The sequence below is a fragment of the Pararhizobium arenae genome, from assembly GCF_001931685.1.
Classification (GTDB): Bacteria; Pseudomonadota; Alphaproteobacteria; order Rhizobiales; family Rhizobiaceae; genus Pararhizobium; species Pararhizobium arenae.
The window spans coordinates 57,032-114,702 of sequence record NZ_MOOY01000005.1 but is presented as its reverse complement, the minus strand read 5'-3'; the positions used below and the strand labels follow the sequence as shown (position 1 = coordinate 114,702).

Genomic DNA, 57,671 nt, shown 5'->3' with positions numbered 1-57,671 from the left:
GACGGTGACCGAGAGCCTGTTCCTCGGTCGCGAAGTGACCCGTTACGGTGTGCTGGATCGCAAATATATGCGTGCGGAAACCCGCCGCGTGCTCGATATGCTCGGTTCGCATGTTGATGAAAACGCTGTTATCAGCAGCCTTGCCATCGCCGACAAGCAGATGGTGGAGATTGCCAAGGCCATCAGCCGCGATGCCCGCATCATCTTCATGGACGAGCCGACCGCCGTGCTCTCGCGAGAAGAAACAAACTATCTTTTCAAGCAGGTGCGCAAGCTGCGCGACAACGGCACGAGCTTTGTCTTCGTCTCCCACAAGCTCGACGAGGTCATGGAACTGACCGACCGCGTGACCGTGCTGCGCGACGGCCAGTGGATCAAGACCTCGCAAACAGCCATTCTCGATGGCGAATCCATCGCCCAGCTGATGGTCGGGCGCGAGCTTTCGAAGCTGTTCCCGGCCAAGCGCGAGCCCGATGTCGATGAAGAGGTAACGCTCAGTGTCAGCGCGCTGACGACGGGCTATGTCCAGGATGCGAGCTTCGAGGTGCGCAAGGGCGAAATTCTGGGATTCTCCGGGCTCATCGGTTCCGGACGCACGGAGTTGATGGAATCCATCGCGGGCTTGCGCGGTCGCACCAGCGGCGACGTGGTGATCCGCGGCCAGCAGATCCCGGCCCATGACCCCCATGCCGCCAATCGCAGCGGCCTTGCCTATATGACCAAGGACCGCAAATCGAAGGGCCTGCTGCTGAACTCGCGCATGACGGCAAACCTGACGCTGCAATCGCTCGATCGCCACGGCAAGCTCGGTTATCTCAGCCCGGCAAGCGAGGCGGCAGCGCTCGAAAAGGCCCGCCGACGCTTCGACATCCGCGTGCGCGACGGCAATGTCGTCGCCGGCCGCATGTCCGGCGGCAATCAGCAGAAGCTTCTGCTCGCCAAGGTCATGGAGACCGAGCCCGAGATCATCATCATCGACGAGCCCACGCGCGGCATCGATGTCGGTACCAAGCAGCAGATCTATCATTTCATCTCGGCGCTCGCCCGCGATGGCCGCTCGATCATCGTTGTTTCCTCGGAAATGCCGGAGGTCATCGGCCTTTGCACCCGTGTCGCTGTCATGCGCGAAGGGCGCATCGTCGGCATGCTGGAAGGCGACGAGATCAACGAACAGGAAATCATGCGCTACGCCGCAGGACTGAAGAAGAAGGCAGCCGCCTAGGGCATGTCTCGCAAAAGTGTACAGCGGTTTTGCGAAAAGACATGCGTAAGCAAAGACCTGAAGCGTACTAGCGAATCCGAAGGATCGCGACACGCTTTGGGAGGCCGGCGCTGGGGCGATAAAAACAAGTTTCCTTTGAGGAAACGGGACGGGAGGTCTGTTTGGACATGAGTGCGAATGAAGAAGTGCGGGCGATCCGCCGCCGCAGCTGGCGCGATATCGACCTGCGGGCCGTGGCGCCGTTTGCGGCGCTGATCCTGCTGTTGATTGTCGGCGCCCTGGTCAATCCGAACTTTATCGGGATTACCAACCTCGCGAATGTCGCGACGCGCAGCGCCTTCATCGCGATCATCGCCGTCGGCGCAACCTTTGTCATTTCCTCAGGCGATCTCGATCTTTCGGTCGGCTCCATGGTGGCCTTCGTCGCCAGCCTGATGATCCTCTTTATGAATTCCGGCGTCATCGCCGATCCCGCGCTGATGCTGACGGCGGCCATGGTGCTGACCGTCATTATCGGCGCCGGCTGCGGCCTCTTGAACGGTCTCATCACCACCGTCGGTAAGATCGAGCCCTTCATCGCAACGCTCGGCACCATGGGTATCTATCGCGGCCTTACGACCTGGCTGTCGCAGGGCGGCGCTATCACGCTGCGTGAACCGGAATTGCAGGCACTCTACCGACCGGCCTATTTCGGAACGGTCCTCGGCGTTCCGATCCCGATTGCCGTCATCCTTGCCGTCACCATCGTCGCGGCCTTCATTCTCTATCGCACGCGCTATGGCCGCCACGTTGTCGCCGTCGGTTCCAACAGCGATGTCGCGCGTTATTCGGGCATTCCCGTCAACCGCGTGCGCACGATCGCTTTCGTGATCCAGGGTCTGTGCGTTGCGATTGCCGTGCTGCTCTATGTCCCCCGCCTCGGCTCGACCTCTGCCACCACCGGCATTCTGTGGGAGTTGCAGGCGATCACCGCCGTCGTCGTCGGCGGCACGGCGTTGAAGGGGGGTGCCGGGCGCGTCTGGGGCACGATCTGCGGCGCCTTCATTCTCGAACTCGTCGGCAACATCATGCTGCTTTCGAACTTCATCAGCGAATACCTGATCGGCGCCATCCAGGGTGCGATCATCATCATCGCCATGCTCGTCCAGCGCTCGCTGGTTCGCAAATCCTGAGCTTGGAAACGCCGCGCGATGAGAGACGCGGCGGCGTTTTCGCAGCACCGAAACAAGCACTTCTATCCAAGGAGGAGGAAGTGTTCGAGCCGGGTTCATGGGTCGCCCGGCGCTGATTGCAGACCCGAAACACTAGGGAGAGAGAAACATGCGTAAAGGACTATTGGGCGTTGCCGCCGTCGCCATCATGGCGTTTGCCGGCGTAGCCCACGCGCAGGAAGAAAAGAAAGTCACGATCGGCGTTTCCATTCCGGCAGCCAGCCACGGCTGGACGGCCGGCGTGATCTACCATGCAGAGCGTGTTGCCAAGCAGCTGATGGAGAGCCATCCGGGCCTCAACGTTGTCGTCAAGACCTCCCCGGATCCGGCAAGCCAGGCAAACGCCGTGCAGGATCTTGCAACGCAGGGGATCGACGCGCTCGTCATTCTGCCGACAGACCCGGATCCGCTTGTCAACGCCGTCAAGGAAATCAAGGACAGCGGTACCTTCGTTGCCCTCGTCGACCGTGCGCCAAGCGTGAACGACAGTTCCGTTCGCGATCTCTACGTGGCCGGCAACAACTTCGCGCTTGGCCAGACGGCCGGCGAGTACATCAAGTCCACGACCCCGGAAGCGGAAGTCGTTGTCATCAGGGGCATGCCGATCCCGATCGACCAGGAACGCCAGAACGGCTTTGACAAGGGTATCGAGGGTTCCAGCGTCAAGGTTCTCGATCGCCAGTACGGCAACTGGAACCGCGACGACGCCTTCAAGGTCATGCAGGACTACCTGACCAAATACCCGAAGATCGACGTGGTATGGTGCCAGGACGACGACATGGCCGTCGGCGTTCTCCAAGCCATCGAACAGGCCGGCCGCACGGATATCCAGTATGTGGTTGCCGGCGCGGGTTCCAAGGAAATGATCAAGAAGGTCATGGACGGCGACAAGATGATCCCGGTTGACGTTCTCTATCCGCCGGCAATGGTTGGCACCGCGCTCGAAATGACCGCCGCCAACTTCTACGGCCAGGTTCCGGTTCGCGGGGTCTACACGATCGATGCAACGCTCGTGACCAAGGACAACGCCAAGGACTTCTACTTCCCGGATTCGCCGTTCTGATCCGGAATTGAAGCTTGCACTGCCCGCGACGATACGTTGCGGGCAGATTTCGTTTAAAGACAAATTTCAAGATTTCCGGTTTTGACCGGATTGTTACCCTGCCCAAACGTGATAGCTTCCAGCCGCTCTGCAACGTTTCAGGTTTAGCGTTAGCTGTTAGATGTACGTACGGCAGATGCGATCCAAGAAGAATTCTGGTCCGCCCGGCGCACGCGGCGACCATCGACGGAGGAAACGACAGATGAAAACCATCAAGGGCCCAGCGCTCTTTCTTGCCCAGTTTGCCGGCGATGCCGCCCCGTTCAACTCTTGGGATTCGATTACCAAATGGGCTGCCGATATCGGCTATAAAGGCGTTCAGGTTCCAAGCTGGGACGGCCGTTTCATCGACCTGAAGAAGGCAGCGGAATCCAAGACCTATTGCGAGGAGTTTGCCGGCAAGGCCCACGAGAACGGCGTCGAGATCACCGAGCTTTCCACCCACTTGCAGGGCCAGCTTGTGGCAGTCCACCCCGCCTATGACGAAGCCTTTGACGGCTTTGCCGCACCAGAAGTACGCGGCAATCCGAAGGCCCGTCAGGAATGGGCCGTCGAACAGGTGAAGCTGGCGCTGACCGCCTCGAAAAACCTCGACCTCAATGCGATGGCGAGCTTCTCCGGTGCGCTCGCATGGCCCTTCGTCTATCCGTGGCCGCAGCGCCCGGCCGGTCTGGTCGAGACCGCGTTCGACGAGCTTGCGCGCCGCTGGAAGCCGATCCTCGATCACGCCGAAGATTGCGGCGTCGACGTCTGCTACGAAATCCATCCCGGCGAAGACCTGCACGACGGCATCACCTACGAGATGTTCCTGGAGCGCACCGGCAACCACGCCCGCGCCAACATGCTCTACGACCCCTCGCACTACGTCCTGCAGTGCCTCGACTATCTGGAAAACATCGACATCTACAAGGACCGCATCAAGATGTTCCACGTCAAGGACGCGGAATTCAACCCGACAGGCCGTCAGGGCGTCTATGGCGGTTTCCAGGGCTGGGTCAATCGCGCCGGCCGCTTCCGGTCGCTCGGCGACGGTCAGGTCGATTTCGGCGCGATCTTCTCAAAAATGGCCGCCAATGATTTTGCCGGCTGGGCCGTGGTCGAATGGGAATGCGCCCTGAAGCACCCGGAAGACGGCGCGCGAGAAGGCGCCGAGTTCGTCAAGCACCACATCATCCGCGTGACGGAAAAAGCCTTTGACGATTTTGCGGACGCAGGCACGGATGATGCTGCCAATCGGCGTATGCTGGGGCTTTAAGGGGCTGCCCCTCACCCTAGCCCTCTCCCCGTTCTGATGGGGAGAGGGGACGACAGAGTTTGCCGCTTGTCCCTTCTCCCCGTTTGCGGGGAGAAGGTGCCCAACAGGGCGGATGAGGGGCCTCACCGCACAACAAAATTCAGGAGACACCACATGGCTATCGAAGGCAGCAGCACAGAACCGCGCGAAAAGCGCATCCGGCTCGGCATGGTCGGCGGCGGTTCCGGCGCCTTTATCGGCGGCGTACACCGTATGGCGGCCCGGCTCGACGATCATTTCGAACTCGTCGCCGGCGCGCTTTCCTCGACCCCGGAAAAGGCAAAGGCCTCCGGCCTTGAACTCGGGCTCGATCCGTCACGCACCTATTCCGACTTCAAGGAAATGGCGATCCGCGAAGCCAAACTGAAAAATGGCATCGAAGCCGTCGCGATCGTGACGCCGAACCATGTCCACTACGAAGCGGCGAAAGAATTCCTGAAGCGCGGCATTCATGTCATCTGCGACAAGCCGCTGACCTCGACGCTTTCGGACGCCCGCAAGTTGAAGAAGCTGGCCGATGAGAGCGATGCGCTTTTCGTGCTGACCCACAATTACACCGGCTACCCGATGGTACGTCAGGCCCGAGAAATGGTTGCCAACGGCGATCTCGGCGCCATCCGCCTCGTGCAGATGGAATATCCGCAGGACTGGCTTACCGAAAACATCGAGCAATCCGGCCAGAAGCAGGCCTCGTGGCGCACGGACCCGGCCCGCTCCGGCGCCGGCGGCTCCACCGGCGATATCGGGACGCATGCCTACAACCTCGGCGCCTTCGTGTCCGGCCTTGAACTCGAAGAGCTGTCGGCCGATCTCGACAGCTTCGTCGAAGGCCGCGCGCTCGATGACAACGCCCATGTGATGATGCGTTTCAAGGCCAAGGACGGCCAGCGCGCCAAGGGTACGCTCTGGTGCAGCCAGGTCGCCCCCGGCAATGAAAACGGTCTCAAGGTCCGTGTCTACGGCACCAAGGGCGGTCTCGAATGGGTGCAGGCCGATCCGAACTATCTCTGGTTCACCCCCTTCGGCGAGCCAAAGCGTCTGCTGACCCGCGCCGGCGCCGGTGCGAGCGCTGCCGCCGCTCGCGTCTCGCGTATCCCATCCGGCCACCCGGAAGGTTATCTCGAAGGCTTTGCCAATATCTACAGCGAAGCCGCACGCGCGATCCACGCCAAGCGCAAGGGTGAAAAGCTCGACCCCGCAGTGGTCTATCCGACCATCGACGATGGCCTGAAGGGCATGCTCTTCGTCGATGCCTGCGTGCAGTCATCGAAGCGCAACGGTGCCTGGATCAAGGTCTAGGATAAGCTGACAACCGGCCGATGCCTCCGGGCGTCGGCCGTTTAGGAAAAGACGCTGGCGAGGCGCAGGACAAGCTTCTTATCGAACAGATGGCCACGATCGAACATCCATTTCAGCGCATCCCTGGCTTCCCACGGCATTTTGTAGGCGCGGGCGCTGGTCAGGGCCTCGAACACATCACACACCGTTGCCAGCCTGATTTCAGGTGTTAGCCGCGCTGCCTTCAGCCCCGCTGGATAGCCGCTGCCATCAAGCGTTTCATGGTGATAGAGACAAATATCCAGCGTCAGCTCCGAGACCTTGCCCAGTTCTTTCAGAAGTCGATGGCCGACGTCCGGATGGCTGCGGATCAGTCTTTTTTCCTCGAGATCGAGCACACCGGTCTTGTTGAGAATTTCGTTGGGAATGCCGAGCTTGCCGACGTCGTGCAACAGGCCGGCCACACCCAGCTCATGAACCGCGCTCTCCTCATAATCAAGCGCGCGAGCAAGCCGCATCATCAACGCACTGACCGCCAGGGAATGGACGTAGGTGCCCTCGTCCTTGGTCTTCAGACGGGTAACCTTCAGGAAAATATCAGGGGACGCGTCTATCCGATCCGACAGGTCATCAGCAACGGAACCAAGCTTGCCGAGTTGCAGATTTCCGTCCCGCATGGCGTCAAAACTGTCGCGCAACGCGACCGTTGCCCGTGCAACAACCTCGATCGCCCTTTTTGTTTCCCTCTGCTCCTCACAAGCAGGATCGACCCTCGGGGTCGCGTCGAGACCCAGCAACCCATCCACGTCGATCAGACTTTTCTGCCGATTGACCAGGGCATGAGACGCTGAAGTGGCGAGGATCGCGCGCAAGGTTTCATCGGATTGCACGAGGAAGCGGCGGCCCGAAAATTCAACGGTCGGGCATTCCACCGATTCGATATACATGCCCTTTCGAACAAGATGTTTTGGAATCCGATGAACCAACTGTGCCTCCACACGAAGGCAAGAATTTTACATGAGAATTTCCTAAATTTTACTTAAGTAACACCTTATTTGAGCTTTATTGACGTGCGGGTCACCCACGCCGTCTCACAAGCCGATACGAAGCGACGCAAGCGGTTGACATTTGCGCAAACCGGTTTACTGCAACGTTGCAGATTCTTCCGACCCTGCGCGGCGGCCGACCGCGCCCAAACCGAAGGGGAACCATCGTGATCGATCCCAAAACCCTCGCAGACCGTTTTCCCGGCGATTTCCTGTTCGGTGTCGCGACCGCCTCCTTCCAGATCGAGGGCGCCACCAAGGCGGACGGTCGCAAACCCTCCATCTGGGATGCGTTCTCCAACATGCCCGGCCGTGTCCATAACCGCGACAACGGCGACATCGCGTGCGACCACTACAACAGACTGGACGACGACCTCGACCTGATCCAGAGCCTCGGCGTTCAGGCTTATCGCTTCTCCATCGCCTGGCCGCGCATCATCCCAGAGGGTACAGGGCCAATCAACGAGAAGGGCCTCGATTTCTACGACCGCCTCGTCGATGGGCTGAAGGCGCGCAACATCAAGGCCTTTGCCACGCTCTATCACTGGGACCTGCCGCTCGCCCTGATGGGTGACGGCGGCTGGGCCGCGCGCTCGACCGCCCATGCCTTCCAGCGCTACACCAAGACGGTCATCAACCGTCTCGGCGATCGCCTCGATGCCGTCGCGACCTTCAATGAACCGTGGTGCTCGGTCTGGCTCAGCCACCTCTACGGCATCCACGCGCCGGGCGAGCGCAACATGGACGCCGCCCTGCACGCCATGCACTACACCAACCTCGCCCACGGCCTCGGCGTCAGCGCCGTGCGGGAAGAATATCCGAACCTGCCCGTCGGCATCGTCATCAACCCGATGCACATCTATGCCGGCAGCGACAGCGCAGTTGATCAGGAAGCCGGCGAGCGCGCTTTCGATTTCCACAACGGCGCCTTCTTCGGCCCAATCTTCAAAGGGGAATACCCGGAGCGCTTGCTCTCCGCGCTCGGCAGCCGCATGCCGAAGGTGGAAGCCGACGACATGGCGATCATCTCGCAGAAGCTCGACTGGTGGGGCGTCAACTACTACACGCCGATGCGCGTCTCCGACGACCCGACCCCGGGTGCTGAATTCCCGGCGACGGTCAGCGCCAAGCCAGTCAACGATATCAAGACCGATATCGGCTGGGAAGTCTTCCCGGAGGCGCTCGGCGATCTGATCCGCACCCTCAACGAGCGCTACAGCCTGCCGGATTGCTACATCACGGAAAACGGCGCCTGCTACAACATGGGCGTGGAAAATGGCGTTGTCGATGACCAGCCACGCCTCGACTACATCTCCGACCATCTCGCCGTCACTGCCGACCTGATCAAGGAAGGTTATCCGATGAAGGGCTATTTCGCCTGGAGCCTGATGGACAATTTCGAGTGGGCGGAAGGCTACACGATGCGCTTCGGCATCGTCCATGTCGATTATGAAACCCAGCTCCGCACCATCAAGAAGAGCGGCCACTGGTACAAGGAACTGGCCGAACAGTTCCCCAAGGGCAACCACAAGGCCGGCTGATACGGGAAGGCCGGGAATAGCGTCCCCGGCCACCCTGTTTCGCGAAACGAACGGCATTTTCCACCTTGGGCGGAAGAATTCTCCTTCACTTTACCCTTCGTTGGAAAAATTTCGCTGGATTGCAGGCGAGATTGCGCGCATTAGAGTGGCCATCCTAAACGCCGTCGCCTCCTGCGCGGCGTCGTTTTCATGACGGGGCTACCGGATGCTGGGCCACTGGCAATTTTGGCGAATGTGCGGGTGCTGCAAGGGCTGATGCCCTGCCCTGCCGCGTGTCTGCGCCCGCCTGCCCTGTTTCATTGCCCGAGAGTTCCATGTCCCCACCCGTTTCCCTGAATGTTTCTCCCCGGAGGAACGTCTGATGACGCAATCCGTCCCCCATGCCGCGCCGATGGTGACCTTTACCGGCGTCTACAAGCATTTCGCCGCCAGTGGCTCGGGCGCAGCCTTCACCGCGCTGGATGGCATCGATTATTCGGTCGCTAAGGGCTCGATCACCGGCATTATCGGCCGGTCCGGCGCCGGAAAGTCGACGCTGATCCGCCTTGTAAACGGGCTGGAACAGGCCTCCAGCGGCAAGGTGCAGGTCGATGGCGTCGATGTCGGCGCGCTGGATGAAGCGGGACTCAGAACCCTGCGTCGCTCGATCGGCATGATCTTCCAGCACTTCAACCTGCTGTCCACCCGCACCGTGTTCGACAACGTCGCGCTGCCGCTTGAAATCGCCGGCGTCGGCAAGGCGGATATTGAAAAGCGCGTCCGCCCGCTGCTCGATCTCGTTGGCCTCGCCGACAAGCACAGCCGCTACCCCGCAGAGCTTTCCGGCGGCCAGAAGCAGCGTATCGGCATCGCCCGCGCGCTCGCGACCGAACCCAAGCTGCTGCTCTCCGACGAGGCGACCTCCGCACTCGACCCGGAAACCACCCAGTCGATCCTCGACTTGCTGAAGACCATCAATGCCGATCTCGGCCTGACGGTGTTGCTCATCACCCACGAGATGGAAGTCGTCAAAGCCGTGACCTCGGATGTCGCCGTCATCGATCGCGGCCGCATCGTCGAAAGCGGTCGCACCTTCGACGTCTTCACCCGCCCGGCCCATGAGACGACCCGTGCCCTGCTCTCCGGCCTACCCGGCTCGAAGCTGCCGGAAACGCTCGCCCGCAGCCTGAAGCCCGCGCCTGAAGCCGGGGATCGTGCCATCGTGCGCATCACCTTCTTCGGCGCGACAGCGGAACGTCCGCTCGTCTCCCAGCTCATCAGCACCGTCGGCACCGAGGTCAACATCATGGCCGGCACGATCGACGAGATCGGTGGTGAACCCTATGGCTCACTCGTCGTCGCCTATGCCGCGACGCCGGAAACCTCCGGCCGCGCCGAACGCTTCTTTACCGAAAACGGTCTTGTCACGGAGGTGCTCGGCTATGTCGCCTGATCTTCTGCTTCTCATCGGCAAGGCCACGCTTGATACGCTGCGCATGGTCGCCATAGCCGGCCTCATCGGTGCGCTCATCGGCTTGCCCATCGGTGTGTTCCTCGCAACCAGCGGCCGCGGCGAACTCTTCCCCGCGCCGAATATTAACCGAATCGTCGGCCTGATCATCAATGCCTTGCGCTCGACGCCCTTCATCATCCTCGTCGTCGCGATCATTCCATTTACCCGCCTTCTGACGGGCACCTCGATCGGCACCAAGGCGGCGATTGTGCCGCTGACCATCGCGACCATCCCCTTCTTCGCCCGTCTGGTCGAGGCGGCGATCCGCGAAGTCGACAAGGGCCTGATCGAAGCCGCCCGCGCCATGGGCGCGACGCCGCCGCAGATCGTCTTCAAGGTGCTGCTGGCGGAAGCTCGGCCTGCCCTCACCCTTGCGCTCACCATGACGCTGGTCAGCCTCATCGGCTACTCGGCCATGGTCGGCGCCGTCGGCGGTGGTGGTCTTGGCGATCTCGGCATCCGCTACGGCTATCAGCGCTTCATGCCGGATGTGATGCTCGTCGTTGTCATCGTGCTGATCGTGCTGGTGCAGCTTGTCCAGAGCGCCGGCGATGCGCTCGCCCGCCGCTTCGACAAGAAGAGCCGCTGAACCCAGTTTCTACCCACGGGCCGGGAAGACATATGCCAGTTTCCGGCCCATCTTCATAAAGGAGTACCCCATGAAGAAACTCATCCTCGCCGCCTCGCTGGCGCTGACTGTCGCAACCGGTGCCGCTCATGCAGAATCGATCAAGGTTGGCGTGACCCCTGGCGAACACGCGCAGATCATGGAAAAGGTCAAGGAAGTCGCCGCCAAGAAGGGCCTCGACATCGAGATTCTCGAATTCTCCGATTATGTCGTGCCGAACCAGGCGCTGGCTGACGGCGACCTCAACGCTAACTCCTTCCAGCATCAGCCCTACCTCGACAACCAGATCGCCGACCGCGGCTTCGCTCTCGTCAGCATCGGCAAAACCATCACCACCCCGATGGGCGTCTATTCCAAGAAGGTGAAGAACCTCGGTGAACTCGCTGACGGCGCAACCGTCGCCATTCCGAACGACCCGACCAATGGCGGTCGTGCGCTGCTGATTCTGGCCAAGGAAGGCCTGATCAAGGTCAAGCCGGAAGCCGGCCTCAAGGCTGGTCCGGCCGATGTGATCGAAAACCCGAAGAACATCCAGTTCTCCGAGCTCGATGCCGCCCAGCTGCCGCGTTCGCTTGAAGACGTGGATGCCGCCGTCATCAATACCAACTACGCGCTGGAAGCCGGCCTGCACCCGAAGACCGACGCCATCGCCATCGAAAGCGCCCAGTCACCCTATGCCAACGTGATCGTCGTCAAGAGCGCCGACAAGGATGCAGCCTGGGCCAAGACGCTTGTCGATGCCTATCACGACGACAGCATCAAGACCTTCATCAACGACGAGTTCAAGGGTGCCCTGATCCCGTCCTGGTAAGCGGATCGACCGCTCGCATGCCTCAAATGACAAAGCCGCGTGGAGCAATCTGCGCGGCTTCTTCTTTATCGGCCGGTCGAAAACTCAGTGTCCCCCACCGCCGCCGCCCGGCGCGGTCTGCGGCTTCTTGATCAGAAGCGCGCAAAAAACCAACGTGCCGAACAACGCTGTCAGGATGATGAACACGTCGATGAAAGACAGGATCGTTGCCTGCTGTGTCACGATGCCGGACATTTTCTGGATGGCAATGGTTGCCCCATCGAGACCATGGGCATCGAAATTGTTCTGCATGCTTTGCAGGCGATCGAGCGCCTCAGGGTTGTTCCACTGCACATGCTCGGACAGACGTGCGTAATGTTCCTGCTGGCGCTGCGTCAGGATCGTGTTGATTGCCGCCAGACCCACGGCACCGCCGAGGTTGCGGGTCAGGTTGAAGAGACCGGACGCGCCTCGGATTCGGTCCGGTGTCAGCGTGCCGAGCGCCACGTTGTTGATCGGCACCATGCAGAGCATCAGGCCTACGCCACGCAGAATCTGAGGCGCGAGCAACTCGTAAAAATCCCAGTCCGCCGTCAGCTTGCTCATCATGTAGGTACCGGTCGCAAAGCTCGCAAAACCGATCATCATCATGAAGCGCGGATCGAGCTTGGTCGACAACTTGCCGGCAACAGGCGCCGTCAAGAACATCGCCAGACCCGAGACGAACATGGTCTCGCCGATCATCAGCGAATCGTATCCACGGATACGACCGAGATAGAGCGGATAGAGATAGGTCAGGCCATAAAGGCCGATCCCCATGACAAACGAAAAAAGCGAACCGAAAGCGAAATTTCGATTGGAAAACGCTCGAAGATCGACCACCGGGAAATCGACCGTGAACGCCCGGTAGAAGAAGACCAGCGCTCCGATACCCGAAGCGATCGCACCCATCAAAATATATTCGTCGCTGAACCAGTCGTTGGCGTTGCCTTCTTCCAGCACGTATTCGAGCGCGCCGAGGAAGACGGCCATGGAGAGCAACCCATACCAGTCGAACTTCTTGAACAGGCTGAGTTCCGGCTTGTCGAAATCGATCAGGTTCCAGGTGATGATCGTGACGATGATGCCCGGGATAATGTTGACTAGGAACAGCCAGTGCCAGGAGAAAGCGTGGCTCAGATAGCCGCCGACTGTCGGGCCGATGGTCGGTGCAAGGGTCGCGACAAGGCCGATGATCGGCGAGACGATGCTGCGCTTCGACGGCGGAAAGATGGTAAAGGCGGCCGCGAAGACCGACGGGATCATGCCGCCTCCGATGAAACCCTGCAGCGCGCGATAGACGATCATCTGGTCGATGTTCGTCGCGGTCGCGGCAAGCGCAGAAGCGATGGTGAAGCCGGCGGCGGACACCGAGAACAGCACACGGGTCGAGACGATGCGCGCCAGCGTGCCTGAAAGCGGGATCATGATGACTTCGGCGATCAGATAGGAGGTCTGTACCCAGCCGATTTCATCAGATCCCGCACTCAGGCCCGCCTGGATTTCGGCAAGCGATGCCGAAACGATCTGGATATCGAGGATCGACATGAACATGCCGAAGACCATGGCGAAGAAGGCGATCAGCCGCTTCGGGTCCATGCGCTCTGCGTCGGGCGCGGCGGTCGGCATCGCGCCAGCTGTTGCGGTTGCAGCCATTTGATCCACGCTCCTCGCGCGAAAGCGGGCATCCAGCAGAAAGCCCGGTCTTCAAGATTTTGACAACAGCCGGCTCATCCGGCACATCTATCCGTGCGGCTTTCCTGAAGTCGGTCGGATCATGAAAAAGGGCGGCACCTTGGCGCCGCCTCTATCCTTACTTCGCGACTGCCGCGACTTCGCCCTTCGGCGCGGTGCGGGTATCGACATCGACAACCACACTCAGACCTGCGCGCAGACGACCGCTTTCCAGCACCTCTTGCGGGAAGGAAATCCGCACCGGAACGCGCTGGATTACCTTGGTGAAGTTGCCCGTGGCGTTTTCAGCCGGCAGCAGCGAGAAGACCGAACCGGAAGCCGGAGCAAGCGACTCCACCGTGCCGATGATCGGCTCTTCATCGAAAGCATCGACATGGATGCGGACCTTCGAGCCCGGAACCATATGGGCGATTTGCGTTTCCTTGAAGTTGGCGTCGATATAGAGCTGCGTGACCGGAACAAGCGCTGCAAGCCGCTGGCCGGTGGAGACGAGATCGCCTTCCTGCACAGCTAAATTGCCGACGATGCCATCATACGGCGCCTTCAGCACGGTGAAGCCGAGGTCACGTTCCGCCTTGTCGCGGGCGAGTTCCAGCGAACGAACGGTGCTTTCGGCTTCCGCGCGTTGGGCTTCCAGAACGGTGATATTGGCCTTGGCAGCCGCGATATTGGCGTCACCACCAATGAGGTTCGCTTTTGCCTGATCAAGCGCAACGTCAGCCGTATCCTTGGCGGCAACCGTACCGACAGCCTTCGACTGAAGGTCGCTGGCACGCTTCTGGTTGGTTTCGGCACCGCGAACAGCCGCTTCAAGCGCGGCCTTCGAGGCTTCCGCCTGGGCAAGCGTTGCCTTGGCGCCGGCGATCTGCGCGTCGAAGCGCTGCAGCGACAGCTTTTCCGTCGCGATCTGGGCTTCCGCCTGTTCGGCTGCGATCTTGTAGTCGCCATCGTCGATGGTGACCAACGGATCGCCGGCCTTCACGCGCTGGTTGGCGATAACGTTGACCTTCTCGACGTAGCCCGAGACCTTCGGTGAAATCTGGGTAATGTCGCCTTCGACATAGGCGTCATCGGTGGAAATCAGGAAGCGGCCGTCTGTCCAGTAGTCATAGCCATACCAGCCGGCACCTGCGAGCAGGGCGAGACCGACGATGGGCAGAACGAAGGAGCGGCGCTTCGGCTTGGCTGGCGCACCGGCGGCAGCCGGGGTGGTGGCCGCTTCCACGACCGGCGCGGCGCCATCCTTGGCTTCCGGAGCGGCGGCGTCGGCCGCGCTTTCCGCATCAAACTCTTCGTCGACAGGACGGACGTGAACAGCACCAGTTTTCTTCGATACGGACATTTGCGCGCCCAGCCTCAGGACAAAAAAACTTCGAACCAAACCGTTCGGTTCGATTTGACATAGAGCGGTTTATCGCACATATCAAGTGAAATCGAACTGATCGGTTCGAAAAGTTAACGAGACACCAATAAGACAGCCTTCAGGAGGGAACCACCGTGACCGATGCTGCCGAAGCCCAAGACGAGATGGCCGCCGGCTATCCTGGAGGCCGCAGGGTTGCCGGTGAAGATCCAGCCAAACGCGAGCAGATCCTGGACGGCGCCAAGCGCGTGTTTATGAAGGGCGGCTTCGATGCAGTCTCCATGAACGACATCACCAAGGAAGCGGGCGTTTCAAAGGGCACGATCTACGTCTACTTCGAAAACAAGGAAGACCTTTTCGCCGCAATGATCCAGCAGGAGCGCAGCCGCATCGTCGCGACGGTGAAGCATGTGCTGGACGAAGACAAGCCGCTGCGCGCCACCCTGATGGAATTCGGCCTGACGCTCGCAAGCCATATAACCGCCGACCATACCATCCGGGCCATGCGCATCGTGCTGGGCGTCACCGATCGCATGCCGCAGCTTGCCTGTGGTTTCTTTGGCGCAACCCCGGAAAACGGCCATACCGTTCTGCACGCCTTCCTCAAGAGAAAAGTGGCGGCCGGCGAACTTTCCATTCCCGACCCTGACCTTGCAGCTCGCCAGTTCATCGAGATGGCCATGGCCGGCATGTTCAAACAGCGCCTGTTCGGGGTGATGACGGAGCCGCCAAGCCGGGAACTGCTGGAGTACACCGTATCCTCCGCAGCAGACGTTTTTCTGAAATCCTATCTTCCCGGTTGATTTGCGTCTCCCCTGACGGCACAGTCGGCCAAAAGGGGAGGATGCCTTAATGAACATGGACACCGAGCTTTCTCCGCGTATAGGCGGCTCCCCCTCCATGCTGATGGCAGGTATCGTTCGGGGATATGCCATGAGCGACATCCGTGGCATCCCTGCCCAGTGGCAGGAGTTCAACCGTCGCTCCCGGGAAATCGAAAATACGGTCGGTGATGCGGCTTACGGAATCTGCACCAACGAGGAGGGCAAGGAAGGACGCTTCCTCTATTACACAGCCTTCGAGGTGACCGAGCAATCTGCTCTGCCCGCCGGCTTTACGCTCCTGAGCATTCCTGCCCACACCTACGCCGTCTTCACGCATGATGGCGACGTCAACGGTGTTCCGCCTTTTGTTGATCGTATCTTTTCCGATTGGCTACCCGCATCCGGTTTCCGGCACAGCGCCTTTCCCAGCATGATCGAATGCTACGATGAGCGCTTCGATCCCGAAACCGGTTCGGGCATCACAGAAATCTGGATTCCGATCGAGAGTTAACGGTATATCGCAATCTTTTCTGCATCTTCGCGCTTGCAAGAACTTGAATGCTGCATACATACGCGCTCCATGCGCATACGCTTAAACAACGCGCGACACCTCTATCGATCCATCAAAAGAAGGACCGGCACTGATGCCAGAAATGCTCCAGCTTCTCCAGGACCCCACAGCTTGGGTGGCACTTGTTACTCTGGTCGTCATGGAGGTGGTCCTGGGGATCGACAACCTGATCTTCATCTCGATCCTCACCAACAAGCTGCCGCCGGAACATCGCGAACGCGCCCGCAAGATCGGCATCGGCCTTGCGCTCGTCATGCGCCTTGCGCTTCTCGGCACCATCGCCTGGATCGTCAAGCTCACCACACCCGTCTTTGAACTTTTCGGCCACGGCTTCTCGTGGAAGGACATGATCCTGATCGCCGGCGGTCTCTTCCTTGTCTGGAAGGCGACCAAGGAAATTCACCACAACGTCGATCCTGTCGATCACAACGAGGATTTCATTGCGAGTTCGGCAACGACAACCTTTGCCGCCGCGATCGGCCAGATCCTGCTGCTCGACCTCGTCTTCTCCGTCGATAGCATCATCACCGCCGTCGGCATGACGCCGCACCTGCCGATCATGGTCATCGCCGTCGTCGCCGCCGTCACCGTGATGCTGGTTGCCGCCGGCCCACTGGCCCGCTTCATCGAGCAGAACCCGACGATCGTCATGCTTGCGCTGGCCTTCCTGCTGATGATCGGTACGACGCTGATTGCCGAAGGCATGGGCCTGCATGTTCCCAAGGGCTATATCTATGCCGCCATGGCCTTCTCGGCTCTGGTCGAAGTGCTGAACATGCTGTCACGCAACAAACGCAAGAAGGCAGCCGCCGGAAAAGCAGCACACTAATAATGCAAAAGCCCCGGGACCTAAAATCCCGGGGCTTACAAACCGACTTTGGGTGAGGACACGAGCCGGAGGGATAAGGAGCTCGTCTGCCGTTTCGTTGGCCATGGGAAGAAATCGGAAAAATCCCCATGTTCTCCAGCACCCTCGCGTCCGATTGACACGGCTCGCATTCCTCTGCTGGGCAAACCAGCTCCCACCCGAATGGTTCCGGATTTTATTCCCATGCGATCGCCGAGGTTGCAGCCTCGGCCAAAGCCGGTTTTCCTTGACGCGCCGTTGTGAATATGGTCTCACGCCAGCCGAATGGATTTTCCCCACATTTCAGCCCTTCGCGGCACTATCCGGGGCATTTCCTCCCAGAAAAAGCATGGCCTTCAGACCGGATCGAACTATTCCCCGGACGGAAAGCCGATAGCACGTCAAACACGGGCCAGGATCATGACCGACAGACCAGTCCGGGTGCGCATTGCACCTTCCCCCACCGGCGAACCCCATATCGGCACCGCCTATATCGCGCTGTTCAACTACCTCTTTGCCAAGAAACATGGCGGTGAGTTCATCCTGCGCATCGAAGACACCGACGCGACCCGGTCGACGCCGGAGTTCGAAACGAAGGTGCTGGATGCGCTGAAATGGTGCGGGCTCGAATGGTCGGAAGGCCCGGATATCGGCGGCCCCTACGGTCCCTATCGCCAGAGCGACCGCAAGGACCTCTATCTGCCTTACGTCGAGAAGATCGTTGAGAGCGGCCACGGCTTCCGCTGTTTCTGCACGCCCGAGCGCCTGACGGAAATGCGCGAGGCCCAGCGCGCCGCCGGCAAGCCGCCGAAATACGATGGTCTCTGCCTGACGCTGTCGGCCGAGGAAGTCACCAATCGAATGGCCGCTGGCGAGCCGACCGTCGTGCGCATGAAGATCCCGACCGAAGGCTCCTGCAAGTTCGTGGACGGCGTCTATGGCCCGGTCGAAATTCCGTGGGATGCCGTCGATATGCAGGTGCTGCTGAAGGCGGACGGAATGCCGACCTATCACATGGCAAACGTCGTCGACGACCACATGATGAAGATCACCCACGTCGCCCGCGGCGAGGAGTGGCTGGCCTCCGTGCCGAAGCACATCCTGATCTATCAATATCTCGGCCTTGAGCCGCCGGTGTTCATGCACCTGTCGCTGATGCGCAATGCCGACAAGTCGAAGCTGTCGAAGCGCAAGAACCCGACCTCGATTTCCTACTACTCCGCCCTCGGTTACCTGCCGGAAGCGGTAATGAACTTCCTCGGCCTGTTCTTCATCCAGATCGCCGAAGGCGAAGAGATGCTGACCATGGATCAGCTCGCGGCAAAGTTCGACCCGGAAAACCTGTCCAAGGCCGGCGCCATCTTCGACATCCAGAAGCTGGACTGGCTGAACGGCCGCTGGCTGCGCGAAGGCCTGTCGGAAGAGGAATTCCGCAGCAGGGTACTCGCCTGGGCAATGGAAAACGACCGCATCAACCAGGGCCTCAAGCTCTCGCAGTCGCGCATCACAAAGTTCGGCGACCTGCCGGATCTCGCAGGCTTCCTGTTCAAATCCGATCTCGGCCTTGATGCGTCGTCCTTCGCCAAGGTGAAGTCCACGCCGGAAGAGCTGGTGGCGATCTTCAACGAAGTGCAGCCGTCGCTCGAAAAAATCCTCGAATGGAACGTCGAATCCATCGAAGCCGAACTGCGCGCTGTCGCCGATCGTCTGGAAAAGAAGCTGAAAGTGGTCGTCGCGCCGCTGTTCATCGCCGTTTCCGGCTCGTCGCGCTCGCTGCCACTGTTTGACTCGATGGCCATCCTCGGCCGCTCCGTCGTGCGCCAGCGCCTGAAGGTCGCCGGCCAGGTCGTGGCCTCCATGGCTGGAAGCGGAAAGTAAGGAAAGATCATGACCGAAAAGACCGAAACCGCCCTTTCCTCCGACGTTACCGAAGTCCGCGCACAAAAGCTGAAGCTGCTGCGTGAGAAGATCGGTGATGTCTATCCGGCGCATTTCCACCGCACGATCACCAATGCGGAGCTGGCGGCAAAATACGAAAACCTGGAAGCCGACGTCGTGACGGACGATGTCGTCACCGTTGCCGGTCGCGTCTATTCCTCGCGCAATTCCGGCATGTTCATGGATATCCATGACGCCTCGGGCAAGATCCAGATATTCAGCCACAAGGACACGACGCCGGAAGAAGCTCGCGACCTGCTGCCGCTGATCGATCTTGGCGACATCATCGGCGTGACCGGCGTCGTGCGCCGTACCAAGCGCGGCGAACTGTCGATCAACGCCCAGCAGATCACCATGCTGACAAAGTCGCTGCTGCCGATGCCGGAAAAGTGGCATGGCCTCTCCGATATCGAGCTGCGCTATCGCAAGCGCCATCTCGACATCATGACCAATGACGACTCTAAGCTCCGCTTCCAGCAGCGTTCGAAGATCGTCTCGGGCATTCGCCGCTTCATGGAAAACGACGGCTTCATGGAAGTCGAAACGCCGATGCTGCATTCTGTCTATGGCGGCGCAACTGCCGAGCCGTTCAAGACGCACCACAACACGCTGAAGCTCGATATGTACCTGCGCATCGCGCCGGAACTGTTCCTGAAACGCACGCTGGTTTCGGGCCTCACCGACAAGGTGTTCGAGATCAACCGCAACTTCCGCAACGAAGGCGTCTCCACCCGGCACAATCCCGAATTCACGATGATGGAATGCTACTGGGCCTATGCCGACTACGAGGACATCATGGACCTCGTCGAGCGGCTGTTCTCGGAGCTTGCCATCAAGATCCACGGCTCGACCGAATTCACCTTCGGCGACAAGGAAATCTCCTTCAAGGGTCCGTTCAAGCGCGTGCCGATGCCGGATGCGGTGAAGGAAGCAACGGGCATCGACTTCCTCGCGATCAAGTCGGACGAGGAAGCCCGCACTGCCGCGAAGGCTGCCGGCTTTGCCGTCGAGAAGGACTGGACCTGGGGCGAATGCCTCGCCTTTATCTTCGAAGAGAAAGTCGAGCCGACGCTCATCCAGCCGAGCCACGTCACCCATTTCCCAAAGGACATCTCGCCCTTTGCCAAGGAAGTGCCGGGCGAACCGCGCCTCGTGGAGCGCTTCGAGACATATTGCAACACCTGGGAACTCGGCAACGCCTTCTCCGAACTCAACGACCCGGAAGAGCAGCGCCGCCGCATGGTGGAACAGTTGGAGCAGGCCCATGCCCGCGGCGAAAAGGACAAGCAGCTTGACGAAGAGTTCCTGGACGCCATGGATCAGGGCATGCCGCCGGCCGGCGGTCTCGGCATCGGCGTCGATCGCCTGATCATGCTGCTCACCAACTCGCCGTCGATCCGCGACATCATCCTCTTCCCGGCGCGCCGCGCCAAGGCAGATTGATCAGCGGCGATGTTGGAATGAATTGAGGGGAGCCTGCCGTCAGTGAGCGGCGGGCTCCTTTTTCGTTTCGGCTTCCGCCGTTATCGCATGAGCATCCGCCTTCGGCTCCGCCGCATGTTCGCCGGCATCGGAATGCTCGGCCGGCTTTGCATGATCGGTGTTTTCGGCATGAGGTTCGGGCGCAGCATGAGCGTCCTTCGCCTCGACCGGCGTCTCCGTTGCCCCATGACCCTCTGCGGCAGCAGCGGGCGCGGTGTGTTCTCCATCGGCTCCATGTTCTTCATGAACCTCAGCAGCAGGCGTCTCATGCCCTTCTGCGGGCGCGTGCTCAGCCGCTTCTGACTTTTCTTCGCCTGAGCCGAAGATCATGCCTGTGATCGAGGCAAACATGCCTTCGCTCTTTTCACCGGCTTTGGCTTTGCCATGACCTTCAGCCGCCGCCTCTTCGCCGTGGCCTTCCGCTTCGACCGCAGCTTCGCCATGCCCTTCTGGCTTGGCAGAGGAATGGTCTTCCGATTGGGTTTCGCCGTGCGCTTCAGCCGCAGGCGCTTCGTGACCTTCAGCCGGTGCATGCCCAGCAGCTTTCGGCTTCTCTTCCTCAGAACCGAAGATCATGCCGGTGATGGAGGCAAGGATACCCTCGCTTTTTTCACCACCTTCTGCCGCGCCATGACCTTCCGCAGCGGCCTCTTCGCCGTGGCCCTCGGCAGGCTTTTCACCATGACCTTCGCTGGCTTCGGCTTCGTGGCCAGCTTCTTCGCCATGTCCTTCGGCTTCCGCCGCGCCATGTTCTCCAGCTTCGCCGTGACCACCAGCCGTGGCGTCGTTATGTCCCTCGGCTTCGCCGTGGCCTGAAGCAGTCTCGCCATGACCACCGCTCTCGCTGCCTTCAGCACCTTCCGGCAGAGGCGGATCGGCGCATTCGGTCTTCTCGATGATCGAGGTCAGCGTATCCTTGATCTGGTCCTGCGAAAGGCTGACCTCCTGGCCGTAATAGAGCCCCGCCATGTTGGCCTCCGCATCGCTGTAGCGCGCGGAAAACAGATCGCTCATGCCGGGCACGATCTTGGGGTCCGGGGCAAACAGCACCTGCGCCCCGATCGCCGGTCCGCGCCAGTCGGCGCGCTCCTTGGGGCCGGCCGTATCGAGCACCGCGACCTGATAGAGATCGGCCTTTTCCGTATGGACAAGCAGGCCGGCGACGCGAAGAGCCGTGCGCACGCGCTCCTCGCCGCTTCCCTTCTCGACGGTGATATATTTGCGGATCCATCGCTGGCCGTTGCGGCGCATCTTCAGCGTCTCGATCGATGTGCAGGCGAGACCGGAAACAGCGGGACCGGCTTTGTCCTCGTCACCCTTGCCCTGCACCATGAACAGCGCATAGGCACCCGAAGCGCCTGAAAGCAGCAGGACGCCGGCGACGACGAACATCACCTTGCGTGGAAGACGTATCTTCTTCAGGATCGATTTCACCGCTGCCGTCCCGTCATGTCTGAATCCCAAGTCCTTGAACGGACGACATTCTAGGTTGATGACGTTTCGGAAGTTTTAAGCGGCGTGCCGTTTGAGGAGCAGAATGCGTGCGGGGCATCCGCCGTTTGACGGATGCCCCGGGCACGTCGGTCTGACGAGGATCAGTCCATCAGCTTGTAGCCCTTGCAGTTGGCAACCCGGCGCCAGCCGCGCATGTCCTCGTTGTAAAGACGGCCACCATTGACGGTGGGCATGCAAAAGCGCTCGTAGCGATAGTTCGAGCGAAACTCGCCGCTGGCGCCGCGGGAAATGGAGGCGCTATCCTTGTTGTCGCCGCGGCTCTGGGCGGCGGCCTCGTGAATGGAGATGGAGCTTGCAGCGGCAACGACGGCGAGCAGCATGGAAACGGTCTTGCGCATGATATTCCTCCTGGATTTTTGAGTGGGAGGGCCAATCCCTTCCCTTGATATGAACATCTCAAAATCCGTGATGCCGCGCTGTTCCGGACGGAACAGGGATGGGGTTTTTGACGAAAATCAGCAGAATAATCTGCCGGCATGGCTTGATCCCCGCAGCAATGGGCGCGAAGACAAGGCACCGAAATCCAACCCGGCGAGAAGAGCATGGCACGCATTGGAATAACCGGCGCAGGCATCATCGGATGCGCCGCAGCGGTTCAACTGATCGAGCGGGGGCACGACGTCACTGTCTTCGAAAAGGATATTGCCGGCCTGCCCGCGTCCGTCGGCAATGCAGGCATCCTGGCCGTACCGGAGATCGACCCTCTGGCGCGACCGGACATGCTCTTTTCCGCACCGAAATGGCTGGCGGACCCGCTTGGCCCCCTCACCCTGCGCTGGCAGGACTTGCCGGCGCTTGCACCCTGGCTTCTGGCTTTTCTGATGGCGGCGCGCCCAGTGCAGGTCAAACGATCGCGCGAAGCCCTGCTTGGCCTCATGCGCGACGCCCTCGAAGCCCATGAAGGGCTTGCGGCAACCGCCGGCATCGCCGGGCATATGAAAAAAAGCGGCGCCCTGACCATCTTCGACAGCGAGGCCGCGCTTAACGCAGCCTTTGCCCATGAGCAGAAGAATGCGGCCCTTCTCGGCCACGAGGTTGAAAAACTGGGCAGCGCTGCGACCCGCGCGCGGGTCGCAGCGCTCGAAGGCAATTTCGCCGGCGGCATCTTTTCCTCCGGCTACCAGACTTTTCTCGATCCGCTTGCGCTGCTGCGCAGCCTCCAGGATTTTGTAAGGCAACGCGGGCGGCTTGTGGATGCGGAGGTCGCGCGTGTGACCCAACGAGCCGACAGCGTGCATATCGTAACGACGGATGGTGAAAGCGAGCCGTTCGACAAGGTGGTGATCGCCTCCGGCGTCTGGTCACGACACCTGGTCCGCAGCCTCGGTCTCAATGTCCTGCTCGAAACCGAGCGCGGCTACAACACCACCTTCACCGATCCCGCCGTGACGCTGGAACTGCCCGTCTTCTTCTCCGAGCACGGCTTCGTCGCAACGCCCTTGAAAAACGCCTTGCGCGTCGGCGGCGCCGTTGAGCTTGCCAAGCCCGAAACCCCGGCAAATTTCGCCCGCGCGGCCGCCATGCGGCAAAAGATGCGCCGGTATGTGCCGAGCCTGCCGGAAAGCGGCGGCAGCGAATGGATGGGACGGCGCCCCTCGACACCGGATTCCATTCCGGTTATCAGCCTGCACCCCACTGATCCCCGCATCGCCATGGCTTTCGGTCACGGGCATCTGGGGCTTACCCTTTCGGCCATCACCGGCCGCAGCATCGTCAGCCTTCTCGAAGCCGGGGAACAGGAGCATCTCGCTCCCTTCAGCATCCGCCGCTTCCAATAAAGACTTCAGGAAAGAACACTCATGCACAAGGTCATTTTTGATACGGATCCCGGCGTCGATGACGCGATGGCTCTGCTTTTCCTCCATCATCATCCGGATATCGACCTGATCGGCATCACCAGCGTCTTCGGCAATGCTTCCATCGAGACGACGACCCGCAACGCGTTGTTCCTGAAGCAGGCCTGGGATATTGCGGCTCCCGTCGCCAGGGGCGCCAACGAAACCTACAATCCGAACCGCCCCCATGTCGACTGGCCGACCTTCATCCATGGCGATGACGGCCTCGGCAATATCGGTGTTCCCGAAACGATCGATATCCCCTGCGATCCGCGACCGGCCCATCGTTTCATCATCGACACCATACGCGCCAACCCTGGCGAAGTGACGATCGTCGCTGTCGGCCGCATGACCAATCTCGCCGTCGCCTTGCGTGAAGATCCGGAGATCGCCAGCCTCGTCAAGGCCGTGGTCATCATGGGCGGCTCCTTCGATCGCCCCGGCAACATCACGCCTGCCGCCGAAGCCAATATTCATGGCGACCCGGAAGCTGCCGATGCCGTGATGATCGCCCCCTGGCCCGTCACCGTCATAGGTCTCGACGTCACCGTTCCGACGGTCATGACGCGAAACCTGCTGTCGGATATCGTTGCAGCGGGCGGTCCTCGTGCCAAGCTGCTCTCGGACATCTCGCAATTCTACATCGATTTCTACGAGAACCATGTGGAAGACGGCATGGTGGTGCATGATAGCTGCGCCTGCGTCTATGTCGTGGCGCCCGAACTTTTCCGCACCCGCAGCGGCGCCATCCGGGTCGTCTGCGGCGGCATCGCCGATGGCCAGACGATCCAGAAACCGGACAGCCAGAGCTTCCCCCCAAGTGACTGGGACAACCTGCCGAGCCAGCAGGTCTGCGTCGCGATCGACAGCCAGGGCGTGCTTGACCTGATTGCGAAGACACTCGCTGCGCATCCCCGATAAAAAATTCTGCAGACCATGCTGGCAGGAGCAATTCTGCCGGCTATCTTGCTTCTGATGAAGCCGGAAGCATTACTCTACTCCACGCCCCGAGGCCTCTATTGCGAGAGGGGCGATTTCTATATCGATCCGGTGCAGCCGGTCGAACGGGCGCTGATCACCCACGGCCATGCCGATCATGCCCGTTCCGGTCACGCCAAGGTGCTCGCCACCCGCGAAACCCTCGACATTATGAGGATCCGTTACGGCGAGGATTTCTGCGGCACTGCCGAAAGCAGTGAGCTCGGCAAGGTGCTCTCCATCGACGGTGTCGACGTGAGCTTTCATCCGGCGGGCCATGTGCTCGGGTCGGCGCAAATTCTGGTACAGGCCGAAGGAACGCGGATCGTCGTCTCTGGAGACTACAAGCGTCGCCGTGACCCGACCTGCGCCGGTTTCGAACCGGTGCCCTGCGATGTCTTCATCACAGAGGCGACGTTCGGGCTTCCGGTCTTCCACCACCCCGACGACAGAGGCGAAATCGCCAAGCTTCTGACTTCCCTGAAACAGTTTCCCGAACGCACGCACCTCGTCGGCGCCTATGCGCTCGGCAAGGCACAACGTGTGATCGCCCTGCTGCGCGAGTCCGGCTACCACGAGCCCATCTTCATCCATGGCGCGCTGGCGAAGCTCTGCGGCTATTATCAGCAGCACGGCATATCTCTGGGAGAACTTCGGCCGGCAACGGTAGACAGCAGTGAGCGCCAGTCCTTTGCCGGCAAGATCGTCATTGGCCCACCCTCGGCCTTTGCCGATCGCTGGGCACGGCGCTTTCCCGACCCGATCGCCATTTTCGCCTCCGGCTGGATGCTGGTGCGCCAGCGGGCCAAACAGCGTGGCGTGGAACTGCCCATGATCATTTCGGATCACTGCGACTGGCCGGAGCTGCTTGCAACCATCAAGGAAGTTGCCCCGTCGCAGGTCTGGGTCACGCACGGTCGCGAGGAAGCCCTTGTCCGCTGGTGCGAGCTGCAGGGGATCCCGGCCCGCCCGCTCCATCTCGTCGGTTATGAAGACGAGGGCGATTGATCATGCACGACTTTGCCGAACTGCTCGACCGTCTCGTTCTGACGCCGCAACGCAACGCCAAGATCAAGCTGATGGCGGACTACTTCCGTACCGCGCCGGATCCCGATCGCGGCTACGCACTGGCCTCGCTTTCAGGCACGCTGACACTCAGCACAGTCAAGCCCCAGCTCCTGAAACAGCTGGTGCTGGAGCGCCTGGACGAAGTGCTGTTTCAATATTCCTACGACTATGTCGGCGATCTCGCCGAAACGATTTCGCTCGTCTGGGAACCGTCGAAGGATGCAGTCCAGGAAAAGATCGACCTTTCGCTCAGCGCCATCGTGACACAACTGCAGTCGGCAAGCCGCGCCGACGTTCATGGCGTGGTCCGGACCTTGCTTGATCAGCTTGACGGCTCCAGCCGCTTTGCATTCCTGAAGCTCATCACCGGCGGCATGCGCATCGGCGTTTCCGCACGATTGGTGAAACAGGCGCTGGCCGAGATGGGTAACGTCGATATCGTTGAGATCGAAAGCCTGTGGCACGGCCTGGAGCCCCCTTATCTCGATCTTTTCCAATGGTTGGAGGGCAAGAGCGAGAAGCCGCGCCTTTCCATGCCCGCCGTCTTTCATTCGGTCATGCTGGCGACACCGCTTTCAGAAAGCGATTTCGCCTCGCTTGATCCGAAAGATTTTGCGGCGGAATGGAAGTGGGATGGCATCCGCGTGCAGCTTGCCAATCTCGCCGGCACGAGACGGCTTTATTCCCGAAGCGGCGACGACATATCCGGGGCCTTCCCCGACGTTCTCGAAGCGGCCAATTTCGAAGGCATCATCGATGGCGAGCTTCTGGTGGGCGGCACCGCGCGCACCAACCGCGCCACCCGCAGCTTCTCCGACCTGCAGCAACGTCTCAACCGAAAGATGGTGACGCGCAAGATGATCGAGGATTATCCCGCCTTCATCCGCGGCTATGACCTGTTGTTTGCGGGCGAGGAAGACATTCGCGGGAGAAACTTCGTCGAGCGGCGCGAAAGGTTGGCGGAGTTGATCAATGCCGCCCCGCCCGACCGTTTCGACCTCTCCCCGCTTGTTGCTTTCTCGAGTTGGGATGAGCTGGACAGCCTTCGACGCGCACCGCCCAATCCGGTGATCGAGGGCATCATGCTGAAACGGCTCGATTCCCCCTATACGGCCGGCCGCATGAAAGGCCCGTGGTTCAAGTGGAAACGCGATCCCTATAATATCGATGCCGTTCTGATGTATGCCCAGCGCGGTCACGGCAAGCGGTCGAGCTTCTATTCCGACTTCACCTTCGGGGTCTGGACGGACAAGGATGGCCCCGAGACGCTTGTCCCCGTCGGCAAGGCCTATTTCGGCTTCACCGATGCCGAGCTCGAAATTCTCGATCGTTACGTGCGCGAAAACACCATCGAGCGCTTCGGCCCGGTTCGCTCGATCCGGGCCGAGCCCGATCATGGCTTCGTGGTGGAGGTCGCTTTCGAGGGCATAAACGTCTCCAGCCGCCACAAATCCGGCGTCGCCATGCGATTTCCGCGCATAGCCCGGCTGCGGGAAGACAAGTTGCCGCGTGATGCCGACCGGCTGGAAACGCTTGTCGCTATGATCGCGCCTCTGGTCTAACGGCGAGAAAAGCACGTATTGTTAAGATCAATTTGTGACAATGCTCCCAAAGCCGAAAGCAAGGCGATAAGGGACGGACTGCGTTGTCAGCATACAAGAAGGCAAAAACCTTTGAATTGGCACGATTTTTCAGGCCGAGTTACCTTCCGGCCCTGGTCGCTGTTGTCGTGGCACTTGCAGCAAGCTTTTTTGCAGAGCAGCAAAACCGCGACATACACGCGGCCAAACTGCGCGCTTCCGTTGTCAGCGAACTCAATCCGATCCGCTCGAAACTCGAGGCCGGCGTCAACGGCGATATTCAGCTGGTGCGCGGTCTGATCGCCACCATTGCAACTGAGCCTGGCATGTCCCAGGAGCGGTTTGCCGCCCTTTCCCGCAATATTCTGAGCGAGCGTTCCAACCTGCGCAGCATCGCTGCCGCCCCCGATCTGATCGTGTCCCTGGTCTATCCTCTGAGCGGCAACGAGAAGGTGATCGGCCTCGATTACAACAAGAACGACAATCAGCGCGAAGCCGCTTTGCGCGTTCGCGAAAGCGGCAAGCTTGTTCTGGCGGGCCCGCTTGAGCTTGTGCAGGGCGGTCAGGGCCTCATCGGCCGCTTTCCCGTTTACAGCAATGGCGGAAGAACCGGTGGGCGCTTCTGGGGCATCGTGTCCGCAGTCATCGATGCTGAGAAACTCTACAAGGCCGCCGGACTGCGCGACCCGAAGCTCGACATGGATATTGCCATTTCCGGAAAGGACGGTCTCGGCAAGGATGGGCCGCTGTTTTACGGCGAGAACACGATCCGTGACAGCAAGCCGGTCCGCATGAGCGTGCTGCTTCCGGGCGGCTCCTGGCAGATCAACGCCATTCCGAGGGGCGGCTGGCCGGCCGATCCTCCCAATCTGTGGTCCCTGCGGTTGCTGCTGGCGCTTGGCAGCCTCATCATAATAGTCCCCATGGTCGTCATGGGCCGCCTGATGGAAGAACGTCAGGCCAACATTCTTGCGCTGCAAAACGGCCGTCACAAATTGCAGGAGATGTCGCATCGCCTGAACATCGCTCTCGACACGTCGGAAATCGGCATCTGGGAACTCGATACCGGTTCCGGCGTGCTTCATTGGGACGAACGCATGAAGGAGCTTTACGGCTACCAGGGTGACGACGATAAAATCTACGAAACCTGGTGCGACACGCTCCATCCCGAGGATAAAGCCCGGGCAGAGGCAGAGCTTGCCGATGCGATCTCGACCGAGAGCCAATCCTACAAATCCCAATTCCGACTTCTCCTGCACGATGGCTCGGTTCGCCACATCCGCACGATCGGTTCCGGCTATGTGGATGCCGAAGGCCGCAGCAAGATCGTCGGCGTCAACTGGGACGTGACGTCGGACGTTCAGCGAAACGAGAGCCTGGAACAGGCACGGCGCGAGGCTGAAGCCCACAGTGCCGAACTTGAAGCTGCCCGTCACCGCATGGAATTCAATGCGCTCCACGACCCGCTGACGGGCCTGCCCAACCGCCGCTATCTCGACCAGGTGCTGGCGGCGGAAACGGAACTGAACGACGGAAGCCGGCCTCCGGCCCGCATCTTCCACATGGATCTCGACCGGTTCAAGGAAATCAACGACACGCTCGGCCATGCTGCCGGCGATGAAATCCTGCGCCACGCGTCCCGCATCCTGAAGAACAACACCGGGAAGGAAGATTTCGTGGCGCGGATCGGCGGGGATGAATTCGTCATTGTTTCCCGCTCGCATGATACCGATACCGCCCTTGCACGTCGCATCATCGAGGCGATGAGCCTGCCGGTTCTCTACAACGGCCAGGAATGCCGTATCGGCGTCAGCATCGGCATCGCGGAACAGACGAGCAGCGTCGAGGAGCTGACACAGGTGTTGGTGAATGCCGATATCGCTCTCTATGAAGCCAAGCGCCGCGGCCGAGGGCGCTACGAAATCTTCGCGCATTCCCTGAAAACCGCCGTCTTCAAGAGCAAGCAGACGGCCGACGAAATACGACGCGGCCTCGAGCAGAACGAGTTCATCGCCTATTTCCAGCCGCAGTTCTGCCCGAAGACGCTCGATATCATCGGCGTCGAAGCGCTTGCCCGCTGGGATCATCCGCAGAAAGGCGTTCTTGCTCCCCACGCCTTCCTGAAAACAGCCGAAGAGATCAATGTCGTTGCCGAGATCGATCAACGCATTCTCGAGCAGGCTCTCTTCCAGCTTCACCGGTGGGATGCAGGCGAGATCAACATTCCAAAGGTCTCGGTCAATCTCTCCTACCATCGCCTCCACGACGACAATCTGATCGAGCGGCTGAACCAGCTTTCCATCCCCAAGGGACGCCTTTCCTTCGAGCTCCTGGAATCGATCTCCTTCGACGAGAGCGACATGACGGTGCTGTCGAACATCGAGCGCATCAAAGGGCTCGGCATCGATATCGAAATCGACGACTTCGGCACCGGCTACGCCTCAATCGTCAGCCTGTTGAAGCTTACGCCCCGCCGTCTTAAGATCGATCGCCAGCTGATCATGCCGATCCTGACCTCACCAAGCCGCCGCCAGCTGGTATCCTCGATCATCGACATCGGCACATCGCTCGGGATTGAAGTGACGGCGGAGGGCGTGGAAACGCTGGAGCATGCAAAGGTCCTGAAGGATCTCGGCTGCCACGGTCTGCAGGGCTACGCCTTTGCCCGTCCGATGAGCCCCAACGACCTTGCAAATTTTGCCCGCGAGCGCCGCTGGATGGCGGCGTAGCGCAAGACTTAAGCGGTCCCCGTTACCCTCGATTCGCCGCTGGCAAGACACGTCCCCACACGCTGCAGCCTTAAATGGCGGATAAAAGCCCGCGATAGCGCTTGTCGATGCCTCGAAGGGGCTTGGAACCGACCAGATTTTTGTATCGACTTGTTTCCCCTCAGATCCCGTAAATGTCGTCATATTTCCGCTCTGTTTCGACAGAGTGATAAATCTGCAGGCCGCGACATAATGTAGGCTTTGCAGTCGGCAGCAGTTTTTTCGAAAAATTCCCTTCATTCATTCCTTGGAACGCGGGATCTACGCAATTTATTTTCCCGAGATGGAAAGAACTAGCAGAAGGCGGGAAAAGCTTCCCTCGTAAGCCGCACGCTATACTTGTCGGAAATGTTTCCAGGCGTTGAAATTACCCGAAAAACCAATGATTACTTCTGCAGGATTGCCGTGACAAACCGTTTAGCTTTGGCTGCTTTAAGCAAGGACGCACCGCAACCCACCAGAAAGGAAAGAGGATGGTTGGAGCCATTTCAAGCACCTCGTTGCTGTCTACGCTCACGAGTACATCGAGCACCAGTAGCAGCAGCGGCACTTCGCAGACGGCATCCCTCAAGTCCCAAATCGAGGCCAAGCAGGCCGAGCTCGAGGACGCCGAAACACAGGAAGACAAGGATGCGATCAATGAAGAGATCGCAGAATTGCAGGCCAAGCTGAAGGCGGCCGAAGCGGCCGAGGCCCGCAAGGCGAGCACGCAGGAGCAGACGACAAATGCCACACAGTCGTCCCAGGCTCAGCAGTCGCAGACGACTGAGGCGGTGTCCATGATCGGCACCCGCAACTTCAGCGAAGGCGATGGCTTCGGCGATCGCGAAATGTGGGTCTGAACATCTGTCCCCCAAGGGTTAGCCGAGGCTGTTGACGGGGGAGACAAACATCGACCGGTCGCATGATGCGCACCACCTGCTTCTGATATGGGCGCCGCGCCCCATTCGGCCATGAAACGCCGCAATCGCGATGTCCGTCATCCTTCGCGCCGATTTGCCGGCCTGTGACATAATCAGCGCACGCCCAGAAAATCGTGTGGGCCCTCATCATCAGAAACAAATAGATACTCGCTTGACGCAAGACCGTTACCTACAACGGTTAACAGGTTTTGCGCGTTTCGTCGTCTGATCCTTTGGGGCCGGCGGCGGTTGCGCGAACGCGATTTCCCATGCGTGGCGCATGGGAAACACTGAACTGTGGAAATTTTGTTTTGGGGCCTTGTTCGCAATTGCCCGCTCGCTTGCGGCGCGGAAAATGCTAAAGACAAAAAGTGAATCGTTAGTTACCGGCGCTCCGTTGCCGGATGGGGAACCCGATGAAAACTCTCAAAGTGCTCCTTCCCTTGAGCCTTCTTCTGCTTTCCGGCTGCGTCGTCGGACCCGACTATCAGAAACCTGACGAAGCCCTTCCCGCCAAGTTCTCCCAGGGTGGCCATGCGAGCAGCGACAACGTTACCCTCAATCCCTGGTGGGAAGCTTTCCGCGACACGCGACTGAACGCTCTCGTCGCCCAGGGCATGAACGAAAACCTTGACGTCCAGCAGGCTCTGGAGCGCATCGTCGAAGCCCGCGCCAATGTGATCGTGGCTGGCGCCGGTGGTCTGCCGCAGATCAATGCCGGCGGCGCCGCGACGGCACAGGGATCGGATGGTTCCTACTTGCGGGATTCCACGGGTCGCGACCATAGCCAGACGAAGACGCTCAATGCCGGCGGCGACGCCTCCTGGCTGATCGACCTCTTCGGCCAGTATCGCCGCGCCAAGGAAAGCGCTGAAGCGAGCCTCGACGCCTCTTACGACAATGTGAATGTCGCGCGTCTTGCCTATCTCTCTGATCTGACGACCTCTTACATCGAGGCCCGTTACAATCAGGAAGCTCTGGCGCTGCAGCGCAAGAACCTTGAATCGCGTCGCGAAACCCTGAAGCTCACCAACGATATCAAGGCGGCCGGCGCAGCCTCCAGCCTCGATGTCGTTCAGGCCGAAGGTCTGGTCAACACCACGCTTGCCGAGCTTCCCGGCTACGAGACCGGCTTCAATCAGGCTGCAAATCACATCGCAACCCTGCTTGGCCTGCCTGCCACGTCGGTTACCGCCAGCCTCATCAAGGGCGCGGCCCAGCCCTGGCCGCGCTACAACACCAAGGTCGGCATCCCGGCAGACCTCATCCGCAATCGTCCGGACATCCGCAGTGCCGAGCGCCTGCTGGCGGCCCAGACCGCGGCAATCGGCGTTGCCGAGGCGCAGCTCTACCCGAGCCTTTCGCTCGGCGGCACGATCGATGCGACCCGCACGATTGCGTCTGCGGCAACCGGCGGCACCGGCGCGTGGTCCTTCGGCCCGAGCCTGTCGATCCCGGTCTTCAACGGCGGCCGCCTGAAGGCGAATGTCGAGATCGAGAAATCCGCAGCGCAGCAGCAGTATCTCACCTGGAAGGCAACGGTGCTGAACGCGGTTGAGGAAGTCGAGAATGCGCTTATCGCCCTGCGCAAGAACTACGAAACGGTCGCCGCCCTGCGCAAGGTGGTGGATTCCTACGAGCAGGCCCTGAGCCTTGCCCGCGAAAGCTATCGTGGCGGCGCAACCTCGCTGCTCGACGTCCTCGACGCCGAGCGCAACCTCGCCGCATCGCGCGTGACGCTTGCAGCCAGCATCCGCAATCTCGCAAGCAACTATGTCGCGCTCAACATCGCTATCGGCGGCGGCTCGGCAATCCAGACCCCGACGAGAGAAGTCGCTGCAACCCAGTAAGGGGGAAAGCGACACTGCGGCGATCGCGCCGCTTCTCCTGACGAGAAAAATGATCAAGCGGCCGCCATTTCGGCGGCCGCTTTCGTTTTAGGCTATCAAATGAAAAAGCGCCGCTTACGCCGCAAGGATCATCCGGAAAAAACGGTGACGGTATCCGCAGCCTCACCACGATCGAGCTTCAGAAGATATCCGTCTTCGGCCGCGGTTCAGGCTTGAAGAAGCGGCAGCGAGATCGTCTGCATCAGGCCGCCTCCGGGCCGGTTGACGATGGTAACGGTCCCACCATGGTTCTCGATGATCTCACGCGCGATTGCCAGACCGAGACCCGCTCCGGGTATCAGCTTGCGACGCGCCTGATCCACACGGAAAAACGGCTCGAAGACGCGGTCGAGGAGATCCGCTGGAATGCCCGGCCCGCGATCAACGATCGCAAGAACCGCATATCCGCTGCTATCGCAGCGAAGCGATATCGCTGCGCTCAATCCATGGGTCGCGGCATTGACGATAAGGTTTCGCAGCGCCCGCTTCAACGCGAAGGAAGCGCCGACAACGAGCGCCGGCTCCACCCTGCCTTGCTCGACCGGCAAACCCATTTCGACGAGCTCGGAAACGACATCGCCGACGAGGCCGTCCAGCGACACCGGTTCGTGGGCCTCAGGATTGACTTCTTCCCGCACGAGCCGGATCGCGCTATCGGCAATTTGGTCGAGCTCGTCGAGATCCCTCAACCACGCCATGCGGTCGTCATTGTCGGTGACGAATTCAGCCCGCAGTCGCATGCGTGTCATCGGTGTGCGCATATCGTGCCCGGCCGCCGCGATAAGACGCATGCGGCTGGCAATGGCCGTGTTGAGCCGCGAGGACAGCTTGTTGAGGGTCCGCACGGTGGTTCGCACCTCCATCGGGCCGCTTTCCGCCATTTCGGGAATAACGCCGTCCGGCCTGATGTTCGAGATCGCCTCGTCGAGCACCCTCAGCGGACGCATCATGACGTCGCTTGCATAGACCGCGACAGCAACGACACCGGCGGCCACCAGAGTCAGATAGGCCATCAGCGGCCAGAGAGGAAAGGGACCGGGACCGGGAAAGACGAGATAGGCCCATCGCCCGTCGGAAAGCCTGACGGCCAGTCCACGGGCGCGGTCGTCGGAATGCCACAGCATAGCCATCTCAGCCTGGTAGCCGCTCTTCCTTGCAACCGCATTCAATCCTTCGGTGCGCTTGACATCGATCCATTCCGCAAGGGGCGGATTGCCGATGCGTATCTGCAGCCCCTGCGCACTTTGGGGATCTTTCTCCAGCAACTGGTAGGCAAGTTCGGCCTTTTCGGCGAGGGCCTGCGCGAAGATCGCCTCTGACGGCTTGCGCAGGAGCTGTGTCGTCACAAACGTCGCGATGACGAGTACCAGAAGAACGGCGATGACGAGAAGTACGGTAAAGCGCGTGCGCAGCGACCACATATCAGCCGCCGCGCTCGACAGGAACTGCGAGTTGGTAGCCCTTGTTGCGCACGGTCTTCAGCAGGTTGAACACGCTGGCATCGCCGAGTTTTCGTCGCAGCCTGCTGACGAGGATGTCGATTGAGCGATCGAAAGGATCAGCCGTCCGCCCCTGGGTTAGGTCGAGAAGGGAATCGCGGGAAAGAACACGTCCGGGTCGCTGAAGGAAGACCATCAGCAGCTCAAACTCACCGCCGGTCAGGTCAACAGGAGAGCCGTCCGGCGCGGTGAGCGTCCGGCTTTCGATATCTGCGACGTAGTTCGCGAAGATATAACGTCGCTCGACCGATTGCCGCGGCTCCTGTTTGCCACGGCGCAGCACGGCACGGATACGGGCCGCCAGTTCGCGCGGATTGAAGGGCTTGCCGAGATAGTCGTCCGCCCCGAATTCGAGGCCGATGATTCGATCGACATCCTCTTTCAAGGCGGTCAGAAGAATAATCGAAAGTCCCGGCAGACGCTCCCGAAGCGAGCGGCAGAGATCGAGCCCAGAGCCATCCGGCAGCATGACGTCGAGAACCAGAAGATCGATTTTCAACTCGCTGAGCTTGGCTTCGCACTCGGTTCGGCTGCCCGCCAAACTGACACGAAACCCCTGGCCATCGAGATATTTGCCAAGAAGCCGGCGGATTTCCGGATCGTCATCGACGACGAGAATATGAGAGGGATTGTCCATGCCTCGTTATAGCATTCATCAGCAAAAACGCATCCTTCCCTGCCGTTCCCGACCGGCATCAGATTTGTCTGAACGTTTCTGTGCGCGTCACTTCCACATTTCGTTACAAAAATAACGACAGACAGCCCGCTGTTGTTTCTGGGATCGCCTGTGCCTGGCGGCGAACGAATTGCCGCAGGGCGCGGATTTTATTGAACTTACGGGTTGGCATGGCGGCGGAAAGCAGCCATAAAACAGATGCCCTTCCTTGGAAGCATTCGCACCGCAATTTCTCGTGGTGCGGGACGAGATCGGATATGTCCGGTCATGATGACGCGGACCTGCCGCTTCGTGTCCAGCCAGTTCGGCCTGGGACTTCGTCGACGCTCCGGTTGAGGCGCCCTGCGGTCGCTCGAATGCGCATCGCAACGCGCTGCAAGATCCGGACGGATCTTCTCCGTGAAACGCGATTGAGGAAAAAACGATAGAGATCACCGCGACATTGCTCTTGAGTCTGGTTCTTGCGCCTTTTGCAGGAAGCCTTGTTGCAATCTGCATCCCGAGCCATAAAGGCACGGTGTCCGCCTGGTGGTCAGGCGCAATCGCACTCTTCTGCCTTGCGACGTCGGCGGGTCTCTATCCTGCAATCGCGAATGGCGAACCGTTGAAATACGAGATCGCGTGGCTGCCGGAACTCGGCCTCAACTTTACGCTGCGCATGGATGGCTTCGCATGGATGTTTGCAAGCCTCGTCACCGCCATCGGCCTGCTCGTCGTCGTCTATGCCCGCTATTATATGTCGGCAAGCGATCCTGTGCCGCGCTTCTTCTCGCTGTTCCTCGCCTTCATGGGGGCCATGCTCGGCGTGGTCCTTTCGGGCAATCTGGTGCTGCTTGCCATTTTCTGGGAGCTGACCAGCATCATTTCGTTCCTGCTGATCGGCTACTGGTACCATAATGCAGCCGCCCGAGACGGCGCCCGCATGGCCCTGACGGTGACCGGCACCGGCGGCCTCTGCATGTTCGTCGGGCTAATGCTGATCGGCCACGTCGTCGGCAGCTACGATCTCGATGTCGTTCTTGCCTCCGGTAATGTCATTCGCGAGCATCCGCTCTACACGACGATCCTCGTTCTTATCCTGTTGGGCGCGCTGACGAAGAGTGCGCAGTTTCCATTCCATTTCTGGCTGCCCCATGCCATGGCGGCTCCGACGCCTGTTTCTGCCTTCCTGCACTCCGCGACGCTGGTCAAGGCTGGCGTCTTCCTGCTCATCCGGCTCTGGCCGGTCATGGCCGGCACGGACGCCTGGTTCTGGATCGTCGGGCTCGCGGGCCTGAGCACGCTGCTGCTGGGCGCCTATTTCGCTATTTTTCAACAGGACCTGAAAGGGTTGCTCGCCTATTCGACCATCAGTCATCTCGGGCTGATCACGGTCCTGCTCAGCCTGGGCAGCCCGCTCGCGGCGGTCGCGGCGATCTTCCACACGATCAACCATGCGACCTTCAAGGCGTCGCTGTTCATGGCCGCGGGCATTATCGACCACGAAACCGGCACCCGCGACATGCGCCGCCTGAGCGGCCTCTTCCGGTTCATGCCTTTCACAGCCACGCTCGCCATGGTCGCCAGCGCCTCAATGGCCGGCGTGCCGCTCCTGAACGGCTTCCTCTCCAAGGAAATGTTCTTCGCGGAGGCGATCGAAACCCACAGATACAACCTGCTCGATACGGTGACGCCTTACGTTGCCACGCTCGCCAGCATGTTCGCGGTGACCTATTCGCTGCGCTTCATTCACAGCGTCTTCTTTGGCCCGCCACCTGTCGACCTCCCGAAATCGCCACACGAGCCCCCGCACTGGATGCGCGCGCCGATCGAGTTTCTCGTGCTCGCCTGCCTCGTTGTCGGCATCGTGCCGAGCTATACAATCGGTCCCTTCCTGCACACGGCCGTACAATCCGTTCTCGGCCCGGCAACACCAAACTACAGCCTCGCCGTCTGGCACGGCTGGAACCTGCCGTTGTTCATGAGCCTCATCGCCCTTGCCGGCGGCGTGGCGCTGTTCCTTATCATGAAGAATTACCTCGCCACCAGCATCGAGGGACCGCCGCTCTTCCGTCGGCTCGAAGGCCAGCGCATCTTCGAGCGCGTCCTGGTCACGCTGTCGTGGAAATGGGCCCGCTCCATTGAAATGCGGGCTGGCACGCGCCGGCTGCAGCCGCAGATGCGCGTCCTCATTTTAGTGGCGCTGGCGGCAGGCGCGATACCGTTGTTGCTGAGAGGCTTCTCACCGGCGGAAATCGTGGTGCGGTCTATCGATCCGGTGCTTGGCTTCCTCTGGCTGATCGGCATCATCTGCGCCATCGGTGCGGCTTATCAGGCGAAATTTCACCGCCTTGCCTCGCTCGTGCTGCTCGGCGGTGCCGGGCTGGCGACGTGCCTGACCTTTGTCTGGCTCTCGGCACCGGATCTCGCTGTAACGCAGCTGCTCGTCGAAATCGTCACCACGGTTCTGATCCTGCTCGGCCTGCGCTGGCTGCCGAAACGTATCGAGCAGCATGACGAACAGGAGATCATGACCTTTCCCGTCCGCATGCGTCGCCTGCGCGACTTCGCGCTCGCCATTCTCTGCGGCATCGGCATGATGCTGATTTCCTACACGCTGATGACCAAGTCGCTGCCCGAGACGATCTCGAGCTACTTCCTAGAGCGTGCTTATAGCGAAGGCGGCGGCACCAATGTCGTCAACGTCATCCTCGTTGATTTCCGCGGCTTCGATACGCTGGGAGAGATCGCCGTGCTGTGCATCGTGGCGCTGACGGTCTTTGCGCTTCTCCTGCGCTTCCGCCCCGCCACAGAGAGCCTGGAAACGCCGGAGCAGCAACGCGTGCAGAATGCCTTCGACGACAAGCATCCCGATCGCGCCAAGGGCGACAGCATCGCAGAATACCTCTTCGTGCCTTCGGTCATCATGCGCTGGATGTTCCCGGCCATCGGCCTGTTTGCGGCTTTCCTGTTCTTCCGCGGCCACGATCTGCCGGGAGGCGGCTTTGCGGCGGGTATCACAATGTCCATCGCCTTCATCCTGCAATACATGGCGGGCGGCACACGCTGGGTGGAAGAGCGGCTTCGTATCCACCCCCTGCGCTGGATGAGCATCGGCCTGATCGTTGCAACCGCAACCGGCCTCGGCTCCTGGCTGTTCGGCTATCCGTTCCTGACGTCCCATGCCCAATATGCCGATCTGCCGATCATCGGAAAAGTGCCGCTGGCAAGCGCCATCCTTTTCGACCTCGGCGTCTTTTCGCTCGTGCTCGGCGCGACCGTTCTGATCCTGATCGCCCTTGCCCACCAGTCGGTTCGTGCGCCGCGCGCGCAAGCCCGAGCCGCCCGCTCCGCCGCAAAGGAGACCGTCTGATGGAACTCGTTCTCTCCGTCGCCATCGGCGTTCTGACCGCATCCGGCGTCTGGCTGCTTTTTCGCCCCCGTACCTATCAGGTCGTCATCGGCCTTTCGCTGTTGTCCTATGCCGTCAACCTGTTCATCTTCGGCATGGGCCGTCTGCGCATCAACGCACCGCCGGTTTTGGAGAAAGGTGGCGCCGGCGGTTTGCTGACCCACACGGACCCTATTCCTCAAGCGCTCGTTCTGACGGCGATCGTCATCGGCTTTGCCATGACCGCGCTGTTTCTCGTCGTTCTCCTGGCGTCGCGCGGCCTGACCGGCACCGACCATGTGGATGGCCGGGAGTGATCGCATGAGCTGGGTTCAACATCTGATCATCCTGCCGATACTGCTGCCGCTTCTGACGGGTGCCGCGATCATTCCGATCGACGAGCGCGAGCGTGTGACCAAGGGCATCATCGGCTTTTGCTCGACGGCCCTTGTCTTCGGAATCTCCGTCTTTCTTCTCAACCGGGCCGGCGGCTTCGGTGCCGACGCGCCGGGAGCGGGCGTTTATCTGCTCGGCAACTGGCCGGCGCCTTTCGGTATCGTGCTGGTACTCGATCGTCTTTCGGCACTGATGCTGGTTCTGGCAAGCTTCCTTGCCATGGCCGCCCAGGTCTTCGCCATGGCACGCTGGCATAAGGCAGGTTCGCATTTTCACTCGCTGTTCCAGCTGATGCTGGCCGGCCTCAACGGCGCTTTCCTGACCGGCGACCTCTTCAACCTGTTCGTCTTTTTCGAAATGATGCTGGCTGCCTCCTATGGTTTGCTGCTGCATGGCTCGGGGCAACTGCGTGTGAAGGCCGGGCTCCACTATATCGCCATCAACCTCGTCGCCTCCTCGCTGTTCCTGATCGGCGTCAGCCTGATCTATGGCGCGACCGGCACGCTCAACATGGCTGATCTTGCTATGCGGATCGCTGGCCTGAGCGGCGAAAACCGCATGCTGATGGAAACGGGTGCGGCCATCCTTGGCATCGCGTTTCTGGTCAAGGCCGGCATGTGGCCGCTCGGCTTCTGGCTTCCGAACACATATTCGGCAGCGACACCGCCCGTCGCTGCGATCTTCGCGATCCTGACCAAGGTCGGCGTCTACATCCTCCTGCGCCTGTCGCTGCTGTTCTTCGGTGCCGAGGGCGGAAATTCAACCGGCTTCGGGCAGGCTGTTCTTCTCTACGGCGGCATGCTCACCATTGGCTTCGGCGCCATCGGCGTGCTCGCCTCTCAGGCAATGGGGCGGCTTGCGGGCTACTGCGTGCTCGTCTCTTCCGGCACGCTGCTTGCCGCCATCGGCATCGGCGGCCCCGACGTCATCGGCGGGGCGCTGTTTTATCTCGTCAGTTCCACGATCACGATCTGCGCCTTCTTCCTTTTGATCGAACTGGTGGAGCGCGCCCGCGACGCCGGCGCCGACGTTCTTGCCGTGACGATGGAAGCCTATGGCGATGGCGACGAGGATGAGGCGGAAAAGGAAGAGGGTGAGGCCGTTCCCGGCACGGTCGCGGTGCTTGGCCTGTGTTTCTGCGTCTGCGCGGTGCTTCTCGCCGGCCTGCCGCCTCTCTCCGGGTTCCTGGCGAAATTCGCAATCCTTCACGGCCTCTTCGATCCGGAAAATGCCGGCGCAAGCGCGATCACCGGGGCGCAGTGGACCTATGTGACGCTGCTGATCGTCTCCGGTCTCGCCGCCATGATCGCCATGAACCGTATCGGTATCCGCACCTTCTGGAACTCGATCGAAGGCACCATCCCGCGCGTTTATCTCATCGAGATCACGCCAGTCCTGGTTCTTCTGGCCGCCTGCCTCTTCCTCAGCATCCAGGCCGGGCCTGCCATGCGTTTCATGGACACGACGGCCAAGTTCCTGACCGAACCGCAGCATTACACCGGGCGGGTCATGTCCGCCCCGCAGGTCGGAAAGGAGTAAGCCGATGCGCGTCTGGCTTCCCTATCCGCTGCTGTTCTTCGGCCTTCTGACTGTCTGGCTGCTGATAAACCAGTCATTGTCCGTCGGGCAGATCATCCTGGGCTCGATCCTCTCGGCCCTGCTCGTCTGGATCATGGCCAATCTGAAGCCGCACAAATCGGTGCTGCGTCGGACACGCCTGTTCCTGCCGCTTGCAGCCCATATCGCGGTCGACGTCTTCCGCTCGAACATGGCAGTGATGATGGTGATCCTTCGGGCTGGCCGACGTCCGCTGAACTCCGGCTTCCTGACGATGAAAATCGAATTGGAAGACGAAAACGCGCTCGCCATGCTCGCCTGCATCCTGACGGCAACCCCGGGCACCGCCTGGCTGGAACATGACCGGCAGACCAAACTTCTGACGCTCCATGTGCTCGATCTCGAAAACGAGCAATACTGGATCGACCTCATCACAAGGCGCTATGTCACGCCATTGAAGGAGATTTTCGGATGAGCGAACTGCTGATCATCTGGACGATCCTCGTGTCGCAGATCCTTCTGACGCTCGCCATGGGCTGCGCGCTCTATCGCATGGTGCGTGGTCCTCGCGCACAGGATCGCATCCTGGGCCTCGATGCGCTCTATATCATCGCCATGCTGTTGCTGGTCACCTTCGGCATCCGCACGGCCAATACGATTTATTTCGAGGCGGCATTGATCATCGCCCTACTCGGTTTCGTCTCTTCCATCGCATTTGCCAAGTTCCTGATGCGCGGCGAGGTGATCGAATGAGCTATGTCACCGACCTTCCCGTCTGGGCTGCCATGATCGTCTGCCTGTTGCTGCTGGCAGGCTCGGGCCTGACACTCATCGGCGCACTCGGCCTGTTGAAGCTCGATACCTTCTACAGCCGCCTGCACGCGCCGACGCTTGCTGCCAGCGGCGGCGTGCTGCTCATCAGTCTTGCCTCGATGATCTGTTTTGCCGTTCTCCAGAGCCGCTGGATTTTTCACGAGGTTCTGATCGTGTCCTTCGTGGTTCTGACCACGCCGGTCACCCTGATGATGTTGGGGCAATCGGCGCTTTACCGCGACCGCTTCGAGAGCAAGAACGACGTCCCTTCGAAACCCCTAGGTGAAGCCCTTGATCCAGAACTCGATAAGGGTGCCGGCGTCTAAAAGCTATCCCGTCCTCGGAAACGTCGCTGATAGGCCGGGTCGTAAAGGGAGCTTTCCCGGAAATCGCTGGATGCCAGCGAACGGCCGACGAAGATCAGGGCCGTGCGCTCGATAGGATCGGCCGCGACCTTCGCTTGTATATCCCCGAGCGTGCCGCGCAGGATGCGCTCGTCCGGCCATGACGCCTTGACGACGATCGCCACCGGGCAATCTGCTCCGTAAAGCGGCGTCAATTCTTCCACCACCTGATCCAACGCATGGATCGCCAGATGAATGGCAAGCGTCGCCCCCGTTGCGCCGAAACCGGCAAGCGTCTCGGCATTCGGCATCGGCGAGGCACGGCCGGAGACGCGGGTGAGCACAAGGCTCTGGGCAACGGCGGGAATGGTCAGCTCCCTTCCAAGGGCGCTTGCCGCCGCAGCAAAGGACGGTACACCCGGCGTCATCGTGTAGTCGATACCGCGCGCGTCCAGCCGACGGATCTGTTCGGCCACCGCGCTCCAGACCGAGAGATCGCCCGAATGCAGCCGCGCCACATCCTCGCCGGCTTCAGCGGCGCGCACATATTCCGCCTCGATCTCGTCCAGTGACATCGGCGCGGTATCGATGATGCGCGCGCCTTGCGGGCAATATTGCAGAAGCTCAGGCGAAACGATCGAACCCGCATAGAGGCAGACCGGGCAGCGGGCGATCAGATCGCGTCCGCGCACCGTGATAAGGTCTGCAGCACCAGGGCCTGCGCCGATGAAATGCACTGTCATGATCGTTCCTCTCCGCCGAGGCGGTCCTCATCTCAAACGGGCTTCACCCAGGTCCATTGCGTCACCGGCATCGCCGGCTTCCACCCCGTCATGCTGCCGACCGGGCTCGCGCGGGCAATCTCGATACGGGTCAGGCTGCCGCCGAGCTTCGCCTGACAGGCAAGCAGCACCACCTCCATCTCGGTCGTGACAGCATTGGCAACCAGCCGCCCACCGAGACGAAGGGCAGAAAGCGCGGCTTCCATCACCCCATCCTCGCTGCCGCCGCCACCGATGAAAATCGCATCGGGCACTGGCAAGCCTTCCAGCGCTGCCGGCGCCGCACCCACGACAACCCGCAAATCCGGCACGCCAAACCGGGCCGCGTTGCGCGAAATCCGCGCCGCTCTCTCCGGCGAAGCCTCTATAGCAATCGCCCGCATTTCCGGATCACAGAGCATCCATTCGACCGAGATCGAGCCCGACCCGCCGCCGATGTCCCACAGCAGTTCTCCCCGCCGCGGTGCAAGCGCCGAAAGCGTCACCGCGCGGATTTTGCGCTTGGTGATCTGCCCGTCATGCTCGAAGAGCCCATCATCCAGCCCCGAGGCCAAGGTCAGCACCCGCGCATCCTGATCGGCCTGCACCTCGATTGCGCAGACATTCAAGGGATCGATGCCGCTGATCGCAAAGGCGGAAGCGACAAAGCTCGTCACCCGCTCCCGCTCGCCGCCCAGCGCCTCCAAAACCGTCAGTCGCGAGGCGCCGAAACCCTCTTCGGTCAAAAGCCGAGCCAACTCCTCCGGCCCCTGTTCATCCGAGGTCAGCGCAATCACCCGCGAGCCCGGCTGCAGATGCGGGCGGACGAGATCGAGCGGCCGCCCATGCAGCGAAACCATGACCGTATCCTGCAGCGCCCAACCCATGCGCGAGGCCGCAAGGCTAAAGGCGGAGGGTGCCGGAATAACCCGCATCTCCTCGCGCCCGATCCGCCGGCCAAGCGTCACGCCGACGCCGAAGAAGAACGGATCGCCGGAGGCAAGAACCACGACGGGCGTGCCGCGCAGCGCCACGACCTCATCCACCGAGCGCTCGAAGGGGCTGAGCCAGCACCGTCTCTCGCCGGTGATCGCCGTTTGCGCCAGCGCAATATGCCGCTTGCCGCCGAAGACGACAGCAGCCGACGCAAGCACCCGCTTGGCCTCGTCGCCGAGACCGGCTAGACCATCCTCGCCGATACCGATAACCGTCAGCCAACGCCCGTCCGAGGATGTCGTTTCAACCATGCCCCATATCCTGATCCTTGGCGGCACGACGGAATCCCGCCGGCTGGCCGAAAAACTGGCCGAAAGAGGCGATTGCGATATCACCCTGTCGCTCGCAGGTCGTACGGAAACGCCGATGGCGCAGCCCGTTCCGGTTCGCAGCGGCGGCTTTGGGGGCGTGGAAGGACTGGCTGCCTATCTGCGCGAACATCGGATCGACCTGATGATCGACGCCACTCATCCCTTCGCCGCCCGAATCTCCGCCAATGCCGCCGAGGCATCCCATCTCGCCGGCACACCGCTCATTGCCCTGCGCCGACCTGCGTGGGAACGGCTGAAAGGCGACCGCTGGACAAGCGTTGCCACCATGCCTGAAGCCGTTACCGCTCTCGGCGACATACCAAGGCGTGTCTTCCTCGCCATCGGCCGGCAAGAGGCCTTTTATTTCGAAGCCGCACCGCAGCACAGCTACCTCGTGCGCAGCGTCGATCCCGTCACCCGGGCGCTCGACCTGCCCGATGTCAGCTACATCCTCTCCGCCGGCCCCTTCGCCGAAGCGGATGAGCACCGTTTGCTCGTCGAAAACCGCATCGACGTCGTGGTCACGAAGAACAGCGGTGGCGATGCCACTTATGGCAAGATCGCAGCCGCGCGCAGACTGGGCCTGCCGGTGATCATGGTCGAGCGCAAAGCCACACCTGATGTGCAGACGGTCGGCACCGTTTCCGAGGCGCTTCTGGCTATCGATCACGCACTCTCCCTGGTGATGAAGCGCGGCGTATAGACGAGCGGCGCCTGGCCGGCTCGCTCGATCAGCCGCGTCTCGGGCGAGCCGATGATGACGCAGGTTGCCATATCGGCCTTCGAAGCATCCGCCTCGCCAAGCGGCATGATCTGCATCCGCTCGTCCGGCCGCCCTGCGGCCCGACCGAAGATCACCGGCGTCTCGCCCGGCAAGGTCTCCCGCAACAAAGACAAAGCCTCCCCGAGCTGCCACGGCCGCGCCTTGCTGATCGGATTATAGAGCGCGATCACCATGCCCGCCTCGGCCATCAACCGCAACCGTCGTGTGATGACATCCCAGGGCTTCAGATTGTCGGACAGCGAGATCGCGCAGAAATCATGCCCGAGCGGAGCGCCGACGCAAGCTGCAACCGCCAGCATCGCCGTCACGCCGGGCAGAATCGTAAGATCGATCGATCGCCATTCCTCCGGCCCGCCATCGATCGCTTCGCAGACGGCAGCCGCCATGGCAAACACACCCGGATCGCCACCGGACACGACGCACACCTTGCGGCCCGACGCGGCAAGCTTCAACGCCGCGCAGGCACGGTCCAGCTCTTCGCGATTGTCGGAAGCGATGTGGTTCTGATCCGACCTGAGCGCCAACCGGTCGAGATAGGGGCCGTAGCCCAGGAAATCGTCGGACGCTTCCACTGCTGCCCGTGTCTCCGGCGTCATCTGCTGCGCGCCGCCCGGCCCAGTGCCGATGACGTAAAGCTTGCCGCTCATGGCTTGTCCTTCCAGCCGGGCACCAGCACCAGCGAGAAATAGGGCGCTTCGTCGTTCTCTTTTTCGGCAAGCCGCGACAGCGCCGAATTCGCCATGGTGCCGCGCTCGACATAAAGCGCCTGTTCCAGGCGCCCGGCCGCAGCGAGAGCACGGCGAATCTTTGGAAGATTACGGCCGACCTTCATGATCACGGCCGCTTCCGTATCGAGCAGCCTGCGGCCAAGCTCGGCTTCCGCCATCGTGCCGGGCAGGACGGACAAAACATCATCGCCTTGCACGATCGGCACGCCCGCCAGAGACCAGCAGCCGGACATCGCGGTGATGCCCGGAATGACATCGGTGTTGAAGCGCCCGGCAAGCCGCACATGCAGGTGCATGTACGAGCCATAGAACAGGGGATCGCCCTCGCTCAGGACGGCAACGGTGCGCCCGGCGTCGAGATGCGCCGCCACCGCCTGCGCCGAAGCATCATAGAAGCCGGTGATGCTGGATTTGTAGTCGTCGTGATGCTTGTCGATCTCGGTGGTCGCCGTATCATTAAAAAANGTCGAGATGCGCCGCCACCGCCTGCGCCGAAGCATCATAGAAGCCGGTGATGCTGGATTTGTAGTCGTCGTGATGCTTGTCGATCTCGGTGGTCACCGGATAATAGAGCGGCAATTCGACCATACCGGGCTTCACCAGCCCGTCGACGATCGCACGCCCATTGCCGCGCCGGCCTTCCTTGGCGAAATAGGCGAGCACGTCGGCGCTCTCCAGCGCCTTTACCGCCTTGACGGTCAGAAGCTCCGGGTCGCCCGGGCCGGTCCCGACACCGATCAGTCGTCCCGCCGCGCTCACAGGCCTGGCCTCGCGAGCGAATTCAGTGCCGCCGCCGTCATGGCACTACCGCCGAGGCGGCCGCGGACGATGGCATAGGGCACGCCATAGGAATTTTCCGCCAGCGCATCCTTGGACTCCGCCGCACCGACGAAGCCGACCGGCATGCCAAGGATGGCCGCCGGCTTCGGCGCGCCGTCGCGCAGCAGTTCCAGCAGATAAAATAGCGCCGTCGGCGCATTGCCGATGGCAACGACCGCGCCGGCAAGCTTCGGCAGCCAGAGTTTCATCGCCGCCGCCGACCGGGTATTGCCGATCTCGCGCGCAATTTCCGGCACCTCCGGTTCGCGCAGCGTGCAGATCACTTCGTTCTCGGCCGGAAGGCGCGCGCGCGTCACCCCCTGCGCCACCATAAAGGCATCGCAGAAAATCGGTGCGCCGGCTTTCAGCGCGTCACGCGCTGCACCCACAAAACCGTCAGAAAACTCGAAATGCTGGGCCGCGTCCACCAGGCCGCAGGCATGCACCATGCGCACCGCCAGATCGGCCTCCTCCTCGGAAAAGCGCGAAAGATCGGCCTCGCTGCGAATGATGGCAAAGGAACGTTCGTAGATGGCGTTGCCATCCCGGATATAATCGTATTCAGGCATCTCTATCCCTGTTGAACCGCAGCGATGATGCGGCTTGCGCCGAGCCGTGTTAGGCAGGCACGCGCCGATTCGCCAGCGTGTTTCTCGCTCCGCACCAGCGCGTCGAGGCGCGACAGTGCTTCATCGAGCTTTTTTTCTTCGATGTAGACGCCTGGAAGGGTCGAGGCAGGTCCATTGACGACAAGCCCGTAGCCTGTTGGCGCACCGACAAGCGTCACCGGAGCGGACGCCGGATGCGCACAGCCCTTGGCGCAGCCCGAAACATGGACGGCAAAAGACCCATCGAGAAGTGCCGGCGCATCCGAAATTATGAGCCGCGCCGCGTGTTTGGTGTCCACCATCGCAGACGCGCAGGCCCCTTTGCCGGCACAGACCGCGACATGGTGGCCCTTATCCTTCGGGTCAGGCCGCAAGCCAAGCCGGGTCGCGCAACGGGCAAACGCATCGGCGGCATCTTCGGGTATCCCGAGAGCCAGCAGGGCATGATCGGGCGCAAGACGCAATTCCTGCGCTCCCAGAGACTTTGTTTCCTGCACAAACGCAATCAGTGCTTCCGCTTCGATCTGTCCGAAGGCAAGTGCTACTCCAAATGCCACACGGCCGGGACCAAGCGCATGCAGACCTGCCGGGTGCCTCGGCGAACGGGGCTCTGCAACAACCTTTTCGTCGGATGCAAACTCGGTAGCAACAAGATCACGCCCCCGCGCCCTCGGCCCAAGCGCGGACAGCCGTCGCAAAACATCCATGACAGCAGCGATCACCGCTTGCGTCGGCAACAGCGAAATCCGGATGGCCGACTGGGCATTGCCCGCCACTGCAAGCCGCCAAAGGAGCTTTCCATCGTTCATTTCGGCCGTCAGCCGGATATCGGACACAACGGCAGCAAGATCGAGCTGCCCGCCGCCATCAATGATGACGGAGAGCTTTGGCGCCAACACAAGCGGCGGGAAAGCGGTCTCGACAGCGGATCGCAAGGCGCCCGCCAAGGGAAGCGGATCGCAAAGCTCGGAGGGATCATACCCGGCGAGAGGCGGGGTTTCGATCGCAAGCCCCTGCGCCGGAACAATGCCCGCATCGGCAATGTCGTTGGCCAAAGGACCCACTGTTTCAAGGGAAAGCCCCCTGATCTGCAGGTTTCCACGCGCGGTAATATCGAGAATGCCATTGCCATGCCTGCGTGCCGCCTGCGCGAGCGCGATCAAGTGCTCCGGTGAGAGGCCGGGCGTGCCGGGCCGCAACCGCACGAGCAGACCATCCCCCGTCTGCATCGGTTGGGACAGGGTGGGACAGCCACCGCGACGCCGATCAGCCAGGACAACGAAAGCCGCGTCCCCTTCTGCTGATCTCCCGGCTGTTCCTGCGCTATCCACGTTTACTCAACTCCCGGGCAACGGCCCCGCCTGCGCCATTCTAACCAACTGCAATTGCCGCCGCCATCCTGCAAAACGAAGCAGGAGGACGCATTCGAGCAGGCGCTTCATGCGTCGAAATCAGCTCCGGAACGCATCAGATAGATATCCATGATCCAGCCATGCCGCGCCCGTGCCTCGGCGCGCGTCCTGGCGATCTCATCCCGCACCTCATGGAGCGGGCCGGAAATGACGATCTCCTGCTCGGTCCCGAGATAGGCGCCCCAGTAAATCCACGCTTCGGGATCGTTCACTTTTAAAAACGCCTGCTCGCCATCCAGCATGATAACCTTGGTGCGGCCTTTTTCGGCAACGCTTTCGGCAAGCCTGCGGCCCGTTGTGATCTCCACCGGCTTGCCCACGAGATTAAGCGGAATGCGATGCACGGCCGTCAGCGCTTGCAGGCTGGTGATGCCGGGAATGACGGAGAAATCGAAAACAACACGCCCCCGCGTCCTCACCCGCTCGATGATGCGGATCGTGCTGTCGTAGAGCATCGGATCGCCCCAGACGAGAAAGGCGGCCCGGTCCGTTTCTCCCACATTGTCTTTGAGCAAGTTCTCGTAGATCTCGGCGATGGCGGCATGCCAGTCATCGACGCTGCGGTCATAGGAACGGTCGCGTGTTTCCCGCACCGGCACATCGAATTCTACGACGCGTATCCGGGTGTTGCTGACATAACGGTCGATAATGTCACGGCGGATATCGGCAAGCTGCGCCTTGCTCTCGCCCTTCTTCGGCACGAAAAGCACCTCTGCGCCGTTGAGCGCATTGATCGCCTGAACCGTCATATGCTCCGGATTGCCGGCACCGATGCCGACGATCAGAATATGCCTCATGGAAAGCTCCGCCCCGTTTCCCCGCCTGTTTGGCGGATCGATCCCGCGGATGCAAGCCGGCAAACGTTTCCCTGAAAATGAAAACAGGGAGGAGGTTGCGTCATATCGATTCATTTCCGGTTTTTTTTCCAAAATAAACATGGAAAAACCGTGATGCCTCAACTATGAGATCGGCCTATTCGTTTCATGACTTTAAAAAAGCGCGGTTTGCTACGAAAAGCGGTGAGCCGGCGACAGCAGAGGCTGCAGAATTGCTGCACAGTGAGCACTGTCTTTAAAATTGAAGTGTCTTGTTTCGAAAGTAACAGGGCAAATCAATGACAAGCTTTTACCAATAAACTCGCAATGAATAAGCGGGCCTGATCATTCCGGCCCCGTAGCGACGAGCAAACGAATGACATTATCTCAGAAGCAGCGCGCCTCGGAACCGGCACAGGCGCTTCGAAACTGCAAGACTGCCTTCATCGGCGTCGGCATCGCCAGCGCGCTGGTCAACATTCTGTACCTGACCGGCTCGTTCTTCATGCTCGAGGTCTATGACCGCGTTTTGCCGAGCCGCAGCATTCCGACCCTGATCGCGCTCTGCATCCTCGCCCTTCTGCTCTATGCCTTCCAGGGCGCCTTCGAAATGATGCGCGGCCGCATGCTGGTGCGCATCGCCGGCGCGCTCGATGAAGCGATGAGCGCGCGCATCTACCGCACGATCGTTCAGGCACCGCTGAAGCTGCGCACCCATGGCGACGGCCTGCAGGCCCTGCGCGATTTCGATCAGGTCCGTGCCTTTCTTTCCGGCAGCGGCCCATCCGCCTTTTTCGATCTGCCTTGGCTGCCGTTCTACATTCTGATCTGCTTCCTGTTTCACCCGATGATCGGCATCGTCTCCATCATCGGCTCGCTGATCCTCATCGTCCTCACCTTCCTTACCAATCGCGGAACGCAGGCGCCGTCCAAGCGCGCCTCCGAGGCCGGCAACATGCGCAATGCTTTTGCCCAGTCATCCCAGCGTAATGCCGAGGTGATGCAGGCCATGGGCATGCTCGGCCGCATGTCGCGCAAATGGGACGAGCGCAACGAAACCTACCGCGAGGAAAACCGGCTGACCTCGGACGTCGGCAATGGTTATGGCGCGCTTTCCAAGGTGTTCCGAATGGCGCTGCAATCCGGCGTGCTGGCCACAGGTGCCGTGCTCGTCATCGAAGGCCTCGCCTCTCCCGGCATCATCATTGCCGGCTCGATCCTGACCGCCCGTGCGCTTGCGCCGGTGGAACTTGCCATCGGCAACTGGCGTGGTTTCGTCAGCGCCCGCCAGAGCTGGGGCCGCTTGAATGAACTCCTGAAAGCCATGCCCGAGCGCGATGCGCCCCTGGAGCTACCGGCGCCACGCGAACGGCTGACAGCCGAAGGCTTGGCCGGCGGGCCTCCCGGTGCCCAGCGCCTGACCTTCGCCGATGTGAACTTCACGCTGCGCGCCGGCAGCGCGCTCGGCATCATCGGCCCGAGCGCCTCCGGCAAGTCGTCGCTTGCCCGCGCCCTGATCGGCATCTGGCCCGCTTTCCGCGGTTCCGCGCGCCTTGATGGCGCAGCCCTCGATCAGTGGGACAGCGACCGGCTCGGTCGCCACATCGGCTATCTGCCGCAGGACGTCGAGCTTTTCGCCGGCACGGTGGCGCAGAACATTGCCCGCTTCGAAGAAGGGGCGACAGCGGATGCGATCGTGGCTGCTGCTCGTGCCGCGCGCGTCAACGATCTGATCCTGAAGCTGCCAAACGGTTACGAGACGGAAATAGGCGATGGCGGTGCCGCGCTTTCGGCCGGCCAGCGGCAACGTGTGGCGCTTGCCCGCGCATTGTACAACGACCCCTTCCTCGTGGTGCTCGATGAGCCCAACTCGAACCTCGACGCGGAAGGCGAACAGGCCTTGAGCGAAGCGATCATGTCCGTTCGCCAGCGCGGCGGCATCGTCATCGTCATCGCCCACCGCCCAAGCGCCCTTGCCGCGGCGGACATGGTGCTGATGATGAACGAGGGCCGCATGCAGGCCTTCGGTCCCAAGGAAGAGGTTTTGAGCAAGATTCTGCGTCAGGACAACCGGCAACCACAAGTCGCCGGCCCGGCAACCCTGAAGGTCGTTGGCGAAGGACAGGACGACGCATCATGAGCGACATTCAGAACACAGCGAAACCCGTAAACTCCCGCCGGTCGCTACGCAGCCACATAATCGCGGTGCTTGTTCTGTCCACTGCGCTGGTCGCCGGCGTGGGCGGCTGGGCCGCGACGACGGAACTGTCGAGCGCCATCGTTGCCAGCGGCACCGTCGTCGTGGAAAACAATGTCAAGAAGATCCAGCATTTGACCGGCGGTATCGTCGGCGAGCTGCTGGTCAAGGAAGGTGACCGCGTCGATGCCGGCCAGGTCCTGCTGCGCCTGGATGCCACGACGGTTCGCGCCAACCTTTCGATTGTGCAGAACACGCTTGCCCAGCTTTACGCCCGCCGCGCCCGTCTTCTGGCCGAGCAGAGCAGCAGCGGCACCTTCACGATCCCGGAAGACTTGACGAAGCTGACCACCGCCACCGCGGCACAAGTGCTGGAAGAAAGCGAACGCAAGCTCTTCGTCAGTCGCGTGAACGCACTGGCCAGCATGAAAGACCAGCTCGCCTCGCGAAAGGACCAGCTCAAGGATGAAACGGAAGGCCTGACCGTTCAGCTGACCGCGATAGAAGATGCCCTGAAGCTGATCGCCGAGGAACTGAACGGCCTTGAGAAACTCTACAAGGAGGGCCTGGTTTCGATGCAGCGCGTGACGACGCTGAAGCGGGAACGGGCGCAGCTTGAAGGGGATCGCGGTGCCCGTCTCGCCGCACGCGCGCAGGCGGCGGGCAAGTCCAGCGAAATCGATCTGCAGATACTGCAGCTGGAAGAAGATCGCCGCACGGAAGTCGCCAAGGAACTGACTGAAGTCGAAGCCAAGATTTCGGAGTATGAAGACCGTCAGGTCGCGGCCATCGACCAGTTGAAACGGCTCGACATCACCGCGCCGCTCGCCGGTCGCGTCTACCAGCTTGCGGTCCACACCATCAACGGCGTCATCAACCCCGGCGAACAGCTGATGCTCGTCGTGCCCGAAGCCGACAGCCTGACGGTGGAAGCAAGAATCGCAACCCATGACATCGACCAGATCCGGCTCGGTCAGCCCGTGGAACTGGTCTTCAGCGCCTTCAACCAGCGCACCACGCCCGTCATCGATGGCGAAGTCGTCACCATCGCACCGGACCTCGTGACCGATCAGCGTACCGGGATCAGCTATTACCCGATCCGTGTTCGCCCGAAACCGGAAAGCGTGAAGAAACTGCAAGGCCTGACGCTTTACCCCGGCATGCCTGCGGAAGTTTTCGTCAAGATCGCCGACAGAACGGTGATCTCCTATCTCGCAAAGCCGTTGACCGAACAGATGCGGCATACGTTCCGGGAAGACTGACATCGCTGCGGGGCAATCTGCCCCGCATTTCTTTTGCACTGCAAAAACCCGTGGCATCCGCGGTGCCTCGGGTATATGGCTGCCAATCATGTCTCCCAAAACCACCGGCTATATCTTCGTTCTCCTGGCGATCACGATCTTTTCGATCCAGGATGCGATCTCGAAATATCTCGGCAGCCTCTATCCGCCCGTCCTCATCACGATGATCCGTTACTGGGTGTTCGCGGCCTTCGCGCTTGCCTGGGCCGCCCGCTCGCCCGGCGGCCTGCTGGCGGCATTCAAGACAAAATGGCCGGTGCTTCAGACCTTGCGCGGCGTTTTGCTTGCCGGCCAGATCGTCGTCGTCATCACCGCCTTTGCAAGGGTCGGACTTGCGCACTCGCAGGCCATTTTTTCCGCCGGGCCCATCTTTGTCGCCCTGCTCTCGATGCCTATCCTCGGCGAGCGCGTTGGCTGGCGGCGCTGGTCGGCGATCATCGTCGGTCTCTTGGGCGTTCTTCTGATCCTCAAACCCGGCGATGCCGGCTTCGACGTGAACGTCCTGATCCCAATGGCGTCAGCGCTGGTTTTTGCATTCTACGTCATCGCCACGCGGCTGGTGAGCCACGACGACACATCGACGACCAGCTTCCTGTACACCGGCGTTGCCGGGGCGGTTGCCATCAGCTTGATCGGCCCCTTCTACTGGACGCCGCTCGCAGCCGGTGACTGGTTCTGGATGATCCTCTTGTGCATTACCGGGACGACGAGCCATTTTTGCCTGATCAAGGCCTACGAACATCTGGACGCCGCCGAGGTCCAACCGCTGACCTATCTTCAGCTTGTTTTCGCCTCCGTCATCGGCGTCTCGATTTTTGGAGAGACCTTGCATCTCAACACCGTTGCCGGCTCCGCAATCGTCGTCGCTGCCGGTATTTTTACAGTCTGGCGGGAAGCCGTCGTTGCGCGCCGTGAGGCGCGAACGGTTTCGAAAAACGCCGGTCAGCCGCTGACGTAGCGACGACGTTACAGATTGTCCGGCAAAGTCCAATCGATCGGCGAAGAGCCCTTGGAAACGAGGAAGTCGTTTGCCCGGGAGAAGGGACGACTTCCGAAAAACCCGTTATGGGCCGATAGCGGCGATGGATGCGGCGACGTCAGAACGAGGTGTCGCGAGCGATCGACAAAGGCCGCCTTTTTCTGGGCATAGGAACCCCACAGAATGAAAACGACCGGATGAGTCTGCTCGTTGACAGCGCGAATGATCGCGTCGGTAAAACGTTCCCATCCCTTTCCCTGGTGGGACGCCGCCATCGATCGCTCCACGGTCAGGACGCTGTTGAGCAGCAGGACACCCTGCTGTGCCCAATACTCGAGGAAACCGTGGGCCGCGGGTTTCAGGCCGAGATCGCTCTGGAGTTCCTTGAAAATATTGACGAGCGATGGCGGGATGCGCACGCCCGGCTTTACGCTGAAGGACAATCCATGGGCCTGTCCCTCTCCATGATAAGGGTCCTGGCCCAAGATCACCACCCGCACCTTGTCAAGCGGGGTTAGATCGAGCGCCCGGAAATACTCCGACCCTCTCGGGAAAATTACCTTGCCCTGGGTCTTCTGTTCAAGCAGAAAAGCCTTGAGATCTGCCATGTATGGTTGTGAAAATTCTCCGGAAAGCGCCAATTTCCAGCTTTCCTCCAAGCGCACGCTTAAGTCCATGACGGCTGTTCCTGCCTCGCCCAAAACACCGGGATAGTAGTGCGCCAGCACGGAGAGGCAAGAAATTCGTGCAGTCAGCTTTTCAGGGATGATTAAATCGTAATTCTCTAAATCAACCAACGGAATATTGAATGTTGCGTTCTGCAAGAAAAATTTTCGGGCAATTTCAGCTAGGAAGCCCGGTATTCCCGAAAGTCGCAGGTGCAATTTTATAGATAAATTTTAACAAAACTTTCATCAAATTATACCAATAGTTGTATTCCAAGCCGCCGCGACCGACGAACCAGACCGGGGCCGCTTGGCAAGCGCCACAAACCCGACAGCAAACGTCGAGGCAAAGAGGGTGCAGCCGGGCAGTTCGAGAACAATCAGGCGGTGTGTCAACCGCAACGACAGGACCCGGTGACCCCGGACAAATATACGGTCAATCGCTTGGAGGCGACAATGGGCATGCATCTTCCCGGTTTTGGCGGAGACTCTCGCGCGATCCTCGCTGCGATGAACAAGTCGCAGGCCATCATAGAATTCGATCTGCAGGGCAATATCCTGCACGCAAACGCGAACTTCTGCGCAGCACTTGGTTACGCGCTCGCCGAGATCAAGGGAAAACACCATCGCATCTTCGTCGATCCCGCCGAAGCCGCGAGTTCCGAATATCGCGAGTTCTGGGGCAAACTCGCCCGTGGCGAGTTCCAGAGCATGCAGTATCGCCGCATCACCAAGAGCGGCCGCGACATCTGGATCGAGGCGTCCTACAATCCCATCTTCCGCGGCGGCAAGCCTTACAAGGTCGTGAAGTTTGCGACCGACATTACCGCCGTCAAATTGAAGGCGATGGAAGATGCCGGCAAGCTCTCTGCCGCGTCGCGCTCGCAGGCGATCATCGAGTTCACACCGACGGGAGAGATTCTCGCCGCCAATGAGAATTTCTGCGCGGCCGTCGGCTACCAGCTTTCTGAGATCAAGGGCCAGCACCACCGCATCTTCTGCGATCCGTCCTATGTTGCCACCGAAGAATACCGCACATTCTGGGACAAGCTCGGCCGTGGGGAGTTTCTGGCGAATGAGTTCGTACGCTACGGGAAAGGCGGCAAGGAAATCTGGATCCAAGCCACCTACAACCCTATCGTCGATATCCACGGCAAGGTCATCAAGGTCGTGAAGTTCGCGACCGATGTCACCGAACGCATGGGCGCCGTGGGCGCACTTGCCACCGCCATGAAGAGCCTTGCCGACGGCGATCTCACGCAGAGGCTGGACAAGGCCTTCGTACCGACGATGGAGAAGCTGCGGCATGACTTCAACGACGCCGTGGAAAAGCTAAAAGACGCCATGACCTCCGTGGGACGCAACGCCCAGGCGATCGCGGCGAGTTCCGGCGAAATCCGCGCTGCGGCCGACGATCTGGCGAAACGGACGGAACGTCAGGCTGCATCGGTAGAAGAGACCGCCGCCGCGCTTGAGGAAATCACCATGACGGTGTCCGACTCCAGCAGACGCGCCGAAGAAGCCGGCAATCTCGTCATGGCCACACGCAACAACGCTGAACGCTCCGGAACCGTTGTCCGCAATGCCGTCGCGGCCATGAGCCAGATAGAGGATTCCTCCCGCGGCATTTCCAACATCATCGGCGTGATCGACGAGATCGCCTTCCAGACGAATTTGCTGGCTCTGAACGCCGGCGTCGAGGCGGCGCGGGCCGGCGAAGCCGGAAAGGGTTTTGCCGTGGTTGCCCAGGAAGTGCGCGAACTCGCCCAGCGTTCCGCCACGGCTGCAAAGGAAATCAAGGCGCTGATCCGGACCTCCGGCGAGCATGTCAAGAACGGCGTTTCCCTTGTCGGCGAAACCGGCAAGGTGCTGGAAGTGATCGTCTCGCAGGTGGAGGACATCAACACCAATGTCTCGGCGATCGTCGGCGGCGCCCGGGAGCAGGCAACCGGCCTGCAGGAAATCAACCATGCCGTCAACGCCATGGACCAGGGCACGCAACAGAATGCCGCCATGGTGGAACAGCAGACCGCCGCCAGCCACTCGCTTGCAAAGGAAGCCGAGGCGCTTTTTGCAATGCTCGGCCAGTTCAAAGTCGGCAACGGCAACAGCGGACCCGTGGCGGCGGATGTGAGCCGCAGCCGCCCGGTCTCATCCCCCGCACGCCGCATGACAGCTCAAGTTGCCCATGCCTTCTCCGGAAATGCAGCCAAAGCCGAGCAGAGCTGGGAAGAGTTCTGATCTCTCGAACTTCGCTTTGAATGGAAAAAACGGCGCACTGAAAAGGGCGTCGTTTTTGTTTTCTGCGCGACCATCTCGACCGCTCGATGGCGCCCCGGCATTTTCCATGCCGCTCCATGGCCTGTTCCTGCTATCGGATGTCGCGAAACGGATGGACGGGTGGGCGGGCGGCGCGCTAGCTTCTCCCACAATCCGGTATCGGACAGACCCTGAAATTGAGAGACCGACGACGATGAAAAGCTACGTGCTGACCGTATCCTGCAAATCCACCCGCGGCATTGTTGCGGCCATCACCGGTTATCTCGCCGACAAGGGCTGTTACATCGTCGACAGCTCGCAGTTCGATGACCTGCAGACCGGCTTGTTCTTCATGCGTCTCACCTTCACCAGCCAGGAAGGCGCAACGACCGAGGAGCTCGAGAAGGGTTTCGTGCCGGTCGCCGACAAGTTTGCGATGAACTGGGAACTGCACAACAGCGAGCACCGCATGAAGGTGCTGTTGATGGTGTCGCGTTTCGGGCACTGCCTCAACGACCTTCTCTATCGCTGGAAGATCGGCGCTTTGCCGATTGACATCGTCGGCGTCGTCTCAAACCACTTCGATTACCAGAAGGTCATCGTCAACAACGACATTCCCTTCCACCACATCAAGGTGACCAAGGACAACAAGCCGCAGGCCGAAACGCGCCTCATGGAGATCGTCGAGCAATCCGAAGCAGAGCTGATCGTGCTTGCCCGCTACATGCAGGTTCTCTCGGATGCGGTCTGCAAGAAGATGTCCGGCCGCATCATCAACATCCACCACTCGTTCCTGCCGAGCTTCAAGGGCGCCAACCCCTACAAGCAGGCCTTCGAGCGTGGCGTGAAGCTGATCGGCGCCACGGCGCATTACGTCACCGAGGATCTCGATGAAGGTCCGATCATCGAGCAGGACGTTGCTCGCATTACCCATGCGCAGTCACCGGATGACTACGTCTCGATCGGTCGCGATGTCGAAAGCCAGGTTCTGGCGCGCGCCGTGCACGCCCACATCCATCACCGCGTCTTCATGAACGGTAACAAGACCATCGTCTTCCCGGCCAGCCCCGGGTCTTACGCTTCCGAGCGCATGGGCTGATCCGCAAAAGCTCCCTCCGTCATGGTCGGGCTTGACCCGACCATCGTCAGGCGTTTGATTTTACGAAACTTTAGCAGATCCTCGGCTCGTTGGCCGAGGATGACGGTGGAGTTGTTTGCGGCAATCAAGCAAGGGCGTTCGCCAGCGCCGGCATGCCTGTTGGCCGCAAATGTTTGCGAAGCGCCGCAATGCGGAAGATCGCATTCGCCGCGCCATATCCCTTGTAGCCCCGCCGTTCGACGATCTCGAAAAACAGGCCTTCGCCATAGGTCGGGCTGTAAAGCTGGAAATATTCTCCACTGTCATCGCGATCGTAGAGAATGTTAAAGCGCTGTAGTCGCTCGCAGAGGTCTGGTTCAAGGCCAAACCGCGCTTCCAGATCGT

Annotated in this window: 50 protein-coding genes and 1 pseudogene (2 of these 51 running past the window's edge); 34 read left to right on the top strand and 17 right to left on the bottom strand. The window is 60.7% G+C overall.

Annotated elements, in window-relative coordinates; translation table 11 throughout:
* From BLX89_RS12310 to BLX89_RS12290, 5 genes are all read left to right on the top strand, one after another.
* Window positions 1-1,222, top strand: the 3' portion of a protein-coding gene (locus BLX89_RS12310) for a sugar ABC transporter ATP-binding protein (RefSeq protein ID WP_075291212.1). It extends 305 nt beyond the left edge of the window; the window shows 1,222 of its 1,527 coding nt (coding positions 306-1,527); the start codon falls outside the window, past its left edge; the stop codon is at window positions 1,220-1,222.
* 167 nt (window positions 1,223-1,389) lie between these two features.
* Window positions 1,390-2,394 carry an ABC transporter permease gene (locus BLX89_RS12305; RefSeq protein ID WP_075291211.1) on the top strand — a complete coding sequence of 335 codons (1,005 nt, stop codon included), beginning with the start codon at window positions 1,390-1,392 and terminating at the stop codon, window positions 2,392-2,394.
* A gap of 148 nt (window positions 2,395-2,542) precedes the next feature.
* A complete protein-coding gene (locus BLX89_RS12300; protein WP_075291210.1) occupies window positions 2,543-3,496 on the top strand; it encodes a substrate-binding domain-containing protein in 954 nt (317 codons plus the stop codon).
* A gap of 241 nt (window positions 3,497-3,737) precedes the next feature.
* A complete protein-coding gene (locus BLX89_RS12295) occupies window positions 3,738-4,790 on the top strand; it encodes a sugar phosphate isomerase/epimerase family protein (RefSeq protein WP_075291209.1) in 1,053 nt (350 codons plus the stop codon).
* Window positions 4,791-4,943: 153 nt separating this feature from the next.
* Window positions 4,944-6,128: a Gfo/Idh/MocA family protein gene (locus BLX89_RS12290; RefSeq protein ID WP_075291208.1), complete on the top strand. Its 1,185-nt coding sequence runs from the start codon at window positions 4,944-4,946 to the stop codon at window positions 6,126-6,128.
* Between the two features lie 41 nt (window positions 6,129-6,169).
* On the opposite strand, the gene BLX89_RS12285 is transcribed toward BLX89_RS12290, so the two are convergent.
* Window positions 6,170-6,979 carry an HD-GYP domain-containing protein gene (locus tag BLX89_RS12285; RefSeq protein ID WP_158025956.1) on the bottom strand — a complete coding sequence of 270 codons (810 nt, stop codon included), beginning with the start codon at window positions 6,977-6,979 and terminating at the stop codon, window positions 6,170-6,172.
* 341 nt (window positions 6,980-7,320) lie between these two features.
* Here BLX89_RS12285 and BLX89_RS12280 point away from each other — a divergent pair, with 341 nt between their 5' ends.
* The 4 genes from BLX89_RS12280 to BLX89_RS12265 all read left to right on the top strand — a co-directional run bounded on the left by BLX89_RS12280 (window position 7,321) and on the right by BLX89_RS12265 (window position 11,625).
* Window positions 7,321-8,694, top strand: a complete 1,374-nt coding sequence (locus BLX89_RS12280; RefSeq protein ID WP_143523603.1) for a GH1 family beta-glucosidase — start codon at window positions 7,321-7,323, stop codon at window positions 8,692-8,694.
* Window positions 8,695-9,055: 361 nt separating this feature from the next.
* Entirely contained in the window at window positions 9,056-10,126 is a 1,071-nt protein-coding gene (locus BLX89_RS12275) for a methionine ABC transporter ATP-binding protein (protein WP_143523602.1), read from the top strand.
* Window positions 10,116-10,775 (top strand): methionine ABC transporter permease, encoded by a 660-nt coding sequence (locus BLX89_RS12270; RefSeq protein ID WP_075291207.1) that lies wholly within the window; start codon window positions 10,116-10,118, stop codon window positions 10,773-10,775. Before BLX89_RS12275 ends, BLX89_RS12270 begins: the two co-directional genes overlap by 11 nt.
* A gap of 70 nt (window positions 10,776-10,845) precedes the next feature.
* Entirely contained in the window at window positions 10,846-11,625 is a 780-nt protein-coding gene (locus BLX89_RS12265) for a MetQ/NlpA family ABC transporter substrate-binding protein (protein ID WP_075291206.1), read from the top strand.
* A gap of 84 nt (window positions 11,626-11,709) precedes the next feature.
* On the opposite strand, the gene BLX89_RS12260 is transcribed toward BLX89_RS12265, so the two are convergent.
* Both BLX89_RS12260 and BLX89_RS12255 read right to left on the bottom strand, forming a co-directional pair.
* Window positions 11,710-13,299, bottom strand: coding sequence for a DHA2 family efflux MFS transporter permease subunit (locus BLX89_RS12260; RefSeq protein WP_075291205.1), 1,590 nt, complete (start codon window positions 13,297-13,299; stop codon window positions 11,710-11,712).
* A 157-nt stretch (window positions 13,300-13,456) separates the two neighbouring features.
* The gene (locus tag BLX89_RS12255) at window positions 13,457-14,680 is read right to left on the bottom strand and encodes an HlyD family secretion protein (protein ID WP_075291204.1); all 1,224 of its coding nucleotides are present in this window, start codon (window positions 14,678-14,680) and stop codon (window positions 13,457-13,459) included.
* A 185-nt stretch (window positions 14,681-14,865) separates the two neighbouring features.
* Here BLX89_RS12255 and BLX89_RS12250 point away from each other — a divergent pair, with 185 nt between their 5' ends.
* The 5 genes from BLX89_RS12250 (at window position 14,866) to lysS (ending at window position 20,324) form a co-directional block, all read left to right on the top strand.
* The gene (locus BLX89_RS12250; RefSeq protein WP_083637507.1) at window positions 14,866-15,504 is read left to right on the top strand and encodes a TetR/AcrR family transcriptional regulator; all 639 of its coding nucleotides are present in this window, start codon (window positions 14,866-14,868) and stop codon (window positions 15,502-15,504) included.
* 49 nt (window positions 15,505-15,553) lie between these two features.
* Window positions 15,554-16,036, top strand: a complete 483-nt coding sequence (locus tag BLX89_RS12245; protein WP_075291202.1) for a GyrI-like domain-containing protein — start codon at window positions 15,554-15,556, stop codon at window positions 16,034-16,036.
* Window positions 16,037-16,169: 133 nt separating this feature from the next.
* Complete coding sequence (locus BLX89_RS12240; protein WP_075291201.1) at window positions 16,170-16,925, top strand: TerC family protein; 756 nt, start codon at window positions 16,170-16,172, stop codon at window positions 16,923-16,925.
* 438 nt (window positions 16,926-17,363) lie between these two features.
* A complete protein-coding gene (gene gltX / locus BLX89_RS12235; RefSeq protein WP_075291200.1) occupies window positions 17,364-18,821 on the top strand; it encodes a glutamate--tRNA ligase in 1,458 nt (485 codons plus the stop codon).
* A gap of 9 nt (window positions 18,822-18,830) precedes the next feature.
* Window positions 18,831-20,324, top strand: coding sequence for a lysine--tRNA ligase (lysS, locus tag BLX89_RS12230; protein ID WP_075291199.1), 1,494 nt, complete (start codon window positions 18,831-18,833; stop codon window positions 20,322-20,324).
* A gap of 39 nt (window positions 20,325-20,363) precedes the next feature.
* Here lysS and BLX89_RS12225 read toward each other — a convergent pair whose 3' ends face one another.
* Together BLX89_RS12225 and BLX89_RS12220 are read right to left on the bottom strand one after the other, a co-directional pair.
* On the bottom strand, window positions 20,364-21,797 hold the full coding sequence (locus tag BLX89_RS12225; RefSeq protein WP_143523601.1) for a prolipoprotein diacylglyceryl transferase: 1,434 nt from the start codon (window positions 21,795-21,797) through the stop codon (window positions 20,364-20,366).
* Between the two features lie 161 nt (window positions 21,798-21,958).
* Window positions 21,959-22,216, bottom strand: coding sequence for a hypothetical protein (locus BLX89_RS12220; protein WP_075291197.1), 258 nt, complete (start codon window positions 22,214-22,216; stop codon window positions 21,959-21,961).
* A gap of 204 nt (window positions 22,217-22,420) precedes the next feature.
* Between BLX89_RS12220 and BLX89_RS12215 the strand changes: the two genes are divergently transcribed.
* The 7 genes from BLX89_RS12215 (at window position 22,421) to BLX89_RS12185 (ending at window position 32,859) form a co-directional block, all read left to right on the top strand.
* Window positions 22,421-23,656, top strand: a complete 1,236-nt coding sequence (locus tag BLX89_RS12215; RefSeq protein ID WP_075291196.1) for an NAD(P)/FAD-dependent oxidoreductase — start codon at window positions 22,421-22,423, stop codon at window positions 23,654-23,656.
* Window positions 23,657-23,677: 21 nt separating this feature from the next.
* Complete coding sequence (locus tag BLX89_RS12210) at window positions 23,678-24,634, top strand: nucleoside hydrolase (protein ID WP_075291195.1); 957 nt, start codon at window positions 23,678-23,680, stop codon at window positions 24,632-24,634.
* A gap of 54 nt (window positions 24,635-24,688) precedes the next feature.
* Complete coding sequence (locus tag BLX89_RS12205) at window positions 24,689-25,699, top strand: ligase-associated DNA damage response exonuclease (protein WP_075291522.1); 1,011 nt, start codon at window positions 24,689-24,691, stop codon at window positions 25,697-25,699.
* 2 nt (window positions 25,700-25,701) lie between these two features.
* Entirely contained in the window at window positions 25,702-27,321 is a 1,620-nt protein-coding gene (locus BLX89_RS12200) for a cisplatin damage response ATP-dependent DNA ligase (protein ID WP_075291194.1), read from the top strand.
* 83 nt (window positions 27,322-27,404) lie between these two features.
* Window positions 27,405-30,068, top strand: coding sequence for an EAL domain-containing protein (locus tag BLX89_RS12195; RefSeq protein WP_143523600.1), 2,664 nt, complete (start codon window positions 27,405-27,407; stop codon window positions 30,066-30,068).
* A gap of 512 nt (window positions 30,069-30,580) precedes the next feature.
* Entirely contained in the window at window positions 30,581-30,949 is a 369-nt protein-coding gene (locus BLX89_RS12190) for a hypothetical protein (RefSeq protein WP_075291193.1), read from the top strand.
* Window positions 30,950-31,425: 476 nt separating this feature from the next.
* Window positions 31,426-32,859, top strand: a complete 1,434-nt coding sequence (locus tag BLX89_RS12185; protein ID WP_075291192.1) for an efflux transporter outer membrane subunit — start codon at window positions 31,426-31,428, stop codon at window positions 32,857-32,859.
* A 206-nt stretch (window positions 32,860-33,065) separates the two neighbouring features.
* Here BLX89_RS12185 and BLX89_RS12180 read toward each other — a convergent pair whose 3' ends face one another.
* Both BLX89_RS12180 and BLX89_RS12175 read right to left on the bottom strand, forming a co-directional pair.
* Window positions 33,066-34,319 (bottom strand): ATP-binding protein, encoded by a 1,254-nt coding sequence (locus BLX89_RS12180; protein WP_075291191.1) that lies wholly within the window; start codon window positions 34,317-34,319, stop codon window positions 33,066-33,068.
* 1 nt (window position 34,320) lies between these two features.
* Complete coding sequence (locus tag BLX89_RS12175; RefSeq protein ID WP_075291190.1) at window positions 34,321-35,034, bottom strand: response regulator; 714 nt, start codon at window positions 35,032-35,034, stop codon at window positions 34,321-34,323.
* 481 nt (window positions 35,035-35,515) lie between these two features.
* On the opposite strand from BLX89_RS12175, the gene BLX89_RS12170 reads away from it, so the two are divergent.
* From BLX89_RS12170 to mnhG, 6 genes are read left to right on the top strand one after another with little or no spacing between them, the layout of a single operon-like run.
* Complete coding sequence (locus BLX89_RS12170; RefSeq protein WP_075291189.1) at window positions 35,516-38,425, top strand: monovalent cation/H+ antiporter subunit A; 2,910 nt, start codon at window positions 35,516-35,518, stop codon at window positions 38,423-38,425.
* Window positions 38,425-38,760: a Na+/H+ antiporter subunit C gene (locus tag BLX89_RS12165; protein WP_075291188.1), complete on the top strand. Its 336-nt coding sequence runs from the start codon at window positions 38,425-38,427 to the stop codon at window positions 38,758-38,760. Before BLX89_RS12170 ends, BLX89_RS12165 begins: the two co-directional genes overlap by 1 nt.
* Complete coding sequence (locus BLX89_RS12160; protein WP_075291187.1) at window positions 38,741-40,378, top strand: monovalent cation/H+ antiporter subunit D; 1,638 nt, start codon at window positions 38,741-38,743, stop codon at window positions 40,376-40,378. The genes BLX89_RS12165 and BLX89_RS12160 overlap by 20 nt, the downstream gene beginning before the upstream one ends.
* Window positions 40,379-40,382: 4 nt before the next feature.
* On the top strand, window positions 40,383-40,871 hold the full coding sequence (locus BLX89_RS12155) for a Na+/H+ antiporter subunit E (RefSeq protein ID WP_075291186.1): 489 nt from the start codon (window positions 40,383-40,385) through the stop codon (window positions 40,869-40,871).
* Window positions 40,868-41,149, top strand: a complete 282-nt coding sequence (locus BLX89_RS12150; RefSeq protein WP_075291185.1) for a K+/H+ antiporter subunit F — start codon at window positions 40,868-40,870, stop codon at window positions 41,147-41,149. Before BLX89_RS12155 ends, BLX89_RS12150 begins: the two co-directional genes overlap by 4 nt.
* Window positions 41,146-41,535, top strand: coding sequence for a monovalent cation/H(+) antiporter subunit G (gene mnhG / locus BLX89_RS12145; protein ID WP_075291184.1), 390 nt, complete (start codon window positions 41,146-41,148; stop codon window positions 41,533-41,535). The genes BLX89_RS12150 and mnhG overlap by 4 nt, the downstream gene beginning before the upstream one ends.
* Here mnhG and cobM read toward each other — a convergent pair.
* Together cobM and cbiE are read right to left on the bottom strand one after the other, a co-directional pair.
* Window positions 41,532-42,296 carry a precorrin-4 C(11)-methyltransferase gene (gene cobM / locus BLX89_RS12140; RefSeq protein WP_075291183.1) on the bottom strand — a complete coding sequence of 255 codons (765 nt, stop codon included), beginning with the start codon at window positions 42,294-42,296 and terminating at the stop codon, window positions 41,532-41,534. The genes mnhG and cobM overlap by 4 nt on opposite strands.
* A 32-nt stretch (window positions 42,297-42,328) precedes the next feature.
* Window positions 42,329-43,561 (bottom strand): precorrin-6y C5,15-methyltransferase (decarboxylating) subunit CbiE, encoded by a 1,233-nt coding sequence (gene cbiE, locus BLX89_RS12135; protein ID WP_075291182.1) that lies wholly within the window; start codon window positions 43,559-43,561, stop codon window positions 42,329-42,331.
* On the opposite strand from cbiE, the gene BLX89_RS12130 reads away from it, so the two are divergent.
* On the top strand, window positions 43,560-44,324 hold the full coding sequence (locus tag BLX89_RS12130; RefSeq protein WP_075291181.1) for a cobalt-precorrin-6A reductase: 765 nt from the start codon (window positions 43,560-43,562) through the stop codon (window positions 44,322-44,324). The genes cbiE and BLX89_RS12130 overlap by 2 nt on opposite strands.
* On the opposite strand, the gene BLX89_RS12125 is transcribed toward BLX89_RS12130, so the two are convergent.
* From BLX89_RS12125 to cobF, 6 genes and pseudogenes are all read right to left on the bottom strand, one after another.
* Window positions 44,288-45,052, bottom strand: a complete 765-nt coding sequence (locus tag BLX89_RS12125; RefSeq protein ID WP_075291180.1) for a precorrin-3B C(17)-methyltransferase — start codon at window positions 45,050-45,052, stop codon at window positions 44,288-44,290. The two genes, BLX89_RS12130 and BLX89_RS12125, sit on opposite strands and share 37 nt — an antisense overlap.
* A pseudogene (locus BLX89_RS12120) lies at window positions 45,049-45,597 on the bottom strand (precorrin-2 C(20)-methyltransferase); the annotation flags it as partial. The gene BLX89_RS12125 and the pseudogene BLX89_RS12120, both read right to left, overlap by 4 nt.
* Window position 45,598: 1 nt before the next feature.
* On the bottom strand, window positions 45,599-45,892 hold a 294-nt coding region (locus BLX89_RS12115), incomplete at its 3' end, for an SAM-dependent methyltransferase (protein ID WP_245292819.1).
* A complete protein-coding gene (locus BLX89_RS12110) occupies window positions 45,889-46,521 on the bottom strand; it encodes a precorrin-8X methylmutase (protein WP_075291179.1) in 633 nt (210 codons plus the stop codon). The genes BLX89_RS12115 and BLX89_RS12110, both read right to left, overlap by 4 nt.
* A gap of 2 nt (window positions 46,522-46,523) precedes the next feature.
* On the bottom strand, window positions 46,524-47,891 hold the full coding sequence (gene cobG, locus BLX89_RS12105) for a precorrin-3B synthase (protein ID WP_425348611.1): 1,368 nt from the start codon (window positions 47,889-47,891) through the stop codon (window positions 46,524-46,526).
* 107 nt (window positions 47,892-47,998) lie between these two features.
* Window positions 47,999-48,769: a precorrin-6A synthase (deacetylating) gene (gene cobF, locus BLX89_RS12100; protein ID WP_075291178.1), complete on the bottom strand. Its 771-nt coding sequence runs from the start codon at window positions 48,767-48,769 to the stop codon at window positions 47,999-48,001.
* Here cobF and BLX89_RS24655 point away from each other — a divergent pair.
* The 4 genes from BLX89_RS24655 (at window position 48,768) to BLX89_RS12085 (ending at window position 53,243) form a co-directional block, all read left to right on the top strand.
* On the top strand, window positions 48,768-48,923 hold the full coding sequence (locus tag BLX89_RS24655) for a hypothetical protein (RefSeq protein WP_158025955.1): 156 nt from the start codon (window positions 48,768-48,770) through the stop codon (window positions 48,921-48,923). The genes cobF and BLX89_RS24655 overlap by 2 nt on opposite strands.
* A gap of 240 nt (window positions 48,924-49,163) precedes the next feature.
* Complete coding sequence (locus BLX89_RS12095) at window positions 49,164-50,927, top strand: type I secretion system permease/ATPase (RefSeq protein ID WP_075291177.1); 1,764 nt, start codon at window positions 49,164-49,166, stop codon at window positions 50,925-50,927.
* On the top strand, window positions 50,924-52,246 hold the full coding sequence (locus tag BLX89_RS12090) for an HlyD family type I secretion periplasmic adaptor subunit (RefSeq protein WP_075291176.1): 1,323 nt from the start codon (window positions 50,924-50,926) through the stop codon (window positions 52,244-52,246). The genes BLX89_RS12095 and BLX89_RS12090 overlap by 4 nt, the downstream gene beginning before the upstream one ends.
* Window positions 52,247-52,334: 88 nt before the next feature.
* Window positions 52,335-53,243 carry a DMT family transporter gene (locus BLX89_RS12085; RefSeq protein WP_075291175.1) on the top strand — a complete coding sequence of 303 codons (909 nt, stop codon included), beginning with the start codon at window positions 52,335-52,337 and terminating at the stop codon, window positions 53,241-53,243.
* 8 nt (window positions 53,244-53,251) lie between these two features.
* Here the strand turns inward: BLX89_RS12085 and ung are convergent, their stop codons facing one another.
* Window positions 53,252-53,941 (bottom strand): uracil-DNA glycosylase, encoded by a 690-nt coding sequence (gene ung, locus BLX89_RS12080; protein ID WP_075291174.1) that lies wholly within the window; start codon window positions 53,939-53,941, stop codon window positions 53,252-53,254.
* Between the two features lie 450 nt (window positions 53,942-54,391).
* Here ung and BLX89_RS12075 point away from each other — a divergent pair, with 450 nt between their 5' ends.
* Entirely contained in the window at window positions 54,392-56,170 is a 1,779-nt protein-coding gene (locus tag BLX89_RS12075; protein ID WP_143523619.1) for a methyl-accepting chemotaxis protein, read from the top strand.
* A 232-nt stretch (window positions 56,171-56,402) separates the two neighbouring features.
* Window positions 56,403-57,287, top strand: coding sequence for a formyltetrahydrofolate deformylase (gene purU / locus BLX89_RS12070; protein ID WP_075291172.1), 885 nt, complete (start codon window positions 56,403-56,405; stop codon window positions 57,285-57,287).
* Between the two features lie 124 nt (window positions 57,288-57,411).
* On the opposite strand, the gene BLX89_RS12065 is transcribed toward purU, so the two are convergent.
* Window positions 57,412-57,671 carry the final stretch of a bifunctional sugar phosphate isomerase/epimerase/4-hydroxyphenylpyruvate dioxygenase family protein gene (locus BLX89_RS12065; protein WP_075291171.1) on the bottom strand. 1,642 nt of this gene lie beyond the right edge of the window, so the window shows 260 of its 1,902 coding nt (coding positions 1,643-1,902); the start codon falls outside the window, past its right edge; the stop codon is at window positions 57,412-57,414.

Excerpts from the sequence above, each read along its gene's own strand:
- BLX89_RS12200 (WP_075291194.1), top strand. The coding sequence starts at position 25,702 with ATGCACGACTTTGCCGAACTGCTCGACCGTCTCGTTCTGACGCCGCAA.
- lysS (WP_075291199.1), top strand. The coding sequence starts at position 18,831 with ATGACCGAAAAGACCGAAACCGCCCTTTCCTCCGACGTTACCGAAGTC.
- BLX89_RS12075 (WP_143523619.1), top strand. The coding sequence starts at position 54,392 with ATGCATCTTCCCGGTTTTGGCGGAGACTCTCGCGCGATCCTCGCTGCG.
- BLX89_RS12260 (WP_075291205.1), bottom strand. The coding sequence starts at position 13,299 with ATGGCTGCAACCGCAACAGCTGGCGCGATGCCGACCGCCGCGCCCGAC.
- BLX89_RS12210 (WP_075291195.1), top strand. The coding sequence starts at position 23,678 with ATGCACAAGGTCATTTTTGATACGGATCCCGGCGTCGATGACGCGATG.
- BLX89_RS12290 (WP_075291208.1), top strand. The coding sequence starts at position 4,944 with ATGGCTATCGAAGGCAGCAGCACAGAACCGCGCGAAAAGCGCATCCGG.
- BLX89_RS12090 (WP_075291176.1), top strand. The coding sequence starts at position 50,924 with ATGAGCGACATTCAGAACACAGCGAAACCCGTAAACTCCCGCCGGTCG.
- BLX89_RS12110 (WP_075291179.1), bottom strand. The coding sequence starts at position 46,521 with ATGCCTGAATACGATTATATCCGGGATGGCAACGCCATCTACGAACGT.
- purU (WP_075291172.1), top strand. The coding sequence starts at position 56,403 with ATGAAAAGCTACGTGCTGACCGTATCCTGCAAATCCACCCGCGGCATT.
- BLX89_RS12215 (WP_075291196.1), top strand. The coding sequence starts at position 22,421 with ATGGCACGCATTGGAATAACCGGCGCAGGCATCATCGGATGCGCCGCA.
- mnhG (WP_075291184.1), top strand. The coding sequence starts at position 41,146 with ATGAGCTATGTCACCGACCTTCCCGTCTGGGCTGCCATGATCGTCTGC.
- BLX89_RS12185 (WP_075291192.1), top strand. The coding sequence starts at position 31,426 with ATGAAAACTCTCAAAGTGCTCCTTCCCTTGAGCCTTCTTCTGCTTTCC.
- BLX89_RS12205 (WP_075291522.1), top strand. The coding sequence starts at position 24,689 with ATGAAGCCGGAAGCATTACTCTACTCCACGCCCCGAGGCCTCTATTGC.
- cbiE (WP_075291182.1), bottom strand. The coding sequence starts at position 43,561 with ATGGTTGAAACGACATCCTCGGACGGGCGTTGGCTGACGGTTATCGGT.
- gltX (WP_075291200.1), top strand. The coding sequence starts at position 17,364 with ATGACCGACAGACCAGTCCGGGTGCGCATTGCACCTTCCCCCACCGGC.
- BLX89_RS12160 (WP_075291187.1), top strand. The coding sequence starts at position 38,741 with ATGTGGATGGCCGGGAGTGATCGCATGAGCTGGGTTCAACATCTGATC.
- BLX89_RS12190 (WP_075291193.1), top strand. The coding sequence starts at position 30,581 with ATGGTTGGAGCCATTTCAAGCACCTCGTTGCTGTCTACGCTCACGAGT.
- BLX89_RS12245 (WP_075291202.1), top strand. The coding sequence starts at position 15,554 with ATGAACATGGACACCGAGCTTTCTCCGCGTATAGGCGGCTCCCCCTCC.
- BLX89_RS12255 (WP_075291204.1), bottom strand. The coding sequence starts at position 14,680 with ATGTCCGTATCGAAGAAAACTGGTGCTGTTCACGTCCGTCCTGTCGAC.
- BLX89_RS12130 (WP_075291181.1), top strand. The coding sequence starts at position 43,560 with ATGCCCCATATCCTGATCCTTGGCGGCACGACGGAATCCCGCCGGCTG.
- BLX89_RS12265 (WP_075291206.1), top strand. The coding sequence starts at position 10,846 with ATGAAGAAACTCATCCTCGCCGCCTCGCTGGCGCTGACTGTCGCAACC.
- BLX89_RS12300 (WP_075291210.1), top strand. The coding sequence starts at position 2,543 with ATGCGTAAAGGACTATTGGGCGTTGCCGCCGTCGCCATCATGGCGTTT.
- BLX89_RS12240 (WP_075291201.1), top strand. The coding sequence starts at position 16,170 with ATGCCAGAAATGCTCCAGCTTCTCCAGGACCCCACAGCTTGGGTGGCA.
- ung (WP_075291174.1), bottom strand. The coding sequence starts at position 53,941 with ATGGACTTAAGCGTGCGCTTGGAGGAAAGCTGGAAATTGGCGCTTTCC.
- BLX89_RS12150 (WP_075291185.1), top strand. The coding sequence starts at position 40,868 with ATGAGCGAACTGCTGATCATCTGGACGATCCTCGTGTCGCAGATCCTT.
- BLX89_RS12275 (WP_143523602.1), top strand. The coding sequence starts at position 9,056 with ATGACGCAATCCGTCCCCCATGCCGCGCCGATGGTGACCTTTACCGGC.
- BLX89_RS12125 (WP_075291180.1), bottom strand. The coding sequence starts at position 45,052 with ATGAGCGGCAAGCTTTACGTCATCGGCACTGGGCCGGGCGGCGCGCAG.
- BLX89_RS12085 (WP_075291175.1), top strand. The coding sequence starts at position 52,335 with ATGTCTCCCAAAACCACCGGCTATATCTTCGTTCTCCTGGCGATCACG.
- BLX89_RS12295 (WP_075291209.1), top strand. The coding sequence starts at position 3,738 with ATGAAAACCATCAAGGGCCCAGCGCTCTTTCTTGCCCAGTTTGCCGGC.
- BLX89_RS12165 (WP_075291188.1), top strand. The coding sequence starts at position 38,425 with ATGGAACTCGTTCTCTCCGTCGCCATCGGCGTTCTGACCGCATCCGGC.
- cobM (WP_075291183.1), bottom strand. The coding sequence starts at position 42,296 with ATGACAGTGCATTTCATCGGCGCAGGCCCTGGTGCTGCAGACCTTATC.
- cobF (WP_075291178.1), bottom strand. The coding sequence starts at position 48,769 with ATGAGGCATATTCTGATCGTCGGCATCGGTGCCGGCAATCCGGAGCAT.
- BLX89_RS12095 (WP_075291177.1), top strand. The coding sequence starts at position 49,164 with ATGACATTATCTCAGAAGCAGCGCGCCTCGGAACCGGCACAGGCGCTT.
- BLX89_RS12180 (WP_075291191.1), bottom strand. The coding sequence starts at position 34,319 with ATGTGGTCGCTGCGCACGCGCTTTACCGTACTTCTCGTCATCGCCGTT.
- BLX89_RS12270 (WP_075291207.1), top strand. The coding sequence starts at position 10,116 with ATGTCGCCTGATCTTCTGCTTCTCATCGGCAAGGCCACGCTTGATACG.
- BLX89_RS12250 (WP_083637507.1), top strand. The coding sequence starts at position 14,866 with ATGGCCGCCGGCTATCCTGGAGGCCGCAGGGTTGCCGGTGAAGATCCA.
- BLX89_RS12305 (WP_075291211.1), top strand. The coding sequence starts at position 1,390 with ATGAGTGCGAATGAAGAAGTGCGGGCGATCCGCCGCCGCAGCTGGCGC.
- BLX89_RS24655 (WP_158025955.1), top strand. The coding sequence starts at position 48,768 with ATGGAAAGCTCCGCCCCGTTTCCCCGCCTGTTTGGCGGATCGATCCCG.
- BLX89_RS12175 (WP_075291190.1), bottom strand. The coding sequence starts at position 35,034 with ATGGACAATCCCTCTCATATTCTCGTCGTCGATGACGATCCGGAAATC.
- BLX89_RS12155 (WP_075291186.1), top strand. The coding sequence starts at position 40,383 with ATGCGCGTCTGGCTTCCCTATCCGCTGCTGTTCTTCGGCCTTCTGACT.
- BLX89_RS12220 (WP_075291197.1), bottom strand. The coding sequence starts at position 22,216 with ATGCGCAAGACCGTTTCCATGCTGCTCGCCGTCGTTGCCGCTGCAAGC.